Raw genomic sequence first — 57671 nt, forward strand, 5'->3', positions numbered from 1 at the left:
GCAGCTTGTCGTAACGCGCCACCGCCTCTCCCTGCTCGTCGATCAACAGCGAGCAGGCATTGGCCTTGGCCTGCGGCTGGTCAACGGGCGGCAACGGCAAGGTGCCCGCCACTATCCATAACTTGAGGTCGCGAGCGGCCTGTTTCAACCAGGGCAGGATCGGTCCTTCGCCCAACGCTTCGGCACGACCGATCGCGGCGACGTCGCGGCGGCCCATGGCGGCGAAATTTTCCGGCAACACGGCGAGCCGCGCCCCACCTTCGGCCGCGCGCTCCAGCAGCGCGCGAGCCTGGGCCAGATTGGCCAGCACATCGCTCTGGCTGACCATTTGGATGACGGAAAAAGTCATGGCGCACTCCTTCAAAGGTATGGCGCCATGCTACTCCATGCGCCGCCACGCCCTGTACGAAAAATACCAGCACAACGCTTTTGCGCCGGGACCTTACTTCGATTGGTCGAACGGTTTGTCGAAGGTGATCTTCGGTTCTTTCCACGGACCGGTGACGCTGTATTTGACACTGGCGAAGCGCGCCACGCGGTCGCCGATCAACTTGTCGATCAGGAACAGCGCGCCACCGATGGCCGGTGCGCCGACGATCAACGCGGCAATCGGCAGGTTGTTGGTCACCGGCAAGGTCACCAGCAGCTTGGCATCGACCCGGTCGGCGACCATGTCGAGGGTGCCATTGAGCTCCAGGTTGCTCGAAGGCCCCGTCAGGGTGATCGGATTGCGCGTGACATAGACACCATCACTGGCCACCAGCAGGCCCTTGACCCGGTCATAGCTCAGGCCTTTGCCCAACAGGTCGGAAAAGTCCAGGCGCAGGCGGCGACCGATGGAGTTGAAGTTCAACAGGCCGAACACCCGCAGCGCCTGGGCGCTACCGTCGGCCTCGACGAACTGGCCCTTGTTCAGGGTCGCATCGATACTGCCTGAAAAGCGCTTGGGTCCGACCCAGGCCGGCGAGCCCGGCCAGCGACCGTCGACGTCCATATGGAAGTCCTCACTGGTCACCGTGGGGGCAAAGCTCCAGGCCTTGAGTACATCCGCCAGGTTCTTGCCTTCCAGCCGCCCATTGAACCAACTGCCGCTGGTGCCGGGTACGCCTTCCCAACCACCGGAACCTTGCAGGAGCATGCCCTTGAGACCGAGATTGAGGTCATTGAGCTTGATCCCCTTGGGCGTCGGGCGCGCCTTGAGCGACCAGGCACCTACCAGGTCGTTACCCTGGAATAGCTGCTCGATAGTCAAGTCCACCGCCGGAATCTGCCGGGGATCGACCGAAGCCAGCGGGTCCGGGGCATTCTCATCGGCCACTACGCTCGGGTCCGGTGCCGGCAGACGCACATAGGCCAGCTTGACAGCAATCGGCGCGCCCTTGGCATCCGGCAAGGTCACGCTGCCCTTGGCCTGCCGACTGTCGATCTGCAAGCCCCAGGCATTGGCGCCGCGAGCCATCTGCAAGCTCACCTGGTCGAACTGGGTACCGAAGCCATTGAGCTTGTCGACCTTGAAATCCGCGCTGCCGAGCAATTGCTTGGCGCTGCCGCCCGGGTCCTGGCCGGCATAGCGGTCGACCAGCGCTTTCCACGGTTCCAGGTCCAGCTCCGACAACACGCCGCGGATCCGCAACCCCTGGGTCGCTGGTAACTGGGCATCGCCTTCGCCGAGGAACAACTCGCCACGCCCATCGCCGAACTTGCCGCTCGGCGCGGCAAAGGTGAAGTGGGCCAGGTTGCCGTAATCGAACCCGTAACGCCGCTCGGCGCCCTGCAAGGTCATGCGGAACACGCTATCGCGGCCCTGGCTCGCCGGCATGCCGAACGGCGCTGGCAAGTCGACGGCAACCCCCTTGAGGCTGGAGTTGATCAGCAGTTGGCTGTCGGCGCCATTCAAGGTCAGTTGCAACTGGTAGGGCAGATCGCCCGAGACCGGCAATGGCTGGCTGACACTCAACCAATCGCTGAGTTTCTTGATCGCCACCTGCCCCTTGGCCACGACCCGGGTGTTGAGGCTACCCGGCTTGCCATCGGCAAAAATCTGCGCGCTGATGGGCCGCTCGAACGCCTGGGCGCTGATGTTGCTGGCACTCAGGCCCTTGGCGCTGTCGAAGCGGAAGTCACCCTTGAGCTGACTCAGTTCCAGGGCCGGATCAGGTAGTTTGAGACTGGCCTTGTCGGTCTTGAAGTCCACCAGGATCTTCGGTTCCTCGGCCTTGACCAGCGGCACATCGAGGCTCACCTTGCCCGACAGGTCACCCGTGGCCTGCCAGCCGGCAAAGGTTGCGGCGGTGCCGATCGGCGCCTCCTGGAGAATCTTCAGGCCGTCGCCCAGCCCGCCGGCAAAGTTGCCATCAAGCAACATGCGGCTATGTTGCCCGCTGGGCACATGGGGAATATTGACCACGATGTCGCGGACCTGGGTGTCGAGCAACTGGCCTTCGCTGGCCTTGATCCGCACGCCGCTGTCCTCGATGAAGACATCGCCCTTGACCTTGCTGACATGCGGCCAACCCGGCTGGAACGCCAGCTCCGTATCATGCACCTTGAAAAACAGGCTGATATTGCGCGCCGCCGCCGAGGCGTCATGGTTCAGCGAGCCCTGGTACTGGAAGAAGCCCTGCTCGACCGCGCCATGCAGGATCGAGTTGCGCAACCATTCATCCAGCGACGGGCTCAACGCTGCCGGCAGGTACTTGGACGTGAACCGCCCCTCGCCATCCACCAGGCCGACCCGCAGGTCCATGTAGTCTTCCGTGCCCGGGGCGAAGTGCAGGCGAATGAGGAAGTCGGCGGCGATCTTGCCCTCTTCCCCGAGCACCTTGATATAGGGCGCGATCAGGGTGAAGCTGTCCTGATCCAGGCGCCAGGTCAGGCGGGCATTGGCCTGCAGGTACTGCCAGGGATTGTTGAAGATCGGGTACAGGTGCAGCGAGAAATCCTTGCTGTCCAGGCGCAGTTCGCCCTGGCCGAGATCGCCGCTGATGCTGCCGCTGACATTACGGGCCGCCGGGGCGCCGTGGTAGGCGTCGAAGCCGACCCGCTCCAGATTCGCCGCGAAACTCAGTTTCTGATCGCCGCTTTCCCCCGGACGGTAATCCAGCAGCACATTACGCAAGGCCCCCGTCACTTTCAGGTGATCGATCACCGTGGCCGGGCCCTCGGGCAAGGGCACCAACGCCTCGAGCAACGGGGTGATCGGCGTCAGGTCCAGGCGATCGGCCTGCAGGTGCCAGCGCTCCGGCGCCTTGTCGGTAGCGGCGAGCTGTTGCAGTTGCAGATGGCTTTCCCAGCGCGTGTCGCCCAGGCTCATCGCCAGGGAGTCGAACTGTACGTCGAAGCCCTGTCCGGTGTGCTGGACATGGGCGTTGAGAGCCAGGTTGTCAATGCGCAGCGCCTTGCGCTCGGCGTAGGCACCCTGGAATTGCGGGGCATTGAGCCGGGCCACGGCGCTCTGCAGGGTGCCATCGGCCCAATTCAACCACAGCTCGCCACCGGCCTTGAGCTCGCTGATTTTCCATTGCCCGCTCAGGCGCTTCGGCAACCAGCGCGCCCAGTCGCTTTGCGGCAGGCTCAGGTAGGCTTGCGCCGCGCCGTTGCGCCAATCGTCGGCCTCCAGGCGGGTTTGCAGGTTAAGGGCCAGGGGCTGGCCGTCGGGCAAATTCAGGCGCAGGTCGAGGCGCTGGCGGGCAACACCGCTCTCCAGGTTGAGGCCGACATAAGTGAGGGCCAGCGGCGCTTCGCCGAACGGCTGCAAGGTGACCTGGCTGTCGAGCACCGACAACTGCTTGATCATCTGCAGACGCGTCAGCAACTGCCCGGGATCAAACGGCTGGTCGTCCTGTAGCGGCAGCCCCTGGAGCGCCCAGCGGCCGTCCTGGTCTTCCTTCAGGCTCAGTTGCAGACCGCTCAGTTCAAGATGGGCAACCCGCACTTCGCGGGCCCGCAGGCTGGCCCAGAGATCGGGAATCACCTGGACCTTGTCCAGCAACAGCGCCGAGGCCCCCTCGCCGACCTTCACATCGTGGGCCAGCAACACCGGGGCCAGGCCACGCCAGCGGCCTTCCAGACGGCCGATGGACAGCCGCAGGCCGACGGCGGCCTGGGCCTTGTCTTCGATCTCGGCGCGATACTCGGCCACCAGCGGCACCAGTTGCCGGCCCAGGCTGGCATACAAGGCCACCAGCACCAGCAGCAGCGCACAGAGCCCCATGCTCCAACGGGCCAGGCCGGCAACAAAGCGTGTCAGACGCTCCATGTCAGTGCCCCCTCAGGCAAGGTTCAGTGAACAGGCCGACGCAGGAGCGAACAGGCAGGTTTTCTTCAATGCGGGAAATCAGAGCAGCACCACGTCATATTGTTCCTGGGAATACATGGTCTCGACCTGAAAGCGAATGGTGCGCCCGATAAAGCCCTCCAGCTCGGCGACATTGCCGGACTCCTCATCCAGCAGCCGGTCGACGACTTTCTGGTTGGCCAACACTCTATAACCTTCGGCCTGGTAGGCGCGGGCTTCGCGCAAAATTTCACGAAAAATCTCGTAGCAAACCGTTTCCGGGGTTTTCAGTTTGCCGCGTCCCTGGCAACTGCCGCAGGGCTCGCACAGCACCTGCTCAAGGCTTTCGCGCGTGCGCTTGCGGGTCATCTGGACCAGGCCCAGCTCGGTGATGCCGATGATGTTGGTCTTGGCGTGATCGCGCTCCAGTTGCTTTTCCAGGGTCCGCAGGACCTGGCGCTGGTGCTCCTCGTCTTCCATGTCGATGAAGTCGATGATGATGATCCCGCCCAGGTTGCGCAGGCGCAGTTGCCGGGCAATCGCGGTGGCTGCTTCCAGGTTGGTCTTGAAGATGGTTTCCTCGAGGTTGCGATGACCGACGAACGCCCCGGTATTGACGTCGATGGTGCTCATGGCTTCGGCCGGGTCCACCACCAGGTAGCCGCCGGACTTGAGCGGGACCTTGCGTTCCAGGGCCTTCTGGATCTCGTCCTCGACACCATACAGGTCGAAGATCGGTCGCTCGCCGGGGTAATGCTCCAGGCGGTCGGCGATTTCCGGCATCAGTTCGGCGACGAACTGCGTGGTCCTCTGAAAGGTTTCCCGCGAGTCGATGCGAATTTTCTCGATCTTCGGGCTGACCAGGTCGCGCAGGGTGCGCAGGGCCAGGCCAAGGTCTTCATAGATCACGCTGGGCGCGCCGATGGTCTTGATCTGCGCGCCGATCTGGTCCCAGAGGCGCCGCAGGTAGCGGATGTCCATCATGATCTCGTCCGCCCCGGCGCCCTCGGCCGCCGTGCGCAGGATAAAGCCGCCGGCTTCGGTGATGCCTTCGCGGGCCACGCAATCGCTGACCACCTGCTTGAGGCGTTCGCGCTCGGCTTCGTCCTCGATTTTCAGGGAAATACCGACATGCGCGGTACGCGGCATGTACACCAGGTAGCGCGACGGGATCGACAACTGCGTGGTCAGGCGCGCGCCCTTGGTACCGATGGGGTCCTTGGTGACTTGCACCACCAGGCTCTGCCCTTCGTGTACCAGCGCACTGATGCTCTCCACCGCAGGTCCTTCGCGCATGGAAATTTCCGAGGCATGGATAAATGCCGCCCGATCCAGGCCGATATCGACGAACGCCGCCTGCATGCCCGGCAACACCCGCACCACCTTGCCCTTGTAGATATTGCCGACGATGCCGCGCTTTTGCGTACGTTCGACATGAACCTCTTGCAACACACCGTTCTCTACCACCGCCACGCGCGATTCCATCGGCGTGATGTTGATCAGGATCTCTTCACTCATGGCTGGGTCTCGTTCAGGCGTGTTCACAATAAAGTTGCCGTATCACGGGCGTGCGACAGTCAGCGCACGACAAGGTTTTGCCAACAGGGTATGCCGAAATGGCCGAGCAGTTCTGCGGTTTCGCACACGGGCAGGCCGACGACAGCGGAATAACTGCCGTTCAAGCCGGCGACGAAAACTGCCGCCAGGCCTTGGATAGCATAGGCGCCAGCCTTGTCCCGCGGCTCGCCGCTGGACCAGTAGGTATGAGCTTCTTCTGAATTTATCGTGCGAAATTTCACCAAGCTGCGCACCACACGAGACTCGCAGCGCTCGCCGTCGAGCACGGCAATAGCGGTCAGCACTTCGTGCTCACGCGCGGACAACGCCAGCAGCATGGCCACCGCATCCGCTTCATCCAGCGGTTTGCCGAGAATCCGCCCGTCCAGCACCACGGCGGTGTCGGCGCCCAGCACGCAAGTGCCAGCCGCCGATTGTCCGGCGCTCAAGCGCGCGCGACCGACCGCGGCCTTGCCGCGTGCCAGGCGCTCGACATAGGCCAGTGGGCTTTCATCAGGCAGTGGGGTTTCGTCGATCTCGGCACTGATGGTGCTGAACGGCACGCCGATCTGTGTCAGCAGTTCGCGCCGCCGCGGTGAGCCGGAAGCCAGGTAGAGCGAGGTCATCGAGACATCTCCATGTCGGGGCTCTTTTTATAGGAGCTATTCAGCAGAATCATCAGCTCACCCGGAAATGGCACGCAAGATCCTGTCAGTTGATCTTGAAACGTCGGCGCAATCCACGTAAACCGAAGCTGACCCAGGGCCAGAGCAAGGCGCTGACCAGGGCCGGCAACACCAGCGCCAGGGTCGGCTGGCGATTGCCGGTCAAGGCGCTGAGCCAGAGTTGCACCAACTGCGCCAGGCCGAAGATCACCAGGATCACCAGGCTCTGCTGCCACATCGGGAACATTCGCAGGCGTTGTTGCAGCGACAGCACAAGGAAGGTGATAAGGGTCAGGATCAGTGCGTTCTGGCCCAGCAGGGTGCCGTAGAGCACATCTTCGGCCAGCCCCAGCAGGAACGCGGTGACCATGCCGATCTGGTGCGGCAGGTACAACGCCCAGAACGCCAGCAACAGGGCCAGCCAGAGTGGACGCAGGATCTCCATGAACTGTGGCAGCGGTGAAACGCTGAGCAGCAGGCCGATGGCGAAGGTCAGCCAGACGATCCAGCTATTGTGGGAAAAGGTATCGGCCATTATTCCTCCGTCCGCGGGGCGGCCCGTGTCGTCGCCGGCGGCTTGCTGGCGGGTGGTTTGGCCTGCGCGGGCTTGACGGCATGGGCCGCCGGTTTGGCCGGGGTTGCCGGCGTGGCGGCGGGAGCGGCCGGTTTGGTCGAGGTTGCCGGCGCGGCGGCAGGGACGGCTGGCTTGGCAGGCGTCACTGGCGCGGCAGCGGACTTGGGCACCGTGGCCGGCACCGCCGGCGCGCCATCACCGCCCTGACGATCCGCTTCCTGGGCCTGCGCCGCTTCGTTGGCGCGCTCTTCCGGGGTACGGCTGTCGCTGAACACCAGCAACAGGTAGCGGCTGCGGTTCAACGCGGCCGTCGGCACGGCACGGACAATGGCGAAAGGCTGGCCGGAATCATGAATCACTTCCTTGACCGTCGCTACCGGGTAACCCGCGGGAAAACGCTGGCCCAGGCCGGAACTGACCAGCAGGTCACCTTCCTTGATGTCGGCGGTGTCGGCCACATGCCGCAACTCCAGGCGCTCGGGATTGCCAGTACCGCTGGCAATCGCCCGCAGGCCGTTGCGGTTGACCTGCACCGGAATGCTATGGGTGGTGTCGGTGAGCAGCAGCACCCGCGAGGTGTAGGGCATCAACTCGACCACCTGGCCCATCAGGCCTCGGGCATCGAGCACCGGTTGCCCGAGCACCACGCCATCACGTTCACCCTTGTTGATGATGATGCGATGAGTGAAGGGATTGGGGTCCATGCCGATCAGTTCGGCCACTTCGACCTTCTCGTTGACCAGCGCCGAAGAATTGAGCAACTCGCGCAGGCGCACGTTCTGCTCGGTCAAGGCCGCGAGTTTTTGCAGGCGCCCTTGCAACAGCAGATTCTCGGTCTTGAGTTTCTCGTTCTCGGCGACCAGTTCGGTACGACTGCCGAACTGACTGGCCACGCCTTGCCACAAGCGCTGCGGCAGGTCGGTAATCCAATAGGACTCCATCAGCACCAGCGACATCTGGCTGCGCACCGGCTTGAGCAGCGTGAAACGGGCATCGACCACCATCAGCGCGACCGATAGCACGACCAGCACCAACAAGCGCACGCCCAATGAGGGGCCTTTGGCAAAAAGCGGTTTAATAAGCCGCTCCTCCCAGGCAATGAGTCATTTTATTCATACGGCATCACACCGGCCTGGATGCAGACTGACAGAAGGTAAACGCAACAGGCAGCACTGCAAAGTGCTGCCTGTGAGCCGAACAGCATAGAGCTTCTCAGCGAACTTACTCGCTGGAAAGCAGATCCATGGTGTGCTTATCCATCATTTCCAGGGCACGGCCGCCGCCACGGGCGACGCAGGTCAGCGGATCTTCGGCAACGATGACCGGCAGACCGGTTTCCTGGGCCAGCAGCTTGTCGAGGTCACGCAGCAGCGCACCACCACCGGTCAGCACCAGACCGCGCTCGGCGATGTCCGAGGCCAGTTCCGGAGGCGATTGCTCCAGGGCGCTTTTCACCGCCTGGACGATGGTCGCCAGGGATTCCTGCAAGGCTTCCAGCACTTCGTTGGAATTCAGGGTGAAGGCACGTGGCACGCCTTCGGCCAGGTTGCGACCGCGCACATCGACTTCACGCACTTCGCCGCCTGGATAGGCCGTACCAATTTCCTGCTTGATGCGCTCGGCGGTGGATTCGCCAATCAGGCTGCCGTAGTTGCGCCGCACGTAAGTGATGATCGCTTCGTCGAAGCGGTCGCCGCCGACCCTTACGGATTCGGCATAGACCACGCCGTTCAGGGAGATCAGCGCGATTTCAGTGGTACCACCACCGATATCGACAACCATCGAACCGCGAGCTTCTTCCACCGGCAGGCCGGCACCGATAGCGGCGGCCATCGGTTCTTCGATCAGGAACACTTCACGGGCACCGGCACCGAGGGCCGATTCACGGATGGCACGGCGCTCGACCTGGGTCGACTTGCATGGCACGCAAATCAGCACCCGCGGGCTGGGCTGCAGGAAGCTGTTTTCGTGCACCTTGTTGATGAAGTACTGCAGCATCTTTTCACAGACGCTGAAATCGGCGATCACGCCGTCCTTCATCGGACGAATGGCGGCGATATTGCCCGGCGTGCGCCCGAGCATGCGCTTGGCCTCGGTGCCGACGGCCACGACACTTTTCTGGTTGCCATGGGTGCGAATCGCAACAACCGATGGCTCATTCAGGACGATGCCGCGCTCGCGCACGTAGATAAGTGTGTTGGCTGTGCCCAGGTCGATGGAGAGATCGCTGGAAAACATGCCACGCAGTTTCTTGAACATTGGAAAGGGACCCTGGGCAACGCGTGGGTAAAAAAGTGCGGCAAACTCTAACAACGACGGGGATTTTGGGCAAGGCGCCAATATGCTAAATTAGGCGTTTTTCCGAGCACCATCCCATACAATCGCGGCCATGTGACCGTAGAAATGCGGTAGTGTTCCGACAATCGTAAGTCGCGCCCGCACTTATTGACACTCTTTATTGTGTATTGCCTAACCGAACGGACCCCTTCCGTCCGGTTTTCCACTGGAGATCCCCATGGCGCTTGAACGCTCCGACGTGGAAAAAATCGCTCACCTGGCCCGCCTGGGCCTGGTCGAAGCCGATCTTCCACGCACCACCGAAGCCCTGAACAGCATTCTGGGCCTGGTCGACCAGATGCAAGCGGTCGACACCAGCGGCATCGAACCGCTTGCCCACCCTCTGGAAGCGAATCAGCGCCTGCGCGCCGACGTCGTGACCGAGCGAAATCACCGCGAGGCTTATCAGTCCATCGCGCCAGCGGTCGAAAACGGCCTGTACCTGGTTCCGAAAGTCATCGACTAAAGGGAAAGAGCCTGCAATGCATCAGATGACCCTGGCCGAGATCGCCCGTGGCCTCGCCGACAAGAAATTCTCCGCCGAAGAGCTGACCCGGACCCTGCTGGCGCGTATCGCCCAGCTCGACCCGCAGCTCAACAGCTTCATCAGCCTCACCGAGGACCTGGCCCTGAGCCAGGCCAAGGCCGCCGACGCCCGCCGTGCCGCTGGCGAGAACGGCGCCCTGCTCGGCGCGCCGATCGCCCACAAGGACCTGTTCTGCACCCAGGGCATCCGCACCAGCTGCGGCTCGAAGATGCTCGACAACTTCAAGGCGCCCTACGACGCCACCGTGGTCGCCAAGCTGGCCGCGACCGGCACCGTGACCCTGGGCAAGACCAACATGGACGAATTCGCCATGGGCTCGGGCAACGAATCGAGCTACTACGGCCCGGCGAGAAACCCGTGGAACCTGGAACATGTGCCGGGCGGTTCGTCTGGCGGCTCGGCGGCGGCGGTTGCCGCGCGCCTGCTGCCGGCCGCCACCGGTACCGACACCGGCGGTTCGATCCGCCAGCCGGCGGCACTGACCAACCTCACCGGGCTGAAACCGACCTATGGTCGGGTTTCGCGCTGGGGCATGATCGCCTACGCCTCCAGCCTCGATCAGGCTGGCCCGCTGGCGCGCAGCGCCGAAGACTGCGCCCTGCTGCTGCAAGGCATGGCCGGCTTCGACCCGCAGGACTCCACCAGCATCGACGAGCCGGTACCGGATTACTCCGCCGGCCTGAACGCCTCGATCCAGGGCCTGCGCATCGGCGTGCCCAAGGAATACTTCAGCGCCGGCCTCGACCCGCGCATCGCCGAACGGATCCAGGCGAGCATCAAGGAGCTTGAGAAACTGGGCGCGACCATCAAGGAAATCAGCCTGCCGAACATGCAGCACGCGATTCCCGCGTACTACGTGATCGCCCCGGCGGAAGCCTCGTCGAACCTGTCGCGCTTCGACGGCGTGCGTTTCGGCTATCGCTGCGCAGACCCGAAAGACCTCACCGACCTGTACAAGCGTTCCCGTGGCGAGGGCTTCGGCGCGGAAGTCCAGCGCCGCATCCTGGTCGGTGCCTACGCGCTGTCGGCCGGCTACTACGACGCCTACTACCTGCAGGCGCAGAAAATCCGGCGGCTGATCAAGAACGACTTCATGGCGGCCTTCGCTGAAGTCGATATCATCCTCGGCCCGACCACGCCGAACCCGGCCTGGAAAATTGGCGCCAAGAACAGCGACCCGATCGCTGAATACCTGGAAGACTTCTATACCATCACCGCCAACCTCGCGGGCCTGCCGGGCCTGTCCATGCCGGCCGGCTTCGTCGACGGCCTGCCGGTGGGCGTGCAACTGCTGGCGCCGTATTTCCAGGAAGGCCGTCTGCTCAACGTTGCGCACCAGTATCAGCTCAACACTGACTGGCACACCCGCACACCTGAAGGCTTCTGAGGAGAAACACATGCAATGGGAAGTCGTGATCGGGCTGGAGATTCATACCCAGCTCGCCACCCAATCGAAGATTTTCTCCGGCAGCGCCACCACCTTCGGTTCCGAGCCGAACACCCAGGCGAGCCTGGTTGACCTGGGCATGCCGGGTACCCTGCCGGTGCTGAACCAGGAAGCGGTGCGCATGGCGGTGAAGTTCGGCCTGGCCATCGACGCCGAGATCGGCCAGCACAACGTGTTCGCGCGCAAGAACTACTTCTACCCGGACCTGCCCAAGGGCTACCAGATCAGCCAGATGGAACTGCCGATCGTCGGCAAGGGCCACCTGGACATCACCCTGGAAGACGGCACCGTCAAGCGTGTCGGCATCACCCGCGCGCACCTGGAAGAAGACGCCGGCAAGAGCCTGCACGAGGACTTCAGCGGCGCCACCGGCATCGACCTGAACCGCGCCGGCACGCCGCTGCTGGAAATCGTTTCCGAACCGGACATGCGCAACGCCAAGGAAGCCGTGGCCTACGTCAAGGCGATCCACGCGCTGGTGCGCTACCTGGGTATCTGCGACGGCAACATGGCCGAAGGTTCGTTGCGTTGCGACTGCAACGTTTCGGTCCGGCCCAAGGGCCAGATCGAGTTCGGCACCCGCTGCGAGATCAAGAACGTCAACTCGTTCCGCTTTATCGAGAAGGCGATCAACACTGAAGTGCGGCGCCAGATCGAGCTGATCGAGGACGGCGGCAAGGTAATCCAGCAGACCCGCCTGTACGACCCGAACAAGGACGAGACCCGCGCCATGCGCAGCAAGGAGGAAGCCAACGATTACCGTTACTTCCCCGACCCGGACCTGTTGCCGGTGGTTATCGAGGATACGTTCCTCGATGATGTCCGCGCGCAACTGCCGGAGCTGCCACCACAGAAACGCGAGCGCTTCCAGGAACAGTTCGGCCTGTCGGTCTACGATGCCAGCGTACTGGCCTCCAGCCGCGAGCAGGCGGACTACTTCGAGAAAGTCGTGAGCATCGGTGGCGACGCCAAGCTGGCGGCCAACTGGGTCATGGTCGAGCTGGGCAGCCTGCTGAACAAGCTGGGCGTGGACATCGACCAGGCGCCGGTCACGGCCGAGCAACTGGGCGGTATGTTGTTGCGGATCAGCGACAACACCATCTCCGGCAAGATCGCCAAGATGGTCTTCGAGGCCATGGCCAATGGTGAAGGCAGCGCCGACGAGGTGATCGAAGCCCGTGGCCTGAAGCAGGTCACGGACAGCGGTGCCATCGAGAAGGTCCTGGACGAAGTGCTCGCGGCCAATGCCGAGCAGGTCGAGCAGTATCGGGCGGCGGATGAAGCCAAGCGCGGCAAGATGTTCGGCTTCTTTGTCGGCCAGGCGATGAAAGCCTCCAAGGGCAAGGCCAACCCGCAACAAGTGAACGAGTTGCTGAAAAGCAAGCTCGAAGGCTGATAGCGACCTGGCTTTCAAGAGCCAAAAGCTTCGCGGGCAAGCTCCGCTCCCACAAGTTCAGCGTCGAACACAACTCTTGTGTTCGACGTGATCCTGTAGGAGCCTGGCTTGTCGGGACGCCGCATCGCAGCGATGAGGCCCTCGCCCTCTAGAAACCTCACAGGCCAACCGTTAGAGGACATCCGATGAAGCGCCTGCTCGCCGCCCTTGCCCTCCTCAGCCTGCTGGCCGGCTGCGCCAGCCACGAAATCGACCCGCGCGGCTACGATGAAACCGGCATGGCTTCGTATTACGGCGCCAAGCACCAAGGCAAACGTACCGCCAGCGGTGAACCCTTCAACCAGCACGCCCTGACCGCCGCCCACCGCCAACTGCCCTTCGGCACCCGGGTGAAAGTCACCAACCTGGCCAACGACAAATCCGTCATAGTGCGGGTCAATGATCGCGGCCCGCACACCCGTGGGCGGCTGATCGATCTTTCACGCGATGCGGCCGCCCAATTGGGCATGTTGCAAAACGGCACCGCCCGCGTCCGCATCCAAAGCCTCGACGACTGACTGCTGGAGCCCCGCCATTTTCGGATTGACCACCCTGCCCTGGCTGAGCCTGCTGCAACTGAGCGGCGGCCTGCTGCTGCTGATTATCGGCGCCGAACTGCTGGTGCGGGCGGCCGTGCGCCTGGCCGCGAGCCTGGGCGTCCGACCGCTGCTTGTCGGCCTGACCGTCGTCGCCTTCGGCAGCAGCGCGCCGCAACTGGCGGTCAGCGTGCAGGCGGCCGTCGCCGAGAATGTCGATATCGCCGTGGGCAGCGTGATCGGCGGTAATATTTTCAATACCCTGGTCACCCTGGGCCTGTCGGCGCTGATCATGCCCTTGCGGGTCTCGCGCCAGCTGATCCGCCTGGACATTCCGCTGATGATCCTCGCCAGCCTCCTGGTGTTCGGCCTGGCATTCAATGAGCAACTGGGCCGCTTCGACGGCCTGCTGATGCTGAGTGCCTTTGCGCTGTACCTCGGCCTGCTGCTGCGGCAATCGCGACATCACAGCCACACCGTGCAGCCTCTGGCCGTCGCGCGCCAACCCGCGCCCTGGTTGAGCAGCCTGGCGTGGATGGGCCTGGGCTTGGCATTGCTGGGGATAGCCGGGCACCTGCTGCTGGACGCCGCCGTGGACGTGGCCACCGAACTGGGCCTGTCCGAGCGCATCATCGGCCTGACCGTGGTGGCGGTCGGTACTTCGTTGCCACAACTGGCCACCTCACTGATCGCGGCCGTGTGCGGCCAGCGGGATATTGCCGTGGGCAATGTGATCGGTGGAAACCTGTTCAACTTGCTGGGCGTACTCGGTTTCACCGCGCTGATCGCCCCCGCGCCCCTGTCGGTATCGCCCAATGCCCTGGCCTTCGACCTGCCGGTGATGCTCGGCGTTGCGCTGCTGTGCTGGCCGGTGTTCTATTCCGGCTACCGCATCACCCGTGCCGAGGGCCTGTTGTTTCTCGGCTTGTACCTGGCCTACGGCCTGCACGTGGTGTGGTTTACCACCGGCATGCCGATGGCGGAAAAGCTGGAACGCCTGATGCTGTTTTTCATCCTGCCGGCGCTCTGTGCGTTCCTGCTGTTCAGTACGCGAAGAGCCTGGCGTCGCCAACACTCATAGGAGCTGCTGCAATGACCGATCAGAAGAAACCTGGTGTCGAGATGCGTCGTCAGGTCATGGGCGATGCGTTCGTCGACCGTGCCCTGGGCAATGCCACCGAATTCAGCCAGCCGTTGCAGGACTTCGTCAACGAACATGCCTGGGGCAGTGTCTGGAACCGTGAAGGGCTGCCGCTGAAGACCCGCAGCCTGATTACCCTGGCGGCGCTGACCGCGCTCAAGTGTCCACAGGAACTCAAGGGCCACGTTCGCGGCGCCTTGAACAATGGCTGCACGGTGGAAGAAATTCGCGAGGCGCTGCTGCATTGCGCGGTGTATGCCGGCGTGCCGGCGGCCATCGACGCATTCCGCGCGGCCCAGGAAGTGATCGACGCCTACCAGAAGGCCGACTGACAACCGGTTACTGGCGGCGCCCGTATGAACGGTATACAGCTCGCGGGGCTCTTCGCGGGCAAGCCCTGCTCCTACAATTTTGTGTCGATCAGCGGTTTTGTGGACGACTCGGAACTGTAGGAGCTGGGCTTGCCCGCGAAGACGTCAGCTCAAGCGATGCAAGACTCAAGGATCACAGCGTCCCTTGCAGGCGCCAAACGTCAGATCCAGCCGCCCCACTGCAGCACAAAGATCCCGATATTGGTGGTGATCGCCGCCAGCAACGTGGTGATCACGATAATCGCCGCCGCCAGTTCGTGATTGCCATTGGCCGCCCGGGCCATGACGAAGCTGGCCGCGGCCGTCGGACTGCCGAAGTAGAGAAACAGAATCCCCAGTTCCGCCCCGCGAAAACCGCAGAGCCAGGCCCCCAGCGTCGACAGCAGGGGCATGCCGACCATTTTCACCAGGCTCGCACTCAGGGCCAGGTCGCCGCTTTTGCGCAACGCCGCCAGGGACAAGGTGCCGCCGATGCAAATCAGCGCCAGCGGCAGGGTCATCTGCGCCAGATAATTCCCCGAGGTCTCCAGCCAACCAGGCAAGCCGATCTTGAAATAGGCAAAGGGCGCCGCCGCGATCACGCTGATGATCAGCGGATTACTCAGCACACTCTTGAAGATGCTCCAGGGATCGGACTTGATCACCGGGCTGTAGACCGCCAGGACAATGGTCGACAGGGTATTGTAGAACAGGATCACCAAGGCCGCGAGAATCGCCCCGAGGGAGATCCCGTAGGCACCGTACATGCTGGCCGCCAGGGCCAGGCCGATCACGCCGTTATTGCCGCGAAAGGCGCCCTGGGTGTAGATCCCACGATCGACCTTGGGACAGCGCCAGATCGCCCAACCCCAGGCCCCGGCAAAACCTGCCAGGGTCGCCACCGAAAAGTATGCCAGCACCTTGGGCTGCAACGCCGCATGCAGGTCGGCATGCAGGATGCCGAGAAACAGCAACGCCGGCATGGTGACATTGAACACCAGGGCCGAAGCCGTGTGGATAAAGCTGTCGTTGATCCAGCCCACGCGCTTGAGCGCCACGCCCAGGAACAACATGGCGAAGACGGGTGCGGTGATGGTCAATATACCGAGAAAGATGGCCAGCATGCCCTGGGAACCCGTTGCCTGTCGTTAGGTGGCTAATGATACGGCAAACTCGCCCTTCCGCCCGTCGCCGAGTCAGAACTCAATCGAACTGCGCGCGCATCCATGCCTGGTATGCGGCCACCTCGGCGTCACCTTCGCGTGGCGCCCAGTCGGCCAATTCGCCGTCACTCACCGGACGATAAGGGCCGGCCTTGCATTCGAACATCACGCTGTCGGCCTCCAGGATCACCAGGCCGTGGAACACCCCGGCCGGCAGGTCGACACCCGGACAGTCGCCGCCCGCCTGCAGCACACGCCTGGCCAGGACCTGACCCGCCTCGTCGAATACCAGCAGGCCCAGGCGGCCCTTGAGCACCAGCAAGGTTTCCGCCTTGTCGGCACTCAGGTGCCGGTGCGGGGCAATATAGGTGTCGGGCTGCAGTCCGATCGCCATGCGATGGCACGGCTCGTCCATCTGGTGAAAGTTGTGATGAACCCGGCCACGGGGGCTCGCCGCGGCCTTCTCGGCCAATTCGGCGAACAAAGTTGCATCGAGAAAGCTGGGAGCGCGCATGCCTTACATCCCCTTGACGGCGTAGATGCCGGCGGCGTTGCGCCAGTAACCCTTGTAATCCATGCCGTAGCCGAAGATGTAGCGATCGATGCACGGCAGGCCGACGTAGTCCGCCTTGAGATCCGGGCGCGCCTTGCGGTCGTGGTGCTTGTCGATCAGCACGGCGGTGTGCACCCGGCGCGCCCCGGCGTGTTTGCAGAAATCGATGATCGCGCCCAGGGTATGCCCTTCGTCGAGGATGTCGTCGATGATCAGCACATCACGGTCGATGAACGAGACTTCCGGCTTGGCTTTCCAGAACAGTTCGCCGCCGCTGGTTTCATTACGGTAGCGGGTGGCGTGCAGGTACGAGGCTTCCAGCGGGAAGTCCAGGTGGGTCATCAGCTTGCCGCAGAAGATCAGGCCGCCGTTCATCACGCAGAACACCACCGGGTTGGACTCGGCCAGCTCGGCGTTGATCTGCGCGCCGACACGGGCGATGGCCGCTTCGACCTGGTCGTTGGTGTACAGGCAGTCGGCTTCGCGCATCACTTGACGGATATGTTCGAGATCAGCGGACATGGCGCTCTCCAATAGGGGCTGGTGTAAAGGGGCTGCGAGAAAAGCGGGCAAAGGTACGCACCCCGCGCGGACAGATCAAGGGTTTCTGGACTAACGTACTGCTGGTCTATAGGACATCAACTGCGGATAGATTAATCTAAGCCGTTTTTTGCCCGCCGCCGGAGCCTATTCCCATGCCCATCCGTGAGATCCGCCACCCGCTGATCCGCCACAAGCTCGGCCTGATGCGCCGCGCTGACATTAGCACGAAGAACTTCCGTGAGCTCGCCCAGGAAGTCGGCGCCTTGCTGACCTACGAGGCGACCAAGGACCTGCCCCTGGAAACCTACGATATCCAGGGCTGGTGCGGCACCGTCCAGGTCGAGAAGATCGCCGGCAAGAAGATTACCGTGGTGCCGATCCTGCGCGCCGGTATCGGCATGCTCGAAGGCGTGCTCAGCCTGATCCCGGGCGCCAAGGTCAGCGCGGTGGGCGTGGCCCGCAACGAGGAAACCCTGGAAGCCCACACCTACCTGGAAAAGCTGGTACCGGAAATCGACGAGCGCCTGGCGATGATCATCGACCCGATGCTCGCCACCGGTGGTTCGATGGTCGCCACCATCGACCTGTTGAAGAAAGCTGGCTGCAAGGACATCCGGGCGATGGTCCTGGTGGCGGCGCCGGAAGGTATCACCGCGGTCGAGAAAGCGCACCCGGACGTGACCATCTACACCGCTTCCATCGATGAGAAACTCAACGAGAACGGCTATATCATTCCGGGCCTGGGCGATGCCGGCGACAAGATCTTCGGTACCAAGCAGAAGGACGCCTGACATGCGGGATGAGTTCAACGACCCGTTGTGGCGCACCGTGCTGTCTGGCGCGCAGATGCTTTTCGTAGCCTTTGGCGCCCTGGTGTTGATGCCGCTGATTACCGGCCTCGACCCGAACGTCGCGCTGTTCACGGCGGGCCTGGGGACTCTGTTGTTCCAGCTTGTCACCGGACGCCAGGTGCCGGTGTTCCTGGCCTCGAGCTTTGCCTTTATCACCCCGATCATCCTCGCCAAGGGCCAATTCGGCCTGGCGGCGACCATGGGTGGGGTGATGGCGGCCGGTTTCGTCTACACCTTCCTGGGCCTGGCGGTGAAGATCAAGGGCACCGGTTTCATCGACCGGCTGCTGCCACCGGTGGTGATCGGCCCGGTGATCATCTCCATCGGCCTGGCCATGGCGCCGATCGCCGCGAACATGGCGATGGGCAAGGCCGGTGACGGCAGCGAACTGATCCATTACCAGACCGCCATGCTGATCTCGATGCCGGCCCTGCTGACCACCCTGATCGTGGCGGTGTTCGGCAAGGGTATTTTCCGCCTGGTGCCGATCATCTCCGGGGTCCTGGTGGGGTTTGCCATGTCGTTCTATTTCGGCGTGGTCGACACGGCGAAAATCGCCGCCGCGCCCTGGTTCGCCCTGCCGCACTTCACCGCGCCGGAGTTCAACTGGCAGGCGATCCTGTTCATTGTCCCGGTGGCACTGGCCCCGGCCATCGAGCACATCGGCGGAGTGATTGCGGTGGGCAGCGTGACCGGGCGCGATTACCTGAAGAAACCCGGCCTGCACCGTACCTTGCTCGGTGACGGTATCGCCACCACGGCGGCCGGCCTGTTCGGCGGCCCCCCCAACACCACCTACGCCGAAGTGACGGGCGCGGTGATGCTGACCAAGAACTACAACCCGAAAATCATGACCTGGGCGGCGATCTTCGCCATCAGCCTGGCCTTTATCGGCAAGTTCGGTGCGTTGTTGCAGAGCATTCCGGTGCCGGTGATGGGTGGGATCCTCTGCCTGCTGTTCGGCTCGATCGCGGCGGTGGGGATGAACACCCTGATCCGCCACAAGATCGACCTGGGCGAGGCGCGCAACCTGGTGATTGTGTCGGTGACCCTGGTGTTCGGCATCGGCGGTGTGTTGGTGGGCACCGGTACCGGACCGGATGACTTCGGGCTCAAGGGCATTGCGCTGTGCGCCGTGGTGGCGATTGCGCTGAACCTGCTGTTGCCGGGTAATGACGGTTGGAAGAACAAAAAGGCCGACGAGCCGTTGTTGTAAGGCTCACGCTTGCTCGCCACAGGGCGCGGATGCCCCCTTGTGGCGAGCAGGCTTGCCCGCGCGGGGCTGCGCAGCAGCCGTAAAACCAGTGATTGCGTTCTGTCTGACACAATCAAGTCGCTGATTTCAGGGGCGCTTCGCAGCCCAGCGTGGGCAAGCCCGCTCGCCACACAAGCCCACCTGCCACAAAAATGCACCAGGCGTTAAATCTATAAGGCCAGCGGCGCCCGCTCGCACAGGGTATTCAACGCCGCCGCCCACTGCGGCTCATCATTCAGGCACGGCACCAGCACCAACTCCTCGCCCCCCGCCGCGACAAACTGCTCGCGCCCACGATCACCGATCTCCTCCAGCGTCTCGATGCAGTCGGCAACGAACGCCGGGCACATCACCAGCAGTTTCTTCACCCCGGCCTTGGCCAATTCATCCAGGCGCGCCTCGGTATAGGGTTCGATCCACTTCGCCCGGCCCAACCGCGACTGGAACGACACCGACCATTGTCCCGGGGCCAAGCCCATGCGCTCGGCAAACCCCGCCGCCGCGCGCAGGCATTGGGCGCGGTAGCAGGTGGCGAGCACCACCGGCGAGGCGTTCTTGCAACAATCGGCATCCTTGAAACAATGACTGCCAGTGGGATCGAGCTTGGTCAGGTGACGCTCCGGCAAGCCGTGGAAACTCAGCAACAGGTGATCGAACCCCTGCGCCAGATACGGCCGGGCACTGGCCACCAGGGCATCGAGGTATTCCGGCTGGTCGTAGAACGGTTGCAGGATGGCAAATTGCATGTCGAACTTGCGTTCGCGCACCACCCGCCGGGCTTCTTCGATCACCGTGGTCACGGTGCTGTCGGCGAACTGCGGATACAGCGGCGCCAGGGTCACCTTGCGGATGCCTTGCGCGGCCAGGCGGGTGAGTACCGCGTCAATCGATGGCTCGCCGTAACGCATCGCCAGTTCCACCGGGCCGTGGGTCCACTGCGCCGTCATCTGCTGCTGCAAACGACGACTGAGCACCACCAGTGGCGAGCCTTCTTCCCACCAGATCGAGGCATAGGCATGCGCCGATTGTTCGGGACGCTTGATCAGGATCAGCGACACCAGCAAGCGCCGCACCGGCCACGGCAGGTCGATGACATAAGGATCCATCAGGAATTGATTGAGGTAGCTACGTACGTCCGCTACCGAAGTGGAAGCCGGAGAGCCCAGGTTGACCAGAAGCAAGGCGTGATCGGTCATGCAACGTCCTATTTCAGAGGCGACCCGACAGATCGTCGAGGGCCGCGGGCAGATCGGTAAACTGAAAAACAAATCCCGCCGCCAACAGCCGGGCCGGCGTCGCGCGCTGCCCACCGAGCAGTAACAGCGACAACTCGCCCAGACCCAGGCGCAAGACAAACGCCGGCAGCGCAAGCAGCGCCGGACGATGCAAGACCTTGCCCAGCGCCCTGGCGAACGCCTTGTTGCGAACCGGCTTGGGTGCGCAGGCATTATAAGGACCGCTGGCGTCACTGCGATGCAGAAGAAAATCAATCAGGGCGATTTGATCGCGCACATGAATCCACGGCATCCACTGCCGGCCATTGCCAATCGGGCCTCCCAGCCCCAGCTTGAACGGCAGCAACAGGCGCGACAAAAAGCCGCCCTCGGCCGCCAGCACCAAACCGGTCCGCACCAGCACCACGCGGATCCCCAGGGCTTCGGCGCGCTGCGCGGTTTCTTCCCAGGCAATACACAAGCGGCTGGCGAAATCTTCGCTCACCGGCGACGAATCCTCGGTCAGCTCGCGCTCGCCACCATCGCCGTACCAGCCTATCGCCGAAGCGGAAATCAACACCGCGGGACGCTGCTCACGGCCCTCCAACCAGGCCAGCAGGGTTTCGCTCAACTGGATCCGGCTACTCCACAGCAACGCCTTGCGCCTGCGGGTCCAGAGCCGGTCGGCAATCGGCGCGCCGGCCAGGTTGATCACCGCGTCCAGCGGCTCGCCGGTCAGGTCCTCGAGATGTCGCACGCCACGCACCTGCGCGCCGCACAAACGCGCCACCTGCTCGGGTCGACGACTCCATACCGTCAGCCGATGTCCCTGCGCCAACCAGTGTTCACACAGTTGACGCCCGATCAAACCAGTACCGCCGGTCAGCAATATGTGCATGAGTTCGTCCTCGCGTAACGTTTTGTCGAAAGCGTTAGTCTATTTTTATAAGCAGGGCTCTTTTCTCTCGACAGATATTTGCTTTAACAATAGGACAGTGTGAATCGACAGGCAGGTCGCAACTTATACCAAAAAACAAGATTGTACAGGTTTTGCTGACGGCGTAGTCTGTGCTGACAGGTAACGAGGCCCACCTATGACTGTACCCATAGCAATAATTGGTGCCGGTATCGCCGGACTTTCGGCCGCCCGGGCATTGCATGATGCCGGGCACTCCATCGAAATCTTCGACAAGAGTCGCGGCAGCGGCGGACGCATGTCCAGCAAGCGCAGCGACGCCGGCGCGCTGGATCTGGGTGCGCAGTACTTCACGGCCCGCGACCGCCGCTTCGTCAAGGAAGTCCAGCGCTGGCAGGGTGAGGGCTGGGTCGCTGAATGGGACCCGCAGCTCTACAACTTCCAGAATGGCCAATTGAGCCTGTCGCCGGACGAGCAGACCCGCTGGGTCGGCACGCCGCGCATGAGCGCCATTACCCGCGGCCTGCTGGGCCGGCTCCAGGCGCATTTCGCTTGCCGGATCACCGAGGTGTTCCGCGGTGAACAGCATTGGCACCTGCAAGACGCCGAAGGCTTCACCCACGGCCCGTTCAGCCACGTGATCATCGCCACCCCCGCGCCCCAGGCCACCGCGTTGCTGGCCACCGCGCCGAAACTCGCCGGGGCCGCCGCCAGCGTTCAGATGGAACCGACCTGGGCCATCGCCCTGGCCTTCGACACGCCGCTGGATACGCCGATGGAAGGCTGCTTCGTGCAGGACAGCCCGCTCGACTGGCTGGCCCGCAACCGCAGCAAGCCGGCGCGCGACAGCCAGCTCGATACCTGGGTCCTGCACGCCACCAGCAGTTGGAGCAAGCAGCACCTGGACTTGTCGAAGGAGGCCGTGATCGAACAATTGCACGGTGCTTTCGCCGAACTGCTGCATGCCAGCATGCCGGCACCGACCTTCACCCTCGCCCACCGCTGGCTCTACGCCCGCCCGGCCGGCGCGCGGGAATGGGGAGCGTTGGCGGATGCCGACCTGGGTCTCTACGTGTGCGGCGACTGGTGCCTGTCCGGACGCGTCGAAGGCGCCTGGCTCAGTGGCCAGGAAGCGGCACGGCGCCTGATGGAACACCTCGGTTGAACCCCATCAATCCGCGTAAGCTGCTGCTGTCGAAATGGACAGCAGCCCACCCACGAAACCGGGAGAAACATTTCCTCGTCACTGAACTGTTCCACGATGAACAAGGCCGCGTGATCGGGATCGAACTGCAAGCGGTGCTGAACCAACGCCCGCAGCGCATGAGCTGGAGCCAGCTGAAAGATGCCGAGACCTGGCGAATGGGCTGGCGATGATCGCCTCCCGCGCAAACTTGTACAAATAATTTGACTTGTACAATGCAGTGCCTATGATGAGTTTAGTTGTACAAGAAAACCTTCTTGTACAAGTATTTCTCTCGAGGCTCCCCATGTCCGCCACCACCAAGTTGCCGCGCAAACCCAGAATCGCCATCAGCGCCTGCCTGCTGGGCATTGAGGTGCGCTACAACGGAGGACACAAGGAATCGCGGCTGTGCAGCCACACCCTCAGCCAATACTTCGACTTCATTGCACTGTGTCCGGAAGCGGCCATTGGCCTGGGCATTCCCCGCGAGCCGATTCGTCTGGTGGGTGATGCGCGGCAACCGCGGGCCGTGGGCAGCGTGCATGTCGAAACGGACGTGACCCAAGCGCTGGCCGACTATGGCGACCAGATGGCCGATGCGCTGGGGGATATCTGCGGCTATATCTTCATGCAGAAGTCACCCTCCTGTGGACTGGAGCGGGTCAAGGTCTATCAGGACAACGGCAGGCCCGCCGAAGACGGACGCGGCATCTATGCCCAGGCGTTTTGCGCCAAACACCCCGACTTGCCGGTGGAGGAAGACGGCCGCCTGAACGATGCGGTCTTGCGGGAAAACTTCCTGACCCGGGTCTTCGCCTACGCGGCCTGGCAGGAACTGCGCCAAGCCGGCCTCAGCCGCCGCGGCCTGACCGAGTTCCACGCCCGCTACAAATACCTGCTGATGGCCCATAACCCAGTGCAGTACAAGGCACTCGGCAAGCTACTGGGCAGCATGGGCAAGGCCGATGCCGAAACCGTCGGACCACGCTATTTCAGCCAATTGATGGCCGCCCTGAAAAAATGCGCGACCCGCCGCACCCACAGTAATGTCCTGCAACACCTCACCGGCTACCTGAAACACGCCATCAGCGCCGAGGACAAACAGGAAATGCAGCAGGTCATCGGCCAATACCACCAGGGCATCGTGCCACTGGTGGTGCCCTTGACGCTGCTCAAGCACCACTTTCGCCAACACCCCGATGCCTATATCGCCCACCAGGTGTACCTGCAGCCACACCCGGAAAACCTCAGCCTGCGCAATGCCATCTGAGATGACCGACTCCCTCGAAGTGCCCGTCGATTACGCCAGCGCTCTGGCCCTGGGCTGGTTGCCCATTCGCGAAGTGGCCCGGCAAACCGGCGTCAATGCCGTGACCCTGCGAGCCTGGGAACGCCGCTATGGCCTGGTGACGCCACACCGCACGACCAAGGGCCATCGGCTGTTTTGCGCCGAGCACGTGCAACGTATCCAGGCCATCGTGACCTGGCTCAACCGCGGGGTCGCGGTCAGCCAGATCAAGCAACTGCTCGATAGCAGTCCGACACCGCTCGAGTCGCCCGGCAACGACTGGCAGGCCTTGCGCCAGGACCTGGTCCGGGCCATCAGTCAACTGGCCGAGCGTCAGATCGATGAGCGTTTCAACCAGGCCATGTCGCTCTACCCGCCGCGTACCTTGTGCGAACGGTTGCTGATGCCGCTGCTGGTGGAACTCGAGCAACGCTGGCGGGGCCAGTTCGGCGCGCAGATGGAGCAGACGTTCTTCTACACCTGGCTGCGCAGCAAGCTGGGGGCACGGATCTACCACAACAACCGGCAACTCAAGGGACCGCCCGTGCTACTGGTCAACCATTCGGACCTGCCCCTGGAACCTCATCTGTGGCTGACCGCCTGGCTGGTGAGCAGTGCCGACTGTCCGGTGGAAGTCTTCGACTGGCCATTGCCGGCCGGCGAACTGGTCCTGGCGAGCGAGTACCTCAAGAGTCGTGCCGTGGTGCTGTATTCGAGCAAGGCCATGAACCTGACGGCCCTCGCCAGGCTGCGCGGCAATATCCACTGTCCGCTCGTCGTTGCCGGACTGACGGTGTGCATCCATTTTGCCGAGTTGTCCGCAAGTACCCGGGAGAGCAGCGACATGACCCTGGCAGAAGACCCGTTGTCCGCCTACCAGAGCCTGACCCGGCGCGGACTGATCTAGCCCCCTCACCCATGACTCAAGGAATGGCTATGCAACTGTTCTGGCTGCGCAGCGATTTGCGCCTGCACGATAATACCGCCCTGGCCGCCGCTGCCGGGCGGGGGCCGACGATCGCCCTGTACCTGATAACCCCCGGGCAATGGCGGCTTCACGACGATGCGCCCTGCAAGGTCGACTTCTGGCTGCGTAACCTGCGGGTACTGAGCCAGACGCTGGCGGCGTTGAATATCCCGCTGCTGATCCGTCAGGCTCCGACCTGGGATCAGGTGCCCGAAGTGCTGCGCACGCTGTGCCAGTCGCTCAAAGTCGCGGCCGTGCACGTCAACGAAGAGTACGGTGTTCATGAAAGCCGCCGCGATCAAGCGGTTGCGCGCCGACTTGAAAGCGACGGCGTGAGCTTTCACAGTCACCTCGATCAACTGTTCTTCAAGCCCGGCAGCGTACTGACCCGCGGCGGCACCTATTTCCAGGTTTTCAGCCAGTTCCGCAAGGTCTGCCACAGCCGCCTGCACAGCGCCTTGCCGCGCCTGGTCGAGGCGCCCAAAGCCCAGTCGGCACTGACCATCAAGGCCGATCCGGTGCCCGTCGCGGTCGAAGGATTCGCCCCCCCCAGCCAGGCCTTGCGCAACCTCTGGCCGGCCGGTGAGGACGAGGCCCGGCGACGCCTGGCGAGCTTCGCCGAGCAACGGATCGAGCACTACCAGAGCGAACGCGATTTCCCGGCCAAACCCGGTACCAGCCAATTATCGGCCTACCTCGCCGCCGGGGTGATCTCGCCCCGCCAGTGCCTGCATGCCGCCCTGCAAAGCAACCGGGGCGAATTCGAAAGCGGTAATGCCGGTAGCCTCAGCTGGATCAACGAACTGCTCTGGCGCGAGTTCTACAAGCACATTCTGGTGGGCTACCCACGGGTCTCGAAGCAGCGCGCCTTCCGCCCGGAAACCGAAGCCCTGGCCTGGCGCCAGGCGCCGGAAGAGCTGGCGGCCTGGCAGGAGGCGCGCACCGGCCTGCCGATCATCGACGCGGCCATGCGCCAGTTGCTGGAAACCGGCTGGATGCACAACCGCCTGCGGATGATCGTGGCGATGTTCCTGACCAAGAACCTGTTGATCGACTGGCGCGAAGGCGAGCGCTTCTTCATGCGCCACCTGATCGACGGCGACCTGGCGGCCAACAACGGCGGCTGGCAATGGAGCGCGTCCACCGGCACCGACGCGGCGCCCTACTTCCGGATTTTCAACCCGCTGAGCCAATCGGAAAAATTCGACCGCGAAGGGCGATTCATCAAGCACTGGTTGCCGGAACTGGCCGGCCTGGACCCAAAGGCTGTGCATAACCCCGCAGTCCTCGGTGGCCTGTTCGGCGTGGCAAGTTATCCACAGCCCATGGTCGATCTGGTCCGTAGTCGTGAGCGCGCCCTTGCGGCGTTCAGGAACCTGCCAACCCGGATGGATGTCGCAAGTGTACCTGGATTGGATTCCCGCCCCCTTTCGCTCGCCGCCTTGTCCAGTCGAACAAAGTGATCCAACTGCGCCGGCACATGAGCTATCGTCATCCAGGACTGGCCAGGGGAAGGCCTATTCAAGCCGAGGGTGGTTCGCATCTGCTGTGGTTCGACAACATACGTCGATGTCGGGACATTGTTGTATGACCACACGCCGGTTCCGGGTCATGCAACAGCCTGGTTGAACAGGAGAATGGGATGAGCATTACACCTCCACGACGCATCTGGCTCACGGGCGCCGGCGTCGGCATCGGCGCGGCCATCGCCGAAGTCCTGCTCAGGAACGGTATGCAACTGGCCGCCAGCGCCCGCAGCGTCGAACCGCTGCGAGCCCTTGGCAAACGTTATCCCGAGCAACTGCTGTTGGTACCTGGAAACCTGATCGACAGCCAGCAAGTGCGGGAAATCGGTGAGCGCATCACCCGGGCCTGGGGCGCCCTGGACACGCTGATTCTCAATGCCGGGACCTGTGAATATGTCGATACCCAGCCGTTCGATGCCTCGATCATCGAACGACTGGCGCGCACCAACCTGCTGGCCAGCAGCTACTGCATCGACGTCGCCTTACCGCTGCTCCGATCCGGCCACCAGCCGCATCTGGTGGGTATCGCCAGCTCGGCCACCTTCCTGCCGTTACCCCAGGCCGAAGCCCACGGTGCGTCAAAGGCCGGCATGCGTGATCTGTTTGAGTCCCTGCGCATCGACCTGGCCGACGAAGGCATTGCCGTCACTCTGGTCAGTCCCGGTTTCATCGACCCCCCGCGGCCCCAGAGAAACAACCTCCCCATGCCGCTACGCTGGTCCGCCGAGAAATCCGCCGAGCATATCTGTGAGAAGCTCAAGCAGCGGCCCTTGGAAATTGCCTTTCCAGCGCTGTTCATGAGCGGTCTCTGGCCTCTCACACAGCGGGACCAACAGCCACAACCGACCGTCGGTAAACGCCGGGCACACACTACGAACCATGACAAGGGCCAATCATGAGCGTTGCCCGGACAGCCTTGCCCCGCGAACGGCTCGGGCGCCGCGCAAGCCCGACAGGACAACGTCCCCACGCGGATCGCGGGCCGCCATCCCCCACTACAGCCGTTTCAGTTGCTCCACCAGGGCCTCCTCCACTTCGGGCGCATTGAAAAAAAACTTGCGCGCCATGGGCAGGCTGATCGCGCTGCGCCAGATATCGACAGCCGCTTGCGCGCGGCCCGGTTGCCCCCTGCGGATTCGCTCGAAACGTTCACCTTCGGCGTGAGCCTGCGCCTTGGAGCCAAGAAATCGCTCTTCTCGGGTTTTCAGGTGGGCCGCCCCCAACTCGAAACCGTCATCGAAGGTGGCCAGGCCCTCATAGTGGAAATGGGCCACCCAGAGCAGCGCGTTTTTCCGGCCCGTGGCCGCCTTGTCCAGAATCAGGTATTCCTGCAGATAGTCACGGGACTTGAGCAAGCTGCGCGGCCCGTTCTTCCTGATTTCGATAGCGCCCTGGCGCTGGAGAAAGTCGACCCGGGCCATGTCCGGCATGCTGGCCTTGGTCGCCTCAACCCGGATCAGCAGCCCTGCATTGACCAACTCCAGGGCCAACGCGCGCAGCTTACCCACTTGAGTCTGCCCATTGACCCGCTCGATCGTCGCGTCGACAGACGCCAGACGCTCCTCGAGCTGATTGGCCAGGCGTTCGAGCTTTTTCGACTCGCTCTCCAGCACGTCCTGGAGATAGACCGGATCCCTGATCGGCTGCTTCAATCGCTCGGCCTTGTCGAGCGCCTTGGTCAATTCCGCCCTGGCATCGAGCAACTCCCGCTTGGCCGCCTGCATCTGTGCCTCAGCGTCCCCGAGCAAGCGTTTGATACCGATCAGCGGCTTGGCCGCTACCGACTGTGGTGCCGACTCGGGCGCCGAGACTTCCTCCCAATAGGTTCCTTCGTCGTTTTCCTGGAACAGCAGGACCTCATCGCCCCCGCTTATTTCGACAATCTCACGGGTCTGCCCGGCGCTCGCGGGCCTGACCTTGCCCAGATAGGTCCCGCCCCTCGAGCCACGGGTCTGAATCAGTCCGGGGACTTTCTCGAGCCCTTCCTGCGCGGCAACGTCGCTGGCCTGCTCGTCGAGCAACTCGCTCAATGCTTCCAGGGCCTCCTCACGCAGTTGCCCGATCAGCCCGACCAGACGTTCGGTATAGACCACGGACCGGCCCGCCGGCTGGTGATATCGCCAGAACTCGATGACCTGCAGACTGGACTCGTAATTTTCGATACAGGTATTGAGCACGCGACGACGGCGCCTCGCGGAGATCTCCGTATCCAGTTCCAGATTGACCCGGGATCGGCTGGCCATGGTCGCCTCCTGGGTTTTCTCCCGCAGGGAGGGATAGGTCCGCTCGCCCCGTTCCAACTCGTGAATACTCAACCAGCGCAAGGTCTGCAGTTGCGACGACTGCGTATCCAGCAAGGTCCCGACGCCCCGCGTCTCGGCGTTGACCTTGTCGCGGGTCTTGGCCCCCAGGCCCGGAAACTCACCCAGATGGGCGTCAATGCGCTTTTCCTGTCGATGCCAGTCGAGCATCTCGTCATTGATCTTGACCTTCTTTACCTGATACGCCAACAGCCGCTCATACAACGCCGACCCCGGCCCGGCATTGGTCGCCTGCGCCAAGGCGAGGTCTTCAGCCGACGGATGCCCTTCCTCCCGGACCCTGGCCAGCACATCCAACTGCTCACGGCAGCCGCCGAGCTGAACCCCCAGGAAAGCGCACACGGCCTCCTTCCATTTGGCAACCGGCTTGAGCCTGGCCTGCTCTTCACGCACGCTGATGCTCTGTCCGGTCAGATCGAAGGCCTTTCGCGCCTCCTGGAGAAAACGTTGCCGGGCTTCACTGCGTATCACCGCGGGGTAATCTCCCGCTTCCTTGCGTTGCAGGTCGAGCCTGGCAATCGACGCCCTGCGCATTGCCAACTTACCGTCGGTTTCGATGAGCCGGTGGCGTTCGTCCAGGGCCTTGGCCGCCGCCGCGTTCTTTGCCTGCATTTGCTTGATCGTCTCGCGTCCGCCACGCCCCGAACCGCCACGCAGCCGCAGCCGCAGATCCGGTAACCAGCGACCATCGCCAAGGCTTTTCAAATAGAACCCTTGTTCCAGCCCGTCTGCCGTGGTCACGCGCACATTGCTCTCGGCATCCGTCGCCACGGCAAATAGCCAGCCGCCCACCCGGGCAGCCAGGCGCTTGCCCTCTTTCAAGCGGATAAGCCCCTTATATTCGCCGGAAGCGATCACTTCGCCCAAGGTATGCGATTCAGGCCAGGGCATGGGGTAGCGCTTCATGGCCCAGTCACGAGGGGATCTGCGCAAGGATGTCGCGCCAGGAGACAAGGAGTTATCCAGTTGCATCGACTGGAGTCTGTCCGCGCCTTCACTGATGCTCGCCCGGACCGGCGCGCGGTAGCTCTCATGGGTCGGGATCCTGCCGGGTGTTTCGACCGGTGCCTGCAGGTGGCCCAGCCGATGCCCGAGGATAAACGCCATATTGACCAGGATATCGGCCCAGGCGCTGGCTTTGGTGCCCGGATCTTTTTCCTGTAGACGACGCAAATCGGCCTCGACACTGGCGACCACGGCGAAAATCCAGCCGGCCAGCGCCGCCGGGCCACGGATAAACATCAGGAGCACGTTGAACAACTGCCAGCCGCCCTCCTTCAAGGTAGCCCAGCGCTGTTCGGCGTTGGAGACCGACTGCCGATCCGCCAAGGCGATCAGGCTCCTGGCCGTCGAGACGAACAGGTGATGCAGGTAATCGCCCTCAACCACCTCGTCACTGAGCGTGGCCGGCCCGACTGGCCACAGCGTGGCAAAATCATCTTCGAATGAGCGCGGCAGATGAGGCTCCACAAAGCCGCCATTGTCATAGGTGCGCCGGGCCTGATCGCTCATCCAGGTCAGCACGTGCTCCTGCAACTGGCCGGGATGCTTGATCGCCTCGAACAGTGCGTCGAAGCTCGGATATTGCCGTAACGTTTCGACGGAAGGCGTGGGACGGACATCGTTATCACGAGGACAAAAGGCCTTGCCCGGCGTGGACTGGAACGTCTGGAAGGCCGACTCCCGCGACCCGGCCTTGGCCAGCAGCGGACGATAGAGGATTACCGGGCCATGCCGGGTGTCCTGCGGTCCGATCAGGAACATCGACGCCACGACATCGGCCGACGCATCGGCTTCGGACTTGAAGGCCAGGGGGCGCAGGACGATCTGCTGGCCATCCAGCCACTGCCTGGCCGCGTCGGCCTGCATCACGGCCTCGACATAACGGTATCCCGTTTCATCGAAATCCGCTTCGCCGCGGATCTTGAGCTCCAGCGCCACCATGGGCAATTGCACCCGCAGTTGCGCGCTGAACAGTTGTTCCCGGCGCCGCGCCTCGTCGACATCCTCGATCAGCGTGGACTGGAGCAGCTCCAGGTAGGTCCGCCCGATATCGACGGCGCTGACCACCCCCTTGAGGTAGTCCGGGGTCATCCAGGCGGGAACCGGTGCTTCGAGGGCGCAACGACGGATATTGATGCGCATTTGCGCATGCCGAAAGCCACCGAGATTCTCCAGGGCAAACTCGGTCAGGCTCATCCGGACCGTCTCGACACTCCCCAGCGCGCCGCCTCCCGCCCCGGCGGAAGGCACGGCCAGCGCGACTGTCTTCTCGAGTTGCAGATGAATATCATCGGGATCGGCGATCCCCAGGACTTGCGGATGATCCTCACGCATTTTTTTCAGCAAAGCCTTGGCGGCAAAGCCCGGCAGGTCGCCAACGCCATCGAGAAACGCCTTGCCGCCCGAGGCACGCTGCACCTCGGCGAGTTGTTCCAACAGGGCGCGATAGGCCGTGATGTCCTCGGCACGGGCCCCAAGCAGCCAGTACGGCAGGGCATCGCGCAGCGCAGCCAGTTCCTCGGGCAGCTCGACGACCACGTGGGCCGGCCTTGCCACCGGTGTGAAAAACCAGCGATCGGGGCGGGTGATCGCGTCGAGTCGGCGCTGGTAGTCCTCGACCGTCCATGCGCTATCGCGGCCGATCAGCGCGATCTCCTGGAGCTGATTATCGAGCAAGGCCTCGCCGAGACTGCAAATGGCCTCTTCGATCTGCTCGGGAGGATCGTCCTGTTGCCAGAGCAAGTGCTCGCGATACTCGATATCCCGACCATTGGCCCGAGTGCTCATGAACAACGGCACCAGTTGCCCCAGATCCGTGGAGCCGGCCTTGAACATCCCCCAGGCGAGGCTGAACACCAGGGGAACCTGTTCGATACCGCGCGTCTTGCGCCGGGCAATCAGCACCGGCAAAGCTTCGGGATAACGCGCGCCCCAGGAATCCTTGCTGACGGCGCGGAGGCCGTGGAGGGCGAACTGTTCCTCGGGCTTTTCCAGATCCACCGTCAGGAAGTCGCGGTACTGCTCACGATCCACGGCGAGAATCCGCACCAGCAGCGCACACAGACGGCGAAAACGACTGGTGCCTTGCGCGTCCTCCTCGTTCCAGTAGTCGACCAAGGCCTGTTTGAAGAGCTCGAGCAGGACCTCGCCCCACTCCCTGAGCATGGTCTGGGTCGCCGCGGCGTCCACCAGATAGCGGTTGCCGCGCCCCCCCTCGGACCAGGGTTCCAACACATGAGCCTCGGTAAAAACCGCGGCCACCCCGGCGGTAAAGTGCTTGAGCACCAGGTCGAGCAAAGTGCTGTAGCGGTAGCCGGCAAATACCCGTTGGCCATGCTGCTCGGACCATTGCGGCTCGCCGACCATCAGCTGCGTTGCATTTCGCCGTGGATCCCAGTGAGTAAAAAAGCGCTCCTGAATGACCGACAGGGCCACACCGCGCAAGGTCGGTGGATGGGCGAAAAGCGCCTTGGCCGCGTCGATCTCCTGCTCAAGCGAGGAGCGCGGCGGGGTGATTGCATCAGTCATGTCTGACTCCCTTCAAATAGGACAAACCGCCGTCGGTCAGGACCGCGCGCGGGTTCCCGGGGGAGTAAACACAGAGTACGAGCCGACATTGTGGTATCCAGCTATCGGGAGGCGGTCTGTTCCGGCATACAGGGTCACGGCACTGACATACACTGGCGCCCATGACCATGATCCCGCTGACCGACCTCGCCGAACCTGTGATCACCTGCTCCACCTGCGCGGCCTGCTGCTGCCGGTTGGAGGTCCTGTTGATCACCGATACCGGCGTTCCCGAACGTTTTATCGACATCGACGATTGGGGCGGCGAGGTGATGTTGCGCCTGGACGATGGCTGGTGCGCGGCGCTGGATCGCGACAGCATGCGTTGCACGATCTACGAGAAACGCCCACTGATCTGCCGGGAATTCGAAACCGGCTCGGCGGACTGCCTGGAAGAACGCCGCGGGATCGCCACGGCCTATCGATAGGTGCAAACGCGGGGCCGAATCAGGGCGATTTCAGCTCCGAGTCAGGGACGCGTCCCATATATCCAGTGAACCGGCTCAATCCACACTTGCGACGAACATGTCACAAGCAGCGGGCAGCTCGACAGTTGCCCCCCGGACCCCGAGATCACTGGCCCATGAATACGCCTCCCGCCATTTCCTCCCCACCGCCCGGTATTTCACCCTCCTGCACGACCGACAGCACGCCGGCAACGACCGACAACGCGCCAATCCAGGCGCAACTGTTGCTCTCGCTCAAGAGCCTCAATGCGCAAGTCGCGGCCCTGTTCAACGAACTGCCGGAACCGCTTCCGACAACGGGCGAGAAGCAGGCAACAACCGCGCTTGAGCAGATACGCCAGCAGCGACAGAGTTACCTGGCGCAACTGCAACAATTCTGGACCCGGCCCACTGGAGCCAGCGCCGGTCAGCCTGCCGGGCAATGGCTCGCGCAGATCCTGAAAACCCAACTCGGCAGCGAGGCGCAACTGCGCAGCGCCGATGGGACGCTATCCGTTGACGACCGGCAACTGATTGACCAGGTGCTCAGCCATTCCACCCGGGCGCAACGCGAGGCATCCCTACCGGTGCCGCCCAAGGTCCGGCGGCCCGGGGTTTACGACATTGTCCGCCAGGGCGCAGACACCTCGGACAATACACCGTGCCCGGGTGCATTCGTGATCACCAGCAGCGACGGTGCCGTCCTGCCGGGTAGCGACCCCGACCCGAGACACTTCAAGGGCAAGACAGCGGTCGAGCTCCACAGTGAGCTGGGCCGGGTCGTGCTGTACAGCCTGGAGTACGGTCTTGAATCCTTTGACTCGCTCAAATCTTTGCACACGACACTGCAAGCGCGGCTCGGAGAAAAAATCGCCCAGCGTTTCAGCACGGGTGATGACCAGCACGAAAGTGTCTTCGCGCGGCAGGTACAGGCATTGCGCAATGCCCAGCAAGGGCGGGTGCGCGAGGCCTTTGTCGAGCACCAGACGGACACGCCGCAGGTCTTGCTGGAACGCATCAAGGCCGCCGCGGACCTGCGCGATATCCTGGATATCGACACTCGCTTGAGTCAGCGTGCGCAACTGCTGCACTACCGGACCTGGCGACAGCGCTTCAAGGAGGGCCGCGTCGAGGACTGGAAATGCTATCGGGCGGCGACCTGGCAAGTGCGGGCAAGCCACTTGGCACTGAAGGCGGCGAGCACTGTCGCGGGAGCGGAACGGGTGCAAGCGCTACGTGACAGCTGGCAATACGCCAATGCCGCCGCCATGCAACTGGCGGCCCTGGAAGCCAGGCTCCACGGGCGCATCGATGCACGCCAGAAACAGTGGATCCAGGCCGTACTCGACTATCCAGACCCCGCCACCCGCCCCACCCTCGACGCCTACCCCATCAACGCCAACGCCCTCGGCTGGCGGGCGCCCGCCCCGGCGCCGCAGAGCGCCGCGATCCATCTCATCAGCGGTGGTGTACTCGCGCTCAACAGTGCGGATCCGAGCGCCCCCGACGTGCTGCTATATACCCCGAACGCACCCGACGGCCATGACTGGGCAGCCCTGAATCAGCTCGATGAGCTCGGCCAACGCTTCCCGGAACCGGCGTGGACCGACTACTTCAGCGCGCGGCTGGCAACCTTGAAGAACACCAGCGTAGCCATGCCGACAGCCGCAAACGCCGCTCACTTCCAACTGCTGCCCATGCCAGGCAACGTGCAGCAGCGCCTCTACGAAATACAGGCGAACGCCGACAGCGACACGACGCCACGGCCGGACAGTCACCCGGCCTGGCGCAAGATCGGCAGCGACGCCATACCGCCCATGGCGCCGGCGACGGACAGACGCCTGCGATTGCTCGGCGGTGCGCCGACAGCGCCCACCTCATCGCGGCTGTCGGCAATCGCCAGCCTGGTCCGCCTGGGCTCGTGGAATCCCCAGGTGATGAGCCTCATTCCACCGATCATGACCAGCCTGCCCGACTGGCCACCGGGCTGCAACCTGGTGATCATTGACAGCAGCGAACCGGGACTTGGCTGGTCGGTCCGTTACGGACTCAACGAAGACAGCTATGGATACCGGGTGAATCCGGATATTTTTACCGCGCGCCACGATGTCGTGCTGTACCGCTCCAGTCCTGATCATTACAGGGTCAGGCTCAATGGCGGACTGGTGGACGTCCTCGCCGGGGATGACAGTTTCTTCCACGCCGTGAGCCTGTCGCTGAACCGCAGCCACGAACGCGGCGCGTTCAGCATAGAAAGGCTGCGCAATGCCGCCGCCGATCAGATCGAACACAATCCGCGGATCGCGCGCCTGGCGACATCGGCCTATCTGCCCCTTTATACCCGCGCCCTTGAACGTTATATGGAGCTGGGCGTCTGGCTGGGCGATGACGTCTATCGGGAACTGATCGCAATCCTCAAGGGCGAGCCCAATCCCCACGGCCTCTTCCAACCGGCCATCCGTTACCTGGAGGTGACCTTGCCGTCCCATTCGGCGAGACTCAGGAACGCGGTCGACGCCGCATTCAATGCCGGCCATGAGGACCATCAACTGCCCGCGCTGCCTGCCGAAATACGCCAGATCATCGAGGCTTACATTGACGCCCCACCACGTCCGAGCTTGTTCCTGGCGAGCGACGCGCCGAACCGGAGGGCACTGTTCGAAACCTTGCTGCTCGCCCCGTCACCTGCGCCAGACATCGACTTCCTGGTTGAGCACAGCTTCATTTTCGATCACAACATCCGCCATCTCACGCTGGAGTATGGGGCCACGGCCACACAACTACGCCAGTATGCGAGCCAGTATCCGGGGGCCCCGATCACCGCGCGACGTAACTTGCTGCGAGCCGCGCTCGGCCGCTTTCCGGCGCTGCTGGAGCGGCTGGACATCCTCTTCAGCTCGCCAGCCTTGACCCCGCCCCTGGGGCCGGGACTCAATATCAATCAGATCGCCCACTTGCTGAGAGACCCACAAATCCCGACGCGCAGGCTGCGCTTGATCGCCCGTTGCGCGGACGCCGGCATCGCCCCGATCAATATGTTGGGCAACGCCGACTGGCTGAAGTCACTGAGCGACGACGTGATCGGCCGACTCCTCGACTATCGGCAGCCACTACAGGAACTGGCCGAACATATGGGCTTCCACGACATCCGGTCGATACTGTTTCCCTTCGACCCCAGCCACGCCTTTTGGAGCCCGCAACAGTTTCACTCGCCCCCCCTGGCGAATGCCCGACTCAAGCTCCTGCTCGATACGCCCCAACTGTTCAACCTGCTCAGACAACGCTCGGGCCGAGTGGCCACCAATATGTGGCGGCAACTGACCCGTGCGACCTATGACGAGAGCAGGATTCGCCAGGTGCTGGCCAATCCGCGCACCACGCTCAGCAGCCTGCGCCAGTTGGAAAAGGCGTTGCAAGCCGAGCTCCCGGTCAGCGCCCAAGGCGCCGGCACCTCGAGCAGCGTGCAGCCGGCCCGCCTGCGGGGCTATGAGGTCCACTGGGCGGATCAGGCATTGCCAGGACCGGATGAGCAAGGCCTGTATTATGCGACCGATGGCAGGACGTACATCCTCCAGGCCGGTCGCTACTATGAGGTCCGTCGCATCGCCGGCAAGTTCCAGATCGTCCATCCCATCCGAGGCCTCATGGGCCCGACTTACGAGGTGGCCCGGCGCAGCGATGGTTCGTGGATACTCATCGACATCCCCGGCCTGGGCGGCGATGTCCGCGCCGCCTATCCCAGCATCGCCGAGCAATCGCGGATACAACGCGATGCCTTCGCCGACCTTGGCCAGGCGGCGCAACAGGAGTGGCAGCAGCTCGCGCCCCGCGCGCCACTGTCCGAGCGGGTTCCCGATCTGCGCACCCTTGAGCCCATCGGCGGCGGCTACGCGCTGGAACTCATCGGTGCGCCACGGCAACGTCTGACGCTGGAGAAAGCCAGTCCGCTGGCCCGACTCTCGACACGCATCCGCGGCACGCTGAACCTGGTCCGGCAGCACTTCGAATTCCACAACGGTCAGTTGCAAGCGCGCCCTGGCGTGACTCACCACCAGGTGATCGACAGCCTGACACAACTCGATGGGCTGAACAGCCTCAATAGTGGTTTCGCCCTGTTGCTGCTCACCAGCGGCAAGCGCTTTTCCTGGTCGACGCAATTGGCCAGCGCCGTCCAGGTACAGTTCTATACCCAACTGGCCCAGGTGCTCCTGGGCGTCGCGACCGATGCCAGCCTGCTGGCCAGGGCGATTTACCTCGGCCTCAAGGATGCCGGCCACCTCGATAGCGAAACCCTCGACCTGCTGGACAAGGCCGGCCGAGGCATCACCCTCGGCGGCAACACACTCACCCTGCGCGGCCTGCTGGCCGCCGGCAATGCGTTGCTGGTCCTGGCCAGCCTGGGGGTCGACAGCTACCTGCTCGCCCATGCCGAAACCGCCGAGGACAAGGCCATCTACGGCAGCAACGTGGGGCTCGATAGCCTGGCATTGGGCATGGTGCTCGCCGGCTTTGCCGAGGGCGCCGAATTCCTCGGGCCACTGTCGATCCCGCTGGCCGGCCTGGGCCTGGGCGCCAGCAGCCTGGTGTCGGTGTTCTTTGCCAAGGCCCATCAGGTCCTGGCCACGGGTGAACAATTCAACCGGGAGATCCAGGCCTACCGCAGCGGCTATGTCGAGGATCCCGAGAGCCATGCGCTACGCACGGACGGCCCGCTGGTGGTGAGCCATCTGGATCAGCGTAACGGTCAGGTCTATCTGGGCAGTCCGAAGATCTACGCCGTCGACAATTCGCGTTCAGGCGATCCGCGGGTGATCCTGGACGAGCATGAGGCGATCGATGTCGGCCGGCTCCTGGAACTCCCCACGCAGATGCCACTGCCCGTTTCAAACACCCTCGGTGCCCTCCATCTGCCGGTCACGCCCGAGCACACCTACCTGCCGCAATATGGCTGGCTGCTGGGCGCCACCCAGCGCAATGACGCCGAATTGCAGCTGTTCAAGGCGCTGGAACAAAAGACCCAGGGCAAGTTCATCGAGTCCGAATGGGTGGCGGTGTTCCAGAAGGTCGTGGAAAAACTGCAGCCGCGCTACCACCTCACGCGCATCCGGGTCAGCCTGGGGCAAAAGGCGCCACCACTGGTGATGGACGACCCGGGCGAACAGGCCGAGTACTTGAACTATGACATCGAAGGCCAGGGCAGCCGCTATGACCTGTACCTGAGCGACGGCCCACGGGTTCATCTGTCCAGTTGCACCACGTCCCCGCCATCTACCTGGGTGCTGCACACCGACAACCTGAGTCGCCCGGACGATATCGAATTTGAAACCGGCCGCCTGACGCTGGGCGGCGTTGTACTGCAGGTCCGGGGCAAGCAAACCCTGTATACGGTCAACAAGGCCGGCGAGGCCTACCGGCTGGATCTTGCCGGGGGGCGACGAACACTGGTGACGCTGAGCGCGCGCGACTACGAGGACGTAAGCACGCTGCTGCAACACCTGCGGGGACTGCGGGAACAACGGCGCCTTGACCTGCCGTTGCATATCGAAGACCTGTGGCTGGCCGAGTATCCGGGCCGTGGCATTTACTATCGGCCCGTCGACGGCAGCTTAGTGGCCATTCCCGTGGATGGGGAGGATCACGGCGAAGAGCGGTACCAGATCCCGGTGCAACCCGAGGCACTGATCATCACCCCCAGCGTACAGCGCGAGAAGCTCCGGGAGGCGGCCGCGACACTGGCGACGATCACGATTTACCTGAACGCCCAGTACCGGACATTCGCCGGGCGCTCGGCGGGGTTCTGGAGCGCTCGTCCCGCCGAAGGCCTGCCCGACAACGAGAAGTTCTATGGCGATTTCCTGCGCGCGCAATACCGCCTGGCAGTCCAGCGGACACGCCTGCACGGCGACTACTCCGACGCCGCCTGTCAGATGCTGCTGCAACTGCTGCCCGGCCACGAGCGCGAACGCCCGGCGCAGGGGCCACGCCAGGTGCCAGTGCATCGCTTGAACATCAACGGCTACCCCTCCGATGATGTGCTGATACTCGGCGATCCGCGGCAAGGACCGTTGCTGTTGTATGTGCCGGAATCAACGCCGGCATTGACCGAATTCAATGGCATCAGTGGGCTCAAGGCCGGCGTGCAACAGTTGGCCGCCGATGAAGCGACCTGCAAGATGCTGCAAGCACACTTCCCACCGCGTCATCGCGCCAGTGACCACAGTGCGCTCTGGGGCTACACCGGAACCGACGAAGCGCTGGAAAAGCTCGGCGACGATGGCGATTGGAGCCTGATCCAGATCGACCGCAGCCCCATCATTGACGAAGATGTGTTCGCCGCCCTGGCCAGCCTCAAACGCAAAAGCGAAGGCGGCTGAGCCGCACCGAGTTGTCCCTTACAACGGCATCGTATAGTGCAGCGCGTAGCTTTCGATGCCTTCGTTCGGTGTACGCAGACCAGCGTTGGAGTAGTGGGTCGCGCGGATCCCTACTTCATGCCCGCCGGCAAAGCGCAGGCCGACACCGATGCGGTCCTCGAACAGGAAGGCCGAGCCCAGCTTGTTGTCCTCCACCTCGGTATGGGCAAACAGCGCGACCCCGATCCCCGCCTCGATATACGGTTTGATCGACGCCCCGGAAAACTCATAGACGAACACCGGTGAGAACGACAGGCTGTGATTGCTGGGGGACTTGTCGCCTGCCCAGTAGGTGTAGGCACCGTTCCAGTAACCGGTCAGGCGCCCCACATCACTTTGCAGCCAGCTTTTATCCCAGTTCGATTGCAGGCCCAGGCGATAGGTCTGGGTCGAATCGGTGGTCTGGCCGACGGAGAATTCGACGCCAGCCGCTTGTGCCATTGAACCCGCCCCCAGGATAACGGCCGTTAGCGCGGCCAGGCAAAACAGTCGTTTCATGAGAAATATCCTATTCCCAATGCATTTCAGGTGCGGCTCGACCGCTACTCGTCATGGAAGCTTGGCGCGTAGCCTGAGCGCACCGGGGATCCGTCGCTCTACGTCGACGTTTTTACCCTGCAAAGGATCGCACAACACCGGACTTATTCCAGAGCATTGGCAGAATTTTTCTGAAGTGCTCCGGATCGGCACTGGTCCAGAATTGCGCTTCGCGAGCCGGTCCCGCTGACAGCAGATCGCGCTCTTCCAGCAACCGCTGAAGTTGCCGGGCCACGGCGGCACCGGTGTCGATCAGGCTGATGGACGCGGGAATCATCTCCAGCAGCAGCGGCTTGAGGAAAGGATAGTGGGTGCAGCCCAGGATAAGGGTGTCGCAGCCCGCCGCCAGCAACGGTTCGACATAGCCGCGCAGCAACTGGCGCACGGCATCGCTGTGCAAATCCCCGTCTTCGATCATTTCCACCAGACCAGGACAAGGCTGGGTGATCACCCGTACATCGTTGGCAAAACGGTCGAGCAAAGCGGCGAACTTGGCGCTTTGCAAGGTCCCGGTGGTGGCCAGCACACCGACCACGCCGCTGCGGGTGGCCGCCGCCGCGGGTTTGACCGCCGGCTCCATGCCCACCAACGGCCAGTCCGGGTAACGCAGGCGCAAATCGGCGGCAGCGGCCACCGTGGCGGTATTGCAGGCAATCACCAGCGCTTTGGCGCCCTGCTCGCGCAAGAAGCCGGAAATCACGGCACAGCGCTGACGAATGTACTCCGGGCTTTTTTCTCCGTAGGGAATATGCCCGCAGTCGGCGAGATAAAGCAGCGACTCGTTGGGCAACAGCAGCTGGATTTCCTTGAGCACCGACAAGCCTCCGACCCCGGAGTCGAATACCGCGACTGGAGCATCACGCATCGCCACCCCCACAGACACTGCATTGCGGATCGCGCTTGACCCGCAGTTCACGAAACTTGGTGCCCAAGGCATCGATCAGCAGCAAGCGGCCGACCAGTGGCTGGCCAAAACCGACCAACAACTTCAAGGCTTCCAGGGCTTGCAGGCTACCGACCAGGCCCACCAACGGACCGATGACCCCGGCCTCACTGCAGGTCAGCTCGGCTTCGCTGCCGTGCCCGTACAAGCAGTGATAACAAGGGCTTTCCGGGCGACGCGGATCGAACACCGAGAGTTGGCCTTCGAGACGAATCGCCGCGCCGCTCACCAGTGGCTTGCCGGCGGCCACACAGGCCGCGTTCACCGCCTCGCGGGTGCTGAAGTTGTCGCTGCAGTCGAGCACCAGGTCCACCGCCGCCACCGCAACCCCAAGGGAGTCGGCGTCCAGGGCCTGGCGATGGGCAACCAGGCTGATCTCGGGATTGATCGCCGCCAGCCGCCGCAGCGCCGAATCGACCTTGCTCGAACCGATGCTGTCGGTGTCGTGGATGATCTGGCGTTGCAGGTTGGTCAGTTCGACCGTGTCGAAATCCGCCAGATGCAGTTCGCCGACCCCCGCGGCCGCCAGGTACAGCGCCACCGGGGCGCCAAGCCCGCCGAGGCCGACAATCAATACCCGGCTGTTTTTCAGACGCAACTGGCCGTCGATATCGACCTGCTGCAACAGGATCTGCCGGCTATAGCGCAACAGCTCCTGGTCATTCAGCACGATAGGCACCCCAGGCTGATGCGTTGATGGCCGCCCAGGTCGGTACGGCTGTGAACTTCAGCGAAACCTTGTGCCGAGAGCAATGCGCGCACGGCTTCAGCCTGGTCATATCCGTGTTCGAGCATCAGCCAGCCATCGGCCTCCAGATGCGCGGGCGCCTGGGCGATGATCAGGCGCAGATCGTCCAGGCCATCGAGACCCGCCACCAGGGCGCTGGCCGGCTCGAAACGCACATCGCCCTGGGCCAGATGCGGGTCGGCCGAGGCGATGTACGGCGGGTTGCTGATGATCAGTTGAAAGCGCTGACCTTCCAGGGCGCTGAACCAGTGACTGCTCAACACCCTGGCATTGTCCAGGCCCAGGCGCTGGCGATTGCGTTCGGCCAGGGCCACGGCTTCCGGCACGCGGTCCACCGCGGTCACCCGCCAGGCCGGCCGCTCACTGGCCAGGGCCAGGGCAATCGCGCCACTGCCGGTGCCCAGGTCGAGCACGGTCGCCGGGGCCGCCGACAGCAACTCAAGGGCGGCCTCCACCAGCAGCTCGGTGTCCGGGCGCGGAATCAGGGTATGCGGCGCAACTTCCAGATCGAGCTTCCAGAACCCCTGCTGGCCGAGAATATAGGCCACCGGCTCGCCGTCACGGCGCCGCTGCAGGAAGCCGGAAAAGGCCAGCGCGGCTTCGCTGCTGACGATCTTTTCCGGCCAGGTGTGCAGGTAACTGCGGGGTTTGCCCAGGGCCGCCGCCAACAGCAACTCGGCGTCCAGGCGTGCGCTCGGCGAGTCAGGCAGATCGGCGGCGCGCAGCAGGCTGGCAATAATAGTCATTCAATCACCCAAGGCGGCCAGTTGATCGGCCTGGTATTCGGCCAACAGCGGTTCGATAACGGCGTCCACGCCACCGGCCAGCACTTCGTCCAGGGAATACAGGGTCAGGTTGACCCGGTGGTCGGTGACCCGGCCCTGGGGAAAGTTGTAGGTCCGGATGCGTTCGGAGCGATCGCCCGAGCCCACCAGCAGCTTGCGCTCGCTGGCGATGGCACTGGCCGCGGCGCTGGTCTGCTGGTCGTTGAGCTTGGCCGACAACCAGGACATGGCGCGGGCCCGGTTCTTGTGCTGGGACCGTTCTTCCTGGCACTCGACCACGATCCCCGAAGGCAAGTGGGTAATGCGGATCGCCGAATCGGTCTTGTTGACGTGCTGGCCGCCGGCGCCGGAGGAGCGGTAGGTGTCGATACGCAGGTCCGCCGGGTTGATCTCGATGGCTTCCTGTTCATCCGGCTCGGGCAATACCGCGACCGTGCACGCCGAGGTATGGATGCGGCCCTGGGATTCGGTGGCCGGCACGCGCTGGACGCGGTGGGCACCGGATTCGAACTTCAGCTTGCCGTAGACGTTGTCGCCTTCGACCCGGGCAATGACTTCTTTATAGCCGCCATGCTCACCGACGTTTTCCGAGAGGATTTCCAGGCGCCAGCCGCGTTTCTCGGCATATCGCGAATACATGCGGAACAGGTCGCCGGAGAAGATCGCCGCCTCGTCGCCGCCGGTGCCGGCGCGGATTTCGAGAAACACGTTGCGACCGTCGTTGGGGTCCTTGGGCAGCAACATGCGCTGCAGGTTGCCCTCCAACTCGAGCAACTGCTCCTTGGCCTCGCGGACTTCCTCGACGGCCATCTCGCGCATATCCGGGTCGCTGTCCTTGAGCAGCGCCTGGGCGCCTTCCAGGTCCGACTGCACCTTCAACACCAGCTTGTAGGCGGCGACAATCGGCTCTACTTCGGCGTACTCCTTGGAATAGGCACGGAACTTGTTCTGATCGGAAATGACTTCGCCATCGCCGAGCAAGGCGGTCAGTTCCTCGAAACGATCCTGGAGGATGTCCAGCTTATTGAGCAGTGACGCTTTCATTGCGATTTCTTATCCGAAAAGCTATCCGATGAGCCCCCACCGAGGGCAAAAAGTTCCTGGGCCATGGCCAGCGCATCGAGGCGGCCTTCGGCGGACAACTTTTTCAGTTGCACGCTGGGCGCATGCATCAATTTGTTGGTCAGGCCGCGAGCCAGTTGCATCAGCACCTCTTCGGCGTTGTTGCCGTTGGCCAGCAGGCGCTGGGCCTTGTGCAATTCTTCGTCGCGCAGGCGTTCGCTCTGCTGGCGGTAGGCACGCAACACATCCACCGCGGCCAGCTCGCGCAAGCGCGCCATGAAGTCGTCGACCCCGCAGCTCACCAATTCTTCGGCGGCTTGCGCGGCGCCCTGGCGGCTCTTCAGGTTCTCGGCGACCACTTCGTGGAGATCGTCGACGCTATAGAGGTAAACGTCGTCCAAATCGCCGACTTCTGGCTCGATATCCCGGGGTACGGCGATATCTACCATGAAGATCGGCTTGTGCTTGCGCAGCTTCAAGGCACTTTCCACCGCGCCCTTGCCGAGGATCGGCAACTGGCTGGCGGTGGAACTGATGACGATATCGCTGTGCACCAGTTCCTGGGGGATATCGGCCAGCAGCACGGCGTGGGCGCCGAACTCTTCGGCGAGGATCTTCGCTCGCTCCAGGGTCCGGTTGGCCACCACGATACGCTTGACGCCCTGCTCGTGCAGGTGGCGGGCGACCAGGGTGATGGTTTCGCCGGCGCCGATCAGCAGCGCGCTGCTGCGCTGCAGATCGCTGAAAATCTGTTTCGCCAGGCTGACAGCGGCAAAGGCCACCGACACCGGGTTCTCGCCGATGGCGGTGTCGGTGCGCACCTGCTTGGCGGCGCTGAACGTGGCCTGGAACAGGCGCCCCAGCAGCGGACCGATGGTCCCCGCCTCCCGCGCCACGGCATAGGCGGACTTCATCTGGCCAAGAATCTGCGGCTCGCCGAGGACCAGCGAATCCAGCCCCGAAGCCACGCGCATCATATGACGAACGGCGGCATCGTCCTCGTGCACATAGGCACAGGCGCGCAGTTCGTCGAGGCTCAGATGGTGATAATCCGCCAGCCAGCGCAATACCGTATCCGCCCCGATGTGGTCCTGCTCGATATACAGTTCACTGCGGTTGCAGGTGGAGAGGATCGCGGCTTCACGGCTGTCGGTGAGGCGGCACAGCTGCTGCAGGGCCTCCACCAATTGCTCGGGGGTAAAAGCCACGCGCTCGCGCACGTCTACGGACGCCGTCTTGTGGTTGATGCCGAGTGCAAGAAAGGCCATTCAGGGTCGCTGATGATGTCGGGAAGCCGACAATTGTCCACCTTCGACAGATTCAGAACAACCATTGCCGACTATTGTCCTAATGTAACGTTGCTATAGGCGTCTGCCGAGCGTCTCGGGTATGGTTCTGCCCACCGCTTGTGTCATGATGCCCCGACCCGCAGGTAAGTCGTCCTTCTCCTATATGAATAGATCCTCCGCGTTGCTCCTCGCTTTTGTCTTCCTCAGCGGCTGCCAGGCCTTGGCACCCGTGTCGCCAGGCCGTACGCCGCCGGCTGAAGACACCACCCCGGCCCCGGAAAAGCCCAAGGTCTACAGCTCGTTCACCGAAGATACGGTGTTCAGCCTGTTGAGCGCGGAGCTGGCCGGACAGCGAAATCGTTTTGATATCGCGCTGGATAACTATGTGACCCAGGCGATCAACACCCAGGATCCGGGGATTTCCGAGCGAGCCTTCCGGATTGCCGAGTACCTGGGCGCCGACCAGGCGGCCCTCGACACCTCGCTGATCTGGGCGAAAAACGCCCCGGACGACCTCGAGGCGCAACGCGCGGCCGCCATCCAGCTGGCCCGCGGCGGGCGCTATGACGACGCCATGATCTATATGGAGAAGGTCCTGCAAGGCAAGGGCGACACCCATTTCGACTTTCTCGCCCTGTCGGCCGCCGACACCGACCAGGACACCCGCAACGGTCTGATGAAAAGTTTCGACCGCCTGCTGGTCAAGCACCCGAAAAACAGTCAGCTGATTTTCGGCAAGGCCCTGCTGCTGCAACAGGATGGTGACTCCCAGGGCGCCTTGACGCTGCTGGAGAAAAACCCGCCGGAAGACGGCGAAATCGCCCCGATCCTGCTGCGCGCGCGCTTGCTGCAAGCGCTGAACCGCGGCAAGGAAGCCTTGCCGATCCTGGAAAAAAGCATCAAGAAGTACCCGGACGACAAGCGCCTGCGCCTGACCTATGCGCGCATGCTGGTGGAACAGGACCGCATGGCCGACGCCAAGACCCAGTTCTCCAGCCTGGTGCAGCAATACCCGGAAGATGACGAACTGCGCTTCTCCCTGGCGCTCGTCTGCCTCGAGGCCAAGGCCTGGGATGAGGCCAAGGGCTACCTGGAACAACTGATCGCCCGCGACAGCCATGTCGACTCCGCGCACCTGAACCTGGGCCGCATCGCCGAGGAACACAACGATCTGCAGACTGCCCTGGACGAATACGGCCAAGTCGGGCCAGGCAATGACTACCTGCCGGCACAACTGCGCCAGACCGATATCCTGGTCACCAGCGGGCGCGGCGCCGAGGCCTCGAGCAAACTCAAGGCCGCCCGCGACGAGCAGCCGGACGACGCGATCCAGCTCTACCTGATCGAAGCCGAGATCCTTTCCGCCAATCATCAGGGCGATCGCGCCTGGAGCGTACTGCAACAGGCCCTGTTGCAGTACCCGGACGACCTGAACCTGCTCTACACCCGGGCCATGCAGGCGGAAAAGCGTGACGACCTGGCGCAGATGGAGAAAGACCTGCGCGCCATCCTCAAGCGCGAACCCGACAATGCCATGGCCTTGAATGCCCTCGGCTACACCCTGTCGGACCGGACCACCCGCTATGCCGAGGCCAAGGAACTGATCGAGAAGGCCCACCAGTTGAACCCGGAAGATCCAGCCGTGCTCGACAGCCTCGGCTGGGTCAATTACCGCCTGGGCCATCTCGACGAAGCCGAACGCCTGCTGCGCCTGGCCCTGGAACGCTTCCCCGACCAGGAAGTCGCCGCGCACCTGGGTGAAGTCCTCTGGGCCAACGGCAAGCAACGCGAAGCCCGGCAAATCTGGGGCAAGTTCCTCAAGGACCAGCCCGACAGCCCACTCCTGCGCGGCACCATCAAGCGCCTGACCGGATCCGAGACTCTTTAAGCTTATGTTTTTGCGCCACCTCGTTATATTCAGCCTGATCGCCCTGCTCGCCGGTTGCGCGGGCTTCGGCGCCCGTGAGTCCGTCGAAGGTCACGGCGACCCGGCTCTCTGGGCCAAGCACAAACAGCAATTGAGCAGCCTCGACGGCTGGCAGATCAACGGCAAGGTCGGCATTCGCGCACCGAAGGACTCCGGCAGCGGTACCTTGTTCTGGCTGCAACGTCAGGATTACTACGATATCCGCCTGTCCGGCCCGCTGGGGCGCGGCGCGGCCCGCCTGACCGGACGTCCCGGCCAGGTGACCCTGGAGGTCGCCAACCAGGGCCGCTATGCCGCCACCAGCCCCGAGGCCCTGCTGCAGGAGCAATTGGGTTGGGAGTTGCCGGTGTCCCATCTGGTCTGGTGGATCCGCGGACTTCCCGCGCCGGACAGCAAGAGCCGCCTGAACCTGGACAACGACAGCCGCCTGGCCACCCTCGAACAGGATGGCTGGCAGGTCGAGTACCTGAGCTACAGCCAGCAGAACGGTTACTGGTTGCCCGAACGCGTCAAGCTGCACGGTCGCGACCTCGACGTGACCCTGGTGATCAAGGACTGGCAGCCGCGCCAGCTGGGTCAGTGACATGAGCGCTGCCCGTCTGACGCTGCCCTCGCCGGCCAAGCTCAACCTGATGCTGCACATCCTCGGCCGCCGCGCGGACGGCTATCACGAGTTGCAGACCCTGTTTCAGTTTCTCGACTACGGCGACGAACTGAGCTTCGCGCTCCGCGACGACGGCGTGATCCACCTGCACAGCGAATTCAGCGGCGTGCCCCACGACAGCAACCTGATCGTGCGCGCCGCGAAAAAACTCCAGGAACAATCGGGCTGTACCCTGGGCGTGGATATCTGGATCGAGAAAATCCTGCCCATGGGCGGCGGCATCGGTGGCGGCAGCTCGAATGCCGCCACCACTCTGCTCGGTCTCAACCATCTCTGGCAACTGGGTTGGGACGAAGATCGCCTGGCCGCGCTGGGCCTGACCCTGGGCGCCGACGTCCCGGTTTTCGTTCGTGGACACGCGGCTTTCGCCGAGGGCGTGGGGGAAAAACTCACCCCGGTAGACCCCGAAGAACCCTGGTATGTCGTGCTTGTTCCGCAAGTATCTGTTAGTACAGCAGAAATTTTTTCGGATCCGCTGTTGACACGTGACTCCGCGCCCATTAAAGTGCGCCCCGTTCCCAAGGGAAACAGTCGTAATGACTGCTTGCCGGTTGTCGCAAGGCGTTATCCAGAGGTACGTAACGCTTTGAATTTGTTAGGTAAATTTACCGAAGCAAAGTTAACCGGAACTGGAAGTTGTGTGTTTGGGGCCTTCCCAAACAAAGCTGAAGCTGATAAAGTCTCGGCCCTTCTTACAGAGACCCAAACAGGGTTTGTCGCAAAGGGAAGCAACGTTTCGATGTTGCATCGCAAGCTGCAAAGTCTGCTCTAGGAATCGGGTACTGGGTACTCGTTGCAACAGATACAGGGGCGTCGCCAAGCGGTAAGGCAGCAGGTTTTGATCCTGCCATGCGTTGGTTCGAATCCAGCCGCCCCTGCCATTTTCCTATACTCATCCAGGTTACCCTCAGCCTTCAGGTACTGCGCGTGTCCAAGATGATGGTCTTTACGGGGAACGCCAACCCCGATCTGGCTCGGCGTGTAGTACGTCAGCTGCATATCCCACTCGGTGACATTTCCGTCGGCAAGTTTTCCGACGGCGAAATCACCGCTGAGATCAATGAAAACGTCCGCGGTAAAGACGTCTTCATCATTCAGCCGACGTGTGCCCCGACCAACGATAACCTGATGGAACTCGTCGTGATGGCTGATGCCTTCCGCCGTTCCTCAGCCACTCGAATCACTGCGGTGATCCCTTACTTTGGTTATGCCCGTCAGGATCGCCGTCCGCGTTCCGCGCGTGTGGCTATCAGCGCGAAAGTCGTCGCTGACATGCTCACCGTCGTCGGCATCGACCGTGTTCTCACGGTTGACCTGCACGCAGACCAGATCCAGGGTTTCTTCGATATTCCGGTAGATAACATCTACGGCTCCCCCGTATTGGTGGATGACATCGAAGACCAACGCTTCGAAAATCTGATGATCGTGTCTCCGGACATTGGTGGCGTCGTGCGTGCACGGGCAGTTGCCAAGTCGCTGGGCGTGGATCTGGGCATCATCGACAAACGTCGTGAGAAGGCCAACCACTCCGAAGTGATGCACATCATCGGTGATGTCGAAGGCCGCACCTGTATTCTCGTCGATGACATGGTCGATACCGCCGGCACCCTGTGCCACGCGGCGAAAGCCCTCAAGGAACATGGCGCTGCCAAGGTCTTTGCCTACTGCACACACCCTGTGCTGTCGGGTCGCGCGATCGAGAACATTGAAAATTCCGTGCTGGACGAGCTGGTGGTGACCAACACCATCCCGCTGTCCGCCGCAGCACAAGCCTGTGCGCGTATCCGTCAACTGGATATCGCACCGGTAGTCGCCGAAGCGGTTCGCCGCATCAGCAACGAAGAATCGATCAGCGCGATGTTCCGCTAAGGGCCCTGCCCTTTCGGATGTCTCGTTGACGAAAAGCGCCCCGCCCCAACACCTGTTGGGGCGGGGCTTTTTTGCCCATACCGCCTTTAGCGCTGGTCGCAAACGCTGGGGCGGATGTGGTTAATTTGGAGATACAACATGAACGAATTTACTTTGAATGCTGAACTGCGTTCCGACCTGGGGAAAGGTGCGAGCCGCCGCCTGCGTCGTCTCGCTAGCCTGGTTCCAGCTGTAGTCTACGGTGGCGAAAAAGCCCCTGAGTCCATCAGCATGCTGGCCAAGGAAGTTGCCAAACTGCTCGAAAACGAAGTGGCTTTCAGCCACGTTATCGAGCTGAACATTGGCGGCACCAAGCAGAACGTGATCATCAAGGCTCTGCAACGTCACCCAGCCAAAGGCCACGTGATGCACGCTGACTTCGTCCGCGTCGTAGCCGGCCAGAAACTGACCGCTCACGTACCGGTGCACTTCATCAACGAAGCGGCAGCGATCAAGAAAGGCGGCGAGATTTCCCACGTTGTGGCTGAAGTCGAAGTGACCTGCCTGCCAAAAGACCTGCCTGAGTTCGTCGAAGTCGACCTGGCTGACGCCGAAGTCGGTTCGATCGTTCACCTGTCGGACCTCAAAGCCCCTAAAGGCGTTGAGTTCGTAGCACTGGCTCACGGTAACGACCTGGCTGTCGCCAACGTTCACGCGCCACGTGTTGCACCGGAAGCTGACGCTGCCGAGTAATTGTTTACTCTGTAACGTTGGAGTCATGGAAACATCGCGAGCTGGCAAGTAGCGAGTAAAGCGGGCGGGATCGCGAAGTTTGCATCATGTAAATGAACGCGTTTCGTCCACTTTCGCCGCCACCTGTGCAGTGAGGGTGTTATCCACAACTCCGAGGAAGGGCCCCTGTCGTGACTGCCATCAAACTGATCGTTGGCCTGGGAAATCCAGGCACCGAATACGAACAGACCCGGCATAACGCAGGGGCCCTTTTTGTTGAGCGCATCGCCCACGCCCAAGGTGTCAACCTGGTGGCCGATCGCAAATATTTCGGCCTGACCGGGCGCTTCAGTCACCAAGGTCAGGATGTTCGCCTGTTGATTCCCACCACCTACATGAACCGTAGCGGCCAGGCCGTGGCGGCCCTGGCTGGATTCTTCCGCATCACGCCTGAAGAAATCCTGGTGGCTCACGACGAACTGGACTTGCCTCCCGGCGTCGCCAAGCTTAAACAGGGTGGTGGACACGGTGGGCACAACGGCCTGCGCGACATCATCGCGCAGCTCGGCAACCAGAATACCTTTCACCGCTTGCGGCTTGGCATCGGCCACCCGGGCGTTGCCAGTATGGTTTCAAATTTCGTCCTGGGTCGTGCGCCACGCGCCGAACAGGAAAAGCTCGATGCCAGCATCGATTTTGCCCTCGGCGTGCTGCCGGATATCCTCGCCGGGAAATGGAACCGTGCGATGAAAAACCTGCACAGCCAGAAGGCCTGACTCTAACTCCTAGGGGAAACACCATGGGATTCAACTGCGGCATCGTCGGCCTGCCCAACGTCGGCAAATCCACCCTGTTCAACGCCCTGACCAAATCCGGTATCGCGGCGGAGAACTTCCCCTTCTGCACCATCGAACCGAACAGCGGTATCGTGCCGATGCCCGACCCGCGCTTGCAGGCCCTGGCCGAGATCGTCAAGCCCAAGCGCATCCTGCCGACCACCATGGAATTCGTCGACATCGCCGGCCTCGTTGCCGGTGCCTCGAAGGGTGAAGGCCTGGGTAACAAGTTCCTCGCCAACATTCGCGAGACCGATGCCATCGCCCACGTGGTCCGCTGCTTTGAAGACGACAACGTGATTCACGTCTCCAACAGCGTCGATCCCAAGCGCGACATCGAGATCATTGACCTGGAGCTGATCTTCGCCGACCTCGACAGCTGCGAGAAGCAACTGCAGAAAGTCGCGCGTAACGCCAAGGGCGGTGACAAGGACGCCGTGGTGCAAAAGGGCCTGCTGGAGCAGTTGATCGCCCACTTCACCGAAGGCAAGCCGGCACGCGGCCTGATGAAGAGCATGAACGCCGACGAGAAGGCGGTGATCCGCGGCTTCCACCTGCTGACCACCAAGCCGGTGATGTACATCGCCAACGTCGCCGAAGACGGCTTCGAGAACAACCCGCTGCTGGACGTGGTCAAGGCCATTGCCGAGGAAGAAGGCGCGTTCGTGGTGCCGGTGTGCAACAAGATCGAAGCGGAAATCGCCGAGCTCGATGACGGTGAAGAGAAGGACATGTTCCTTGAAGCCCTGGGTCTTGAAGAGCCTGGCTTGAACCGTGTGATCCGTGCCGGTTACGAAATGCTCAACCTGCAGACCTATTTCACTGCCGGTGTTGAAGAGGTCCGTGCCTGGACCGTGCGCGTCGGCGCCACCGCGCCGCAGGCTGCCGGGGTGATCCACACCGACTTCGAGAAAGGCTTTATCCGTGCCGAAGTGATCGCCTACAACGACTTCATCCAGTACAAGGGCGAAGCCGGGACCAAGGAAGCCGGTAAATGGCGCCTGGAAGGCAAGGAATACATCGTTAAAGACGGTGATGTGATGCACTTCCGTTTCAACGTGTAAACGTTGATGGAATCGAAAAAGCCGCGTTGATTCGCGGCTTTTTTATGGGTCTGATATCGACCCGCCATACTCGGCTAGAACAGATAGCCCATGTAGATCGCGGCACCACCACCGGCCTGCACGCCAGCGTTCATGCCGGCCATGACCACCGCGCCCTTGGCCGACTGCAGCAATTGCCGGTTGACCGTGGAGGAGGCAATGAGCGAGGTCGCCGGGTTGGCGCTCAGCACCGCCGCCAACGCCAGCAGCTTGGGATCAAGCCCGAACAGCAGGGCCGTGGCCGAACCGCCGACCACCAGACCCGCCGCCACCTCGGTATACAGGCAAGGCCCGGTGATATCGTCATCGGTCAGGTCACGACTGAGCAAGGCGTCGCTGACAAATACCTTGCCGGTACTGGGAAAAGCCTCCGCCGCACCGGCTGCACCCACGCTCTTGCCCTTGAGCTGGATATTGATCTTGCCGAAACGCGGCAGGCGCGCGCCAAATCCGACACCCACCCCGACGCCACCGTAGCGGTAGCTGACGTCCTTGCCCTGGGGCGAACGCAGGATGATCGAACCGCCACTGCCCGCCACCAGGGCCACGGTCAGGCCGCCGCCGCTGGCGGTCTGATACTGCCAGCGACTTTCATTGAGCGGGATCGGGATGTTGTAGCTCATCGTTCAAAGTCCTTTCTGTAAATGAACTGCGCCGCGACCGCGCGGACGGATGCCTCTCATCAGGCCGGCAATGACGAATACCAGACCGATACCACCCAGTACCCCGGGAGTGGCCCACAATGCGGCCGGATCATCGACGACGGCGCTGCTGGCCGGTTGCTCGGGCAGGTAATACACCCGCACCGGCTGATCCTTCTGATAGCCGAAGATAAAGCCGCCCTGGGGATAGGAAATCTTTTCCCCACTGCGGGTAGCGAAGGCGATCTCAGGATGCGAACCACCGGCATTCAAGTGGCTGACGATACCAACGGCGGTCTGTGCGTGGGCGAGGAATTCGCGTCGATCAAGCGTGAGATTGACGGCAATGCCTAACAAGACGATGCCGATCAGGGCAAAGAGCAGCCCCTGGAGTATCTGCCCGAGGCGTGACGGGGTGAGGTTAGCCATGGCTTGTCTCGGTATTCGTCCATGAAAGAGGGCGATCAGGATAGCAAGAAAGCTCGGGGAAGTGCTTTGCCCCACTTACCGATGCGCCCGGTGCGGACAATAACGCCGGCTGCGCGAACTCCCGTGGCCATAAGGCCAGCAGCACGACGCTCAAAGCCGAATGGGCTACGGGCGCCACCCCGGTCAGGCCACGAACGGTCCAGGCGCCCAGCAAGCAGCCCTCAACCGGCCAGTCCTGCCGGCTGTTCGTCGAGAAGCGAATCCTCGGATTTAGAAAAAGTCAGGCGCCAACGGTCTTTGAAAGCACACTCGGCAGCAAGCCTTTTCAGGATACCCCCTAGTAGCTGCGCGGGAAGGTGGTCAACAGGTAAACTAGGGTTTTAAGCATCGGTCTGGAGTTTCTCATGGGCACGCAGGAAAACGTGATGAGTGCCGGAATAAATTCGCTTCGGCTTTCCCGGTTGCGGCTACGTGATTTTCGCTGCTTCGAAACGATCGATATCGACTTCCATCCGCAGTTGACTGTGCTGGTCGCAGCCAACGGCACGGGTAAAACGTCCATCCTCGACGCCATCGCTGTCGCCTTCGGCCCCTACGTGGGAGCGTTCGACGAGGCAGTGGGCAAGCATCTTGAACCGAGTGATATTCGCCAGTTTCACGCCAGGCGAACCAGCACCAACGAAATGGAATACGCCCCCCAGGGGGCTCGGCTCGAGGCGACAGGAATCATTCCCGGCAGTCTGTCCGATCAGCTGTCCGATGATCGCCTGCCCACCACTTGGCGACGTCATCTTTCAAGCACGACCAAGACCAAGACCTCAATCAAGGACGCCAAGGAGCTGGTGAGCTACGGTAAGCGCATGCAAGAAGCCGCGCGCACACCGGACACAGAGGTTGTTCTGCCGTTGATCGCGTACTACGGCACTGGGCGGCTGTGGCAGCAGAAAAAACTGACAGACGCAAAGAACATTCAACGCACTTCAAGGACCGTAGGCTATACCGACTGCCTGGATCCGGCCTCCAGCTATAAATCGTTCGTGCAATGGTTTCGCTACTGGAGCCTGAATGCCAAGGAAGCCCAACTCAAGGCGCTTGAAGCCGGGGTCAGCGTTACCAAAACTGAATTCGACGACTACATCCAGTCAGTGAGTCGCGCGGTAAACACTTGTATCCAACCGGCAGGCTGGAGCGGCATCCAGTACTCCTTCACTCGTGACGCATTGGTTGCCCGCCATGGGCAATTTGGAGAGTTGCCGGTCGAGTGGCTTAGCGATGGTATTCGTAACATGATCGGCATGGTGGCCGATATCGCGTTCCGCGCGACCAAGCTCAACGGGCACCTTGGTGCGCAGGCTGCGCAAGAGACGCCCGGAGTGCTACTGATTGACGAAGTCGACATGCACCTGCATCCGGAATGGCAGCAAGTGGTGCTGCTCAACCTGGCCGAGGCATTCCCGGCAATGCAACTTATCGTGACCACCCACAGCCCTCAGGTGTTGAGCACGGTGCCCTCGGACAGCGTTCGAATCCTGCGCACCGAAATCGATCCTGAGACCTCCACCCGGATTACCACCGTCAGCGAGCCTCAGTGGCAGACCCGCGGTGTCGCCAGTTCCGACCTGCTAGCTCGTATCATGGGCGTCGACCCGGTGCCTCACGTACCCGAGGCCATCTGGGTTTCCGATTATCAGGCGCTGATCCAGCAGAACCTCCATGGGCAGCCCGATGGAAGGGCGTTGAGAGGCAAGCTGGAAGCTCATTTCGGCGCTGAACATCCAGTTATTCGCGACTGTGAGCGGCAAATCCGCTTGCAGGGCATCAAGCAGCGTCTACCGCGCGACCTTGGCAACGGAGAGCGTTGAGGTGCGTCGTCTGAATCGGCAGGACGTCCCCCCTTTGGGTTTAAAGCGTTACCGGCACGGCCAGGATCGCTGGAATGCCACCTGCCCAACGCAAGAGGAACGCCAGGGAATCTGGATGTCTCTGGAGCTCATGCAAGGGCCCCGGTGTGCTTACTGCGAGGGGCCAATGGTCGAGGGAAACCGTCATATCGAACACTTTCGCCAACGTCGGAGCTATCCACAAGGTACGTTCGACTGGAGTAACCTGTTTGGCTCGTGTGACCGTGCCGGAACCTGCGGGAAGGCCAAGGATCATTGCGGAGCTTACCCGCCAGAGATACTGATCAAGCCAGATATTGAAGACCCCGATGCCTTTCTGGTGTTCACCCCCAGTGGTACGGTGGAGCCACGGGCGGGCCTAAGTGCAGGTGATCATCTTCGCGCAAGCGAAACGATCCGTATTCTTGCATTGGACGGTGCACTGAATGAGATTCGTCGTGCGGAACTTTGCGGTTATCTCCAAACCATGGAGTATTTTGTCGAATACGCCGAGGCGTTCCCCGACGACGAGGGCTGGGTCCAGGAACTCGAGCGGGAAGTGCACGACACTGCGCATTTACCGTTCGCGACGGCGATCAGGCATGTGCTAACACGCCAGAGTGAGTGAAGGTCTAGAATCCCGCTCGCCAAAGCGGGCCTCTGCATTTAGGCGCTCAGCCCATTAACTACGCTGTAACATGACCGATGCGCCTGCCGCATTGGCTCAGCGCGCTCGAATTGGTCAAGCCATTGAAAGCACCACCTCACTGTGGGACCGGTGCTTGCCCGGAGTCTCTTCGCGGCGGCTTTGGTGATCTCATATGAGCTAATTCGAAATCAGCTCTAAAAAGCTCACAATCGAGCTGATTAAGCCATAATAAGCTCATTATGAGCTGATATCAGACCTTCCCACATGGCCAATGCATCCGACGACCTCATCGCCGCCCTTCAGGCCGCAATCCCTGGATCAGCTCCAGCGAACTGCTGAGCGAAGTGAACATCAGCTGGTCCACGATCAAGCGCCATCTGGACGATCTGGTCAGTTCGGGCAAAGTCATTCGGGAAGGCAAGGCACGTGCCACGCGCTATCGGCTGGCTGACAGCAACAATGCCCAGCTACCCAACACTATTGCGGCCTCCACATCAGGGACGGGCCCGGTCTGGTCAACCGAGAGTAAGGCACTGCGCCAGACTCTGCTGCAACCTCTGGCCATGCGCAACGCCGTCACCTACCAACGTGTCTTCGCGGACAACTACATCCCCAACCAGACCTCGTTGCTACCAACCTCACTCGCCACGACCCTGATGGAAGAAGGACGCATGCGCGGCCAGCCAGGTCCCTTCCCTCCTCGGCGAAATGCTCGAATCCATCCTGGATAAGGCCCGGCAGATCAAGAACCCGGTCGAGTCGGCTTTCTTCCTGTGGGTCAACCTGGCCTATCTGCAACCTTTCGACGACGGCAACAAACGCACCAGCCGTCTGGCGGCCAACGTCCCCCTGATGCTGTACAACAGCGCGCCATTGTCCTTTCTGGATGTGGATGTGCAGGACTACGCGCATGCCATGCTGGGTGTCTATGAATACCTGGATGTGTCGCTGGCCGCGGATCTGTTCGAATGGGCCTATCGCCGCTCGATCAGAAAGTACGAAGTGACCTTGGAAGCCATGGGCAAGCCCGATCCCGTTCGGGTGCAATTCAGGGAAGCGCTGAACGAATCCATTGGCGCCATTGTGCGTGACGGCAAGACCTCTGAAGAGGCAATAACCGACCTGTCTCTAGCTCCCGATCAGGCCCGGTTGCTGCGCCCCTTGCTGCTGGACGAGCTCAAGCGGCTGGAGGTCTTCAACTGCGCGCGTTATCGCTTGACGATGAAGCAGACCGAGAACTGGATCAATGCCGGCCGCCCTTTGTAGCGGCGAGCTCGCGTGCAAGTGAGATTGGCCAGTTACCACCTATCGCGCGCTCGGCACTTCACTCGGCGGCGCAGCCCATGCCATCAAGCCAACGCCACTTCGACCCTGTTGCGCCCGGCCGACTTGCCCTCGTAGAGCGCCTGATCGGCCCGGGCAATGGCGTTGCTGAGCGCCTCTTGAGCACGATATTGCGTAATGCCGATGGACAGCGTCACGCTGACTTTATGGCCGTCACTGTCGATCACCAACGCCTGGATCGCCTTGCGTATACGCTCCGCGCTTACGGTAGCCTGATCAAGATCGGTTTCCGGCAGCACCGCCAGAAACTCTTCGCCGCCCCAGCGGCCAATATAATCCTGATCGCGCATCGAGCTCTTGAGCAGGTCGCTCACCGCATTGAGCACCCGATCGCCCATGTCGTGACCGTACTGATCGTTGATGTGCTTGAAGTGATCGATATCCATCAACATCAAGGTGAGGTTGCTCGGACATCTATGCTGCCGCGCCAGCGCCTTCTCGATCTGCGTAATCATGTGCCGGCGATTGAACAACCCGGTCAACGAGTCCGTCGTGGCCATCCGCGCCAGACTCTTGTGCGCGCGTGTCACCGTGACCACATAGAACAGCGCAAGATAGCTGAACATGCCGAACACCACCGTCAGGTTGAACACATGCACACCCAACAGCGCATTGGAGGAAATCGGTTGCAGCGGCGGGAGGTACCACATGAGCACATCCAGCCCCACATAGTAGGTCCACAGGCACGCCGCGAGGATCCAGGCACCGCGCAGACGCATGGTCACGAACAGGGCCGGAATGAACATCAGCAAAAAGTAGTGAAAACCACTTTCCCAACCAATCAGCAGCGTTCCCAGCCCAGCGTGCACCAGCACTTCCGTGCGGATCAGCAGGATCGCCAGCCGGTTGCGCCGTTGGCTGAACGCGCGATAGGCGTAGACATACATGGCCACGCTGATCACGTTGATCCAGGCCAGGATGGGTGAGCCAAGCATGAGAAAAATGAACAGAAAGGCAACGTCCACACTGCCAGCCAACTGGCAGCAACGCATGGAAAGCTGCCAGAACTCGGGACGGGCATCCTGCTTGTGCGGGTTTTCCGCGGGCACTGGCATCGTACCTGTTACCTCAAGTTCCGGTTGTGAGTTCCGGTTTTCAATCAGGTTGACGCCCTGATAGCCGGTAGCCGGGCAGCGTCTGCAGTGTAGTTAATCGCCGGGCTATCAGCCACCCGGCA

The 57671-nt window shown here is 62.4% G+C and carries 49 protein-coding genes and 1 tRNA gene (1 of these 50 only partly in view); 28 read left to right on the plus strand and 22 right to left on the minus strand.

Translation table 11 applies throughout. The features are described from left to right. The 7 genes from PFEN_RS03755 to mreB all read right to left on the minus strand — a co-directional run. Window positions 1-349, minus strand: the 5' portion of a protein-coding gene (locus PFEN_RS03755; protein WP_191485689.1) for a carbon-nitrogen hydrolase family protein. The gene continues 497 nt to the left of window position 1, outside the view; 349 of the gene's 846 nt are visible here — the first part of the coding sequence; it begins with the start codon at window positions 347-349; the stop codon falls past the left edge of the window. A gap of 93 nt (window positions 350-442) precedes the next feature. Continuing rightward, on the minus strand, window positions 443-4258 hold the full coding sequence (locus PFEN_RS03760; RefSeq protein ID WP_191485690.1) for a YhdP family protein: 3816 nt from the start codon (window positions 4256-4258) through the stop codon (window positions 443-445). Between the two features lie 78 nt (window positions 4259-4336). Then, on the minus strand, window positions 4337-5794 hold the full coding sequence (rng, locus tag PFEN_RS03765) for a ribonuclease G (RefSeq protein ID WP_191485691.1): 1458 nt from the start codon (window positions 5792-5794) through the stop codon (window positions 4337-4339). Window positions 5795-5853: 59 nt separating this feature from the next. Continuing rightward, window positions 5854-6459, minus strand: a complete 606-nt coding sequence (locus PFEN_RS03770) for a Maf family protein (protein WP_191485692.1) — start codon at window positions 6457-6459, stop codon at window positions 5854-5856. A gap of 85 nt (window positions 6460-6544) precedes the next feature. After that, a complete protein-coding gene (mreD, locus tag PFEN_RS03775; RefSeq protein WP_191485693.1) occupies window positions 6545-7033 on the minus strand; it encodes a rod shape-determining protein MreD in 489 nt (162 codons plus the stop codon). After that, entirely contained in the window at window positions 7033-8121 is a 1089-nt protein-coding gene (mreC, locus tag PFEN_RS03780; protein ID WP_412071376.1) for a rod shape-determining protein MreC, read from the minus strand. The genes mreD and mreC overlap by 1 nt, the downstream gene beginning before the upstream one ends. A gap of 172 nt (window positions 8122-8293) precedes the next feature. Then, entirely contained in the window at window positions 8294-9331 is a 1038-nt protein-coding gene (mreB, locus tag PFEN_RS03785; RefSeq protein WP_002555108.1) for a rod shape-determining protein MreB, read from the minus strand. Between the two features lie 256 nt (window positions 9332-9587). Between mreB and gatC the strand changes: the two genes are divergently transcribed. From gatC to PFEN_RS03815, 6 genes are all read left to right on the plus strand, one after another. Beyond that, complete coding sequence (gene gatC / locus PFEN_RS03790) at window positions 9588-9875, plus strand: Asp-tRNA(Asn)/Glu-tRNA(Gln) amidotransferase subunit GatC (RefSeq protein WP_191485694.1); 288 nt, start codon at window positions 9588-9590, stop codon at window positions 9873-9875. 16 nt (window positions 9876-9891) lie between these two features. Then, window positions 9892-11343: an Asp-tRNA(Asn)/Glu-tRNA(Gln) amidotransferase subunit GatA gene (gatA, locus tag PFEN_RS03795; RefSeq protein WP_191485695.1), complete on the plus strand. Its 1452-nt coding sequence runs from the start codon at window positions 9892-9894 to the stop codon at window positions 11341-11343. Window positions 11344-11353: 10 nt separating this feature from the next. Next, the gene (gene gatB / locus PFEN_RS03800) at window positions 11354-12799 is read left to right on the plus strand and encodes an Asp-tRNA(Asn)/Glu-tRNA(Gln) amidotransferase subunit GatB (protein ID WP_191485696.1); all 1446 of its coding nucleotides are present in this window, start codon (window positions 11354-11356) and stop codon (window positions 12797-12799) included. Between the two features lie 185 nt (window positions 12800-12984). Next, window positions 12985-13356, plus strand: coding sequence for a septal ring lytic transglycosylase RlpA family protein (locus PFEN_RS03805; protein WP_191485697.1), 372 nt, complete (start codon window positions 12985-12987; stop codon window positions 13354-13356). 25 nt (window positions 13357-13381) lie between these two features. Then, window positions 13382-14455 carry a calcium/sodium antiporter gene (locus PFEN_RS03810; RefSeq protein WP_412071377.1) on the plus strand — a complete coding sequence of 358 codons (1074 nt, stop codon included), beginning with the start codon at window positions 13382-13384 and terminating at the stop codon, window positions 14453-14455. 11 nt (window positions 14456-14466) lie between these two features. Then, window positions 14467-14847 carry a carboxymuconolactone decarboxylase family protein gene (locus PFEN_RS03815; RefSeq protein WP_040064245.1) on the plus strand — a complete coding sequence of 127 codons (381 nt, stop codon included), beginning with the start codon at window positions 14467-14469 and terminating at the stop codon, window positions 14845-14847. Between the two features lie 200 nt (window positions 14848-15047). On the opposite strand, the gene PFEN_RS03820 is transcribed toward PFEN_RS03815, so the two are convergent. The 3 genes from PFEN_RS03820 to PFEN_RS03830 all read right to left on the minus strand — a co-directional run bounded on the left by PFEN_RS03820 (window position 15048) and on the right by PFEN_RS03830 (window position 17103). Then, the gene (locus tag PFEN_RS03820; protein ID WP_191485698.1) at window positions 15048-15989 is read right to left on the minus strand and encodes an AEC family transporter; all 942 of its coding nucleotides are present in this window, start codon (window positions 15987-15989) and stop codon (window positions 15048-15050) included. Window positions 15990-16068: 79 nt separating this feature from the next. After that, window positions 16069-16542 (minus strand): WbuC family cupin fold metalloprotein, encoded by a 474-nt coding sequence (locus tag PFEN_RS03825; RefSeq protein WP_191485699.1) that lies wholly within the window; start codon window positions 16540-16542, stop codon window positions 16069-16071. A gap of 3 nt (window positions 16543-16545) precedes the next feature. Next, entirely contained in the window at window positions 16546-17103 is a 558-nt protein-coding gene (locus PFEN_RS03830; protein ID WP_191485700.1) for a hypoxanthine-guanine phosphoribosyltransferase, read from the minus strand. A gap of 173 nt (window positions 17104-17276) precedes the next feature. Between PFEN_RS03830 and upp the strand changes: the two genes are divergently transcribed. Together upp and PFEN_RS03840 are read left to right on the plus strand one after the other, a co-directional pair. Next, window positions 17277-17915 carry a uracil phosphoribosyltransferase gene (gene upp, locus PFEN_RS03835; RefSeq protein WP_191485701.1) on the plus strand — a complete coding sequence of 213 codons (639 nt, stop codon included), beginning with the start codon at window positions 17277-17279 and terminating at the stop codon, window positions 17913-17915. Between the two features lies 1 nt (window position 17916). Continuing rightward, window positions 17917-19191 carry a uracil-xanthine permease family protein gene (locus PFEN_RS03840; RefSeq protein ID WP_191485702.1) on the plus strand — a complete coding sequence of 425 codons (1275 nt, stop codon included), beginning with the start codon at window positions 17917-17919 and terminating at the stop codon, window positions 19189-19191. A gap of 209 nt (window positions 19192-19400) precedes the next feature. On the opposite strand, the gene hemH is transcribed toward PFEN_RS03840, so the two are convergent. Further along, the gene (gene hemH / locus PFEN_RS03845) at window positions 19401-20426 is read right to left on the minus strand and encodes a ferrochelatase (protein WP_191485703.1); all 1026 of its coding nucleotides are present in this window, start codon (window positions 20424-20426) and stop codon (window positions 19401-19403) included. Window positions 20427-20439: 13 nt separating this feature from the next. Continuing rightward, the gene (locus tag PFEN_RS03850; RefSeq protein WP_191485704.1) at window positions 20440-21342 is read right to left on the minus strand and encodes a TIGR01777 family oxidoreductase; all 903 of its coding nucleotides are present in this window, start codon (window positions 21340-21342) and stop codon (window positions 20440-20442) included. Between the two features lie 196 nt (window positions 21343-21538). On the opposite strand from PFEN_RS03850, the gene PFEN_RS03855 reads away from it, so the two are divergent. The 6 genes from PFEN_RS03855 to PFEN_RS03880 all read left to right on the plus strand — a co-directional run bounded on the left by PFEN_RS03855 (window position 21539) and on the right by PFEN_RS03880 (window position 27226). Next, complete coding sequence (locus tag PFEN_RS03855; RefSeq protein ID WP_191485705.1) at window positions 21539-22525, plus strand: NAD(P)/FAD-dependent oxidoreductase; 987 nt, start codon at window positions 21539-21541, stop codon at window positions 22523-22525. Further along, window positions 22522-22737 carry a TIGR02450 family Trp-rich protein gene (locus tag PFEN_RS03860; RefSeq protein ID WP_191485706.1) on the plus strand — a complete coding sequence of 72 codons (216 nt, stop codon included), beginning with the start codon at window positions 22522-22524 and terminating at the stop codon, window positions 22735-22737. Before PFEN_RS03855 ends, PFEN_RS03860 begins: the two co-directional genes overlap by 4 nt. A gap of 113 nt (window positions 22738-22850) precedes the next feature. Continuing rightward, window positions 22851-23816 carry a YbgA family protein gene (locus PFEN_RS03865; protein WP_191485707.1) on the plus strand — a complete coding sequence of 322 codons (966 nt, stop codon included), beginning with the start codon at window positions 22851-22853 and terminating at the stop codon, window positions 23814-23816. Between the two features lies 1 nt (window position 23817). Next, window positions 23818-24741: a MerR family transcriptional regulator gene (locus PFEN_RS03870; RefSeq protein WP_224770880.1), complete on the plus strand. Its 924-nt coding sequence runs from the start codon at window positions 23818-23820 to the stop codon at window positions 24739-24741. A gap of 29 nt (window positions 24742-24770) precedes the next feature. Beyond that, complete coding sequence (phrB, locus tag PFEN_RS03875; protein WP_191485709.1) at window positions 24771-26264, plus strand: deoxyribodipyrimidine photo-lyase; 1494 nt, start codon at window positions 24771-24773, stop codon at window positions 26262-26264. Window positions 26265-26443: 179 nt separating this feature from the next. Then, window positions 26444-27226, plus strand: coding sequence for an SDR family NAD(P)-dependent oxidoreductase (locus PFEN_RS03880; protein WP_191485710.1), 783 nt, complete (start codon window positions 26444-26446; stop codon window positions 27224-27226). Between the two features lie 96 nt (window positions 27227-27322). On the opposite strand, the gene PFEN_RS03885 is transcribed toward PFEN_RS03880, so the two are convergent. Further along, window positions 27323-32179 (minus strand): dermonecrotic toxin domain-containing protein, encoded by a 4857-nt coding sequence (locus tag PFEN_RS03885; protein ID WP_191485711.1) that lies wholly within the window; start codon window positions 32177-32179, stop codon window positions 27323-27325. Between the two features lie 161 nt (window positions 32180-32340). On the opposite strand from PFEN_RS03885, the gene PFEN_RS03890 reads away from it, so the two are divergent. Together PFEN_RS03890 and PFEN_RS03895 are read left to right on the plus strand one after the other, a co-directional pair. After that, a complete protein-coding gene (locus PFEN_RS03890; protein ID WP_191485712.1) occupies window positions 32341-32646 on the plus strand; it encodes a YkgJ family cysteine cluster protein in 306 nt (101 codons plus the stop codon). Window positions 32647-32801: 155 nt separating this feature from the next. Continuing rightward, window positions 32802-39038, plus strand: a complete 6237-nt coding sequence (locus PFEN_RS03895) for a TcdA/TcdB pore-forming domain-containing protein (RefSeq protein ID WP_191485713.1) — start codon at window positions 32802-32804, stop codon at window positions 39036-39038. An 18-nt stretch (window positions 39039-39056) separates the two neighbouring features. Here the strand turns inward: PFEN_RS03895 and PFEN_RS03900 are convergent, their stop codons facing one another. From PFEN_RS03900 to hemA, 6 genes are all read right to left on the minus strand, one after another. Further along, window positions 39057-39575 carry an acyloxyacyl hydrolase gene (locus PFEN_RS03900; RefSeq protein ID WP_191485714.1) on the minus strand — a complete coding sequence of 173 codons (519 nt, stop codon included), beginning with the start codon at window positions 39573-39575 and terminating at the stop codon, window positions 39057-39059. A gap of 112 nt (window positions 39576-39687) precedes the next feature. Further along, window positions 39688-40479 carry a glutamate racemase gene (murI, locus tag PFEN_RS03905; RefSeq protein WP_191485715.1) on the minus strand — a complete coding sequence of 264 codons (792 nt, stop codon included), beginning with the start codon at window positions 40477-40479 and terminating at the stop codon, window positions 39688-39690. Continuing rightward, complete coding sequence (locus PFEN_RS03910; RefSeq protein WP_191485716.1) at window positions 40472-41227, minus strand: molybdopterin-synthase adenylyltransferase MoeB; 756 nt, start codon at window positions 41225-41227, stop codon at window positions 40472-40474. The genes murI and PFEN_RS03910 overlap by 8 nt, the downstream gene beginning before the upstream one ends. Next, on the minus strand, window positions 41221-42051 hold the full coding sequence (gene prmC / locus PFEN_RS03915; RefSeq protein WP_191485717.1) for a peptide chain release factor N(5)-glutamine methyltransferase: 831 nt from the start codon (window positions 42049-42051) through the stop codon (window positions 41221-41223). The genes PFEN_RS03910 and prmC overlap by 7 nt, the downstream gene beginning before the upstream one ends. Beyond that, window positions 42052-43134, minus strand: a complete 1083-nt coding sequence (gene prfA / locus PFEN_RS03920) for a peptide chain release factor 1 (protein ID WP_191485718.1) — start codon at window positions 43132-43134, stop codon at window positions 42052-42054. After that, a complete protein-coding gene (gene hemA, locus PFEN_RS03925) occupies window positions 43131-44420 on the minus strand; it encodes a glutamyl-tRNA reductase (RefSeq protein ID WP_191485719.1) in 1290 nt (429 codons plus the stop codon). The genes prfA and hemA overlap by 4 nt, the downstream gene beginning before the upstream one ends. A gap of 184 nt (window positions 44421-44604) precedes the next feature. On the opposite strand from hemA, the gene PFEN_RS03930 reads away from it, so the two are divergent. The 8 genes from PFEN_RS03930 to ychF all read left to right on the plus strand — a co-directional run bounded on the left by PFEN_RS03930 (window position 44605) and on the right by ychF (window position 51512). Continuing rightward, window positions 44605-46329, plus strand: a complete 1725-nt coding sequence (locus PFEN_RS03930) for a tetratricopeptide repeat protein (RefSeq protein WP_191485720.1) — start codon at window positions 44605-44607, stop codon at window positions 46327-46329. A 4-nt stretch (window positions 46330-46333) separates the two neighbouring features. Next, complete coding sequence (gene lolB, locus PFEN_RS03935; RefSeq protein WP_191485721.1) at window positions 46334-46951, plus strand: lipoprotein insertase outer membrane protein LolB; 618 nt, start codon at window positions 46334-46336, stop codon at window positions 46949-46951. A gap of 1 nt (window position 46952) precedes the next feature. Continuing rightward, window positions 46953-47804 (plus strand): 4-(cytidine 5'-diphospho)-2-C-methyl-D-erythritol kinase, encoded by an 852-nt coding sequence (gene ispE / locus PFEN_RS03940; protein WP_191485722.1) that lies wholly within the window; start codon window positions 46953-46955, stop codon window positions 47802-47804. 34 nt (window positions 47805-47838) lie between these two features. Next, window positions 47839-47913 (plus strand) — tRNA-Gln (locus tag PFEN_RS03945). A gap of 46 nt (window positions 47914-47959) precedes the next feature. Beyond that, window positions 47960-48901 carry a ribose-phosphate pyrophosphokinase gene (locus PFEN_RS03950; RefSeq protein ID WP_003171603.1) on the plus strand — a complete coding sequence of 314 codons (942 nt, stop codon included), beginning with the start codon at window positions 47960-47962 and terminating at the stop codon, window positions 48899-48901. 138 nt (window positions 48902-49039) lie between these two features. Further along, a complete protein-coding gene (locus PFEN_RS03955; protein WP_191485723.1) occupies window positions 49040-49633 on the plus strand; it encodes a 50S ribosomal protein L25/general stress protein Ctc in 594 nt (197 codons plus the stop codon). A gap of 170 nt (window positions 49634-49803) precedes the next feature. Continuing rightward, the gene (pth, locus tag PFEN_RS03960; RefSeq protein ID WP_191485724.1) at window positions 49804-50388 is read left to right on the plus strand and encodes an aminoacyl-tRNA hydrolase; all 585 of its coding nucleotides are present in this window, start codon (window positions 49804-49806) and stop codon (window positions 50386-50388) included. 23 nt (window positions 50389-50411) lie between these two features. Beyond that, window positions 50412-51512, plus strand: a complete 1101-nt coding sequence (gene ychF, locus PFEN_RS03965; protein ID WP_191485725.1) for a redox-regulated ATPase YchF — start codon at window positions 50412-50414, stop codon at window positions 51510-51512. A 74-nt stretch (window positions 51513-51586) separates the two neighbouring features. Here the strand turns inward: ychF and PFEN_RS03970 are convergent, their stop codons facing one another. Both PFEN_RS03970 and PFEN_RS03975 read right to left on the minus strand, forming a co-directional pair. Beyond that, window positions 51587-52174 carry a hypothetical protein gene (locus tag PFEN_RS03970; protein WP_191485726.1) on the minus strand — a complete coding sequence of 196 codons (588 nt, stop codon included), beginning with the start codon at window positions 52172-52174 and terminating at the stop codon, window positions 51587-51589. 3 nt (window positions 52175-52177) lie between these two features. After that, window positions 52178-52621, minus strand: coding sequence for a DUF3592 domain-containing protein (locus tag PFEN_RS03975; protein ID WP_191485727.1), 444 nt, complete (start codon window positions 52619-52621; stop codon window positions 52178-52180). 404 nt (window positions 52622-53025) lie between these two features. Between PFEN_RS03975 and PFEN_RS03980 the strand changes: the two genes are divergently transcribed. The 4 genes from PFEN_RS03980 to PFEN_RS30415 all read left to right on the plus strand — a co-directional run bounded on the left by PFEN_RS03980 (window position 53026) and on the right by PFEN_RS30415 (window position 56416). Beyond that, a complete protein-coding gene (locus tag PFEN_RS03980) occupies window positions 53026-54483 on the plus strand; it encodes an AAA family ATPase (protein WP_224770881.1) in 1458 nt (485 codons plus the stop codon). Between the two features lie 130 nt (window positions 54484-54613). Continuing rightward, window positions 54614-55129 (plus strand): retron system putative HNH endonuclease, encoded by a 516-nt coding sequence (locus PFEN_RS03985; protein WP_412071382.1) that lies wholly within the window; start codon window positions 54614-54616, stop codon window positions 55127-55129. Between the two features lie 365 nt (window positions 55130-55494). Continuing rightward, window positions 55495-55881, plus strand: a complete 387-nt coding sequence (locus tag PFEN_RS30410; protein ID WP_224770882.1) for a hypothetical protein — start codon at window positions 55495-55497, stop codon at window positions 55879-55881. Further along, window positions 55859-56416, plus strand: a complete 558-nt coding sequence (locus PFEN_RS30415) for a Fic family protein (protein ID WP_224770883.1) — start codon at window positions 55859-55861, stop codon at window positions 56414-56416. The genes PFEN_RS30410 and PFEN_RS30415 overlap by 23 nt, the downstream gene beginning before the upstream one ends. 83 nt (window positions 56417-56499) lie before the next feature. On the opposite strand, the gene PFEN_RS03995 is transcribed toward PFEN_RS30415, so the two are convergent. Then, window positions 56500-57549, minus strand: coding sequence for a GGDEF domain-containing protein (locus tag PFEN_RS03995; protein WP_191485729.1), 1050 nt, complete (start codon window positions 57547-57549; stop codon window positions 56500-56502). Between the last annotated feature and the right edge of the window lie 122 nt (window positions 57550-57671).

The organism is Pseudomonas sp. FEN (assembly GCF_904067045.1).
Lineage (GTDB): Bacteria > Pseudomonadota > Gammaproteobacteria > Pseudomonadales > Pseudomonadaceae > Aquipseudomonas.

Bases quoted from the DNA above. Each gene is read 5' to 3' on its own strand.
- PFEN_RS03760 (WP_191485690.1), bottom strand. From the start codon at position 4,258: ATGGAGCGTCTGACACGCTTTGTTGCCGGCCTGGCCCGTTGGAGCATG.
- rng (WP_191485691.1), bottom strand. From the start codon at position 5,794: ATGAGTGAAGAGATCCTGATCAACATCACGCCGATGGAATCGCGCGTG.
- PFEN_RS03770 (WP_191485692.1), bottom strand. From the start codon at position 6,459: ATGACCTCGCTCTACCTGGCTTCCGGCTCACCGCGGCGGCGCGAACTG.
- mreD (WP_191485693.1), bottom strand. From the start codon at position 7,033: ATGGCCGATACCTTTTCCCACAATAGCTGGATCGTCTGGCTGACCTTC.
- mreB (WP_002555108.1), bottom strand. From the start codon at position 9,331: ATGTTCAAGAAACTGCGTGGCATGTTTTCCAGCGATCTCTCCATCGAC.
- gatC (WP_191485694.1), top strand. From the start codon at position 9,588: ATGGCGCTTGAACGCTCCGACGTGGAAAAAATCGCTCACCTGGCCCGC.
- gatA (WP_191485695.1), top strand. From the start codon at position 9,892: ATGCATCAGATGACCCTGGCCGAGATCGCCCGTGGCCTCGCCGACAAG.
- gatB (WP_191485696.1), top strand. From the start codon at position 11,354: ATGCAATGGGAAGTCGTGATCGGGCTGGAGATTCATACCCAGCTCGCC.
- PFEN_RS03805 (WP_191485697.1), top strand. From the start codon at position 12,985: ATGAAGCGCCTGCTCGCCGCCCTTGCCCTCCTCAGCCTGCTGGCCGGC.
- PFEN_RS03815 (WP_040064245.1), top strand. From the start codon at position 14,467: ATGACCGATCAGAAGAAACCTGGTGTCGAGATGCGTCGTCAGGTCATG.
- PFEN_RS03820 (WP_191485698.1), bottom strand. From the start codon at position 15,989: ATGCTGGCCATCTTTCTCGGTATATTGACCATCACCGCACCCGTCTTC.
- PFEN_RS03825 (WP_191485699.1), bottom strand. From the start codon at position 16,542: ATGCGCGCTCCCAGCTTTCTCGATGCAACTTTGTTCGCCGAATTGGCC.
- PFEN_RS03830 (WP_191485700.1), bottom strand. From the start codon at position 17,103: ATGTCCGCTGATCTCGAACATATCCGTCAAGTGATGCGCGAAGCCGAC.
- upp (WP_191485701.1), top strand. From the start codon at position 17,277: ATGCCCATCCGTGAGATCCGCCACCCGCTGATCCGCCACAAGCTCGGC.
- PFEN_RS03840 (WP_191485702.1), top strand. From the start codon at position 17,917: ATGCGGGATGAGTTCAACGACCCGTTGTGGCGCACCGTGCTGTCTGGC.
- hemH (WP_191485703.1), bottom strand. From the start codon at position 20,426: ATGACCGATCACGCCTTGCTTCTGGTCAACCTGGGCTCTCCGGCTTCC.
- PFEN_RS03850 (WP_191485704.1), bottom strand. From the start codon at position 21,342: ATGCACATATTGCTGACCGGCGGTACTGGTTTGATCGGGCGTCAACTG.
- PFEN_RS03855 (WP_191485705.1), top strand. From the start codon at position 21,539: ATGACTGTACCCATAGCAATAATTGGTGCCGGTATCGCCGGACTTTCG.
- PFEN_RS03865 (WP_191485707.1), top strand. From the start codon at position 22,851: ATGTCCGCCACCACCAAGTTGCCGCGCAAACCCAGAATCGCCATCAGC.
- PFEN_RS03870 (WP_224770880.1), top strand. From the start codon at position 23,818: ATGACCGACTCCCTCGAAGTGCCCGTCGATTACGCCAGCGCTCTGGCC.
- phrB (WP_191485709.1), top strand. From the start codon at position 24,771: ATGCAACTGTTCTGGCTGCGCAGCGATTTGCGCCTGCACGATAATACC.
- PFEN_RS03880 (WP_191485710.1), top strand. From the start codon at position 26,444: ATGAGCATTACACCTCCACGACGCATCTGGCTCACGGGCGCCGGCGTC.
- PFEN_RS03885 (WP_191485711.1), bottom strand. From the start codon at position 32,179: ATGACTGATGCAATCACCCCGCCGCGCTCCTCGCTTGAGCAGGAGATC.
- PFEN_RS03890 (WP_191485712.1), top strand. From the start codon at position 32,341: ATGACCATGATCCCGCTGACCGACCTCGCCGAACCTGTGATCACCTGC.
- PFEN_RS03895 (WP_191485713.1), top strand. From the start codon at position 32,802: ATGAATACGCCTCCCGCCATTTCCTCCCCACCGCCCGGTATTTCACCC.
- PFEN_RS03900 (WP_191485714.1), bottom strand. From the start codon at position 39,575: ATGAAACGACTGTTTTGCCTGGCCGCGCTAACGGCCGTTATCCTGGGG.
- murI (WP_191485715.1), bottom strand. From the start codon at position 40,479: ATGCGTGATGCTCCAGTCGCGGTATTCGACTCCGGGGTCGGAGGCTTG.
- prmC (WP_191485717.1), bottom strand. From the start codon at position 42,051: ATGACTATTATTGCCAGCCTGCTGCGCGCCGCCGATCTGCCTGACTCG.
- prfA (WP_191485718.1), bottom strand. From the start codon at position 43,134: ATGAAAGCGTCACTGCTCAATAAGCTGGACATCCTCCAGGATCGTTTC.
- hemA (WP_191485719.1), bottom strand. From the start codon at position 44,420: ATGGCCTTTCTTGCACTCGGCATCAACCACAAGACGGCGTCCGTAGAC.
- PFEN_RS03930 (WP_191485720.1), top strand. From the start codon at position 44,605: ATGAATAGATCCTCCGCGTTGCTCCTCGCTTTTGTCTTCCTCAGCGGC.
- lolB (WP_191485721.1), top strand. From the start codon at position 46,334: ATGTTTTTGCGCCACCTCGTTATATTCAGCCTGATCGCCCTGCTCGCC.
- ispE (WP_191485722.1), top strand. From the start codon at position 46,953: ATGAGCGCTGCCCGTCTGACGCTGCCCTCGCCGGCCAAGCTCAACCTG.
- PFEN_RS03955 (WP_191485723.1), top strand. From the start codon at position 49,040: ATGAACGAATTTACTTTGAATGCTGAACTGCGTTCCGACCTGGGGAAA.
- ychF (WP_191485725.1), top strand. From the start codon at position 50,412: ATGGGATTCAACTGCGGCATCGTCGGCCTGCCCAACGTCGGCAAATCC.
- PFEN_RS03970 (WP_191485726.1), bottom strand. From the start codon at position 52,174: ATGAGCTACAACATCCCGATCCCGCTCAATGAAAGTCGCTGGCAGTAT.
- PFEN_RS03975 (WP_191485727.1), bottom strand. From the start codon at position 52,621: ATGGCTAACCTCACCCCGTCACGCCTCGGGCAGATACTCCAGGGGCTG.
- PFEN_RS03980 (WP_224770881.1), top strand. From the start codon at position 53,026: ATGGGCACGCAGGAAAACGTGATGAGTGCCGGAATAAATTCGCTTCGG.
- PFEN_RS03985 (WP_412071382.1), top strand. From the start codon at position 54,614: ATGCAAGGGCCCCGGTGTGCTTACTGCGAGGGGCCAATGGTCGAGGGA.
- PFEN_RS30415 (WP_224770883.1), top strand. From the start codon at position 55,859: ATGCTCGAATCCATCCTGGATAAGGCCCGGCAGATCAAGAACCCGGTC.
- PFEN_RS03995 (WP_191485729.1), bottom strand. From the start codon at position 57,549: ATGCCAGTGCCCGCGGAAAACCCGCACAAGCAGGATGCCCGTCCCGAG.